Origin of the sequence: Neobacillus pocheonensis (genome assembly GCF_050477905.1) — a bacterium.
GTDB classification, from domain to species: Bacteria; Bacillota; Bacilli; order Bacillales; family Cytobacillaceae; genus Neobacillus; species Neobacillus pocheonensis_A.
This window is the reverse complement of record NZ_JBCNAD010000042.1, coordinates 1-57,671: the sequence shown is the minus strand read 5'-3', so window position 1 is coordinate 57,671 and position 57,671 is coordinate 1. Positions and strand designations below refer to the sequence as shown.

At 38.0% G+C, this 57,671-nt stretch carries 42 protein-coding genes and 3 pseudogenes (1 of these 45 running past the window's edge); 10 read left to right on the top strand and 35 right to left on the bottom strand.

Features of this window, described 5'->3' with window-relative positions:
• The 14 genes and pseudogenes from ABES02_RS22595 to ABES02_RS22530 all read right to left on the bottom strand — a co-directional run.
• A protein-coding gene (locus tag ABES02_RS22595; protein ID WP_430139845.1) for a family 43 glycosylhydrolase crosses the window boundary here: on the bottom strand, positions 1-3,098 show its 5' portion. The gene continues 79 nt to the left of window position 1, outside the view; the window shows 3,098 of its 3,177 coding nt (coding positions 1-3,098); its start codon is at positions 3,096-3,098; the stop codon falls past the left edge of the window.
• Positions 3,099-3,247: 149 nt separating this feature from the next.
• Positions 3,248-6,643 carry a PA14 domain-containing protein gene (locus ABES02_RS22590; protein ID WP_430139843.1) on the bottom strand — a complete coding sequence of 1,132 codons (3,396 nt, stop codon included), beginning with the start codon at positions 6,641-6,643 and terminating at the stop codon, positions 3,248-3,250.
• A gap of 257 nt (positions 6,644-6,900) precedes the next feature.
• Positions 6,901-7,941 carry a galactofuranose ABC transporter, permease protein YjfF gene (yjfF, locus tag ABES02_RS22585; protein WP_430139841.1) on the bottom strand — a complete coding sequence of 347 codons (1,041 nt, stop codon included), beginning with the start codon at positions 7,939-7,941 and terminating at the stop codon, positions 6,901-6,903.
• On the bottom strand, positions 7,938-8,945 hold the full coding sequence (locus tag ABES02_RS22580; RefSeq protein ID WP_430139839.1) for an ABC transporter permease: 1,008 nt from the start codon (positions 8,943-8,945) through the stop codon (positions 7,938-7,940). The genes yjfF and ABES02_RS22580 overlap by 4 nt, the downstream gene beginning before the upstream one ends.
• On the bottom strand, positions 8,929-10,455 hold the full coding sequence (locus ABES02_RS22575; protein WP_430139837.1) for a sugar ABC transporter ATP-binding protein: 1,527 nt from the start codon (positions 10,453-10,455) through the stop codon (positions 8,929-8,931). The genes ABES02_RS22580 and ABES02_RS22575 overlap by 17 nt, the downstream gene beginning before the upstream one ends.
• 174 nt (positions 10,456-10,629) lie before the next feature.
• The gene (locus ABES02_RS22570) at positions 10,630-12,519 is read right to left on the bottom strand and encodes a substrate-binding domain-containing protein (protein ID WP_430139835.1); all 1,890 of its coding nucleotides are present in this window, start codon (positions 12,517-12,519) and stop codon (positions 10,630-10,632) included.
• On the bottom strand, positions 12,516-13,706 hold the full coding sequence (locus tag ABES02_RS22565; RefSeq protein WP_430139833.1) for a response regulator transcription factor: 1,191 nt from the start codon (positions 13,704-13,706) through the stop codon (positions 12,516-12,518). Before ABES02_RS22565 ends, ABES02_RS22570 begins: the two co-directional genes overlap by 4 nt.
• Positions 13,707-13,746: 40 nt before the next feature.
• Entirely contained in the window at positions 13,747-15,507 is a 1,761-nt protein-coding gene (locus tag ABES02_RS22560) for a cache domain-containing sensor histidine kinase (protein ID WP_430139831.1), read from the bottom strand.
• A 174-nt stretch (positions 15,508-15,681) separates the two neighbouring features.
• Complete coding sequence (locus ABES02_RS22555) at positions 15,682-16,689, bottom strand: ABC transporter substrate-binding protein (RefSeq protein WP_430139829.1); 1,008 nt, start codon at positions 16,687-16,689, stop codon at positions 15,682-15,684.
• Positions 16,690-16,960: 271 nt separating this feature from the next.
• Entirely contained in the window at positions 16,961-20,470 is a 3,510-nt protein-coding gene (locus ABES02_RS22550) for a family 16 glycoside hydrolase (RefSeq protein ID WP_430139828.1), read from the bottom strand.
• Positions 20,471-20,619: 149 nt separating this feature from the next.
• Positions 20,620-21,210 (bottom strand): TlpA family protein disulfide reductase, encoded by a 591-nt coding sequence (locus ABES02_RS22545; protein ID WP_430139826.1) that lies wholly within the window; start codon positions 21,208-21,210, stop codon positions 20,620-20,622.
• Positions 21,211-21,575: 365 nt separating this feature from the next.
• A pseudogene (locus ABES02_RS22540) lies at positions 21,576-21,647 on the bottom strand (putative holin-like toxin); the annotation flags it as partial.
• A 716-nt stretch (positions 21,648-22,363) separates the two neighbouring features.
• Positions 22,364-23,395: an N-acetylmuramoyl-L-alanine amidase gene (locus tag ABES02_RS22535; RefSeq protein WP_430139824.1), complete on the bottom strand. Its 1,032-nt coding sequence runs from the start codon at positions 23,393-23,395 to the stop codon at positions 22,364-22,366.
• A gap of 331 nt (positions 23,396-23,726) precedes the next feature.
• The gene (locus tag ABES02_RS22530) at positions 23,727-23,945 is read right to left on the bottom strand and encodes a hypothetical protein (protein WP_430139822.1); all 219 of its coding nucleotides are present in this window, start codon (positions 23,943-23,945) and stop codon (positions 23,727-23,729) included.
• 326 nt (positions 23,946-24,271) lie between these two features.
• Between ABES02_RS22530 and ABES02_RS22525 the strand changes: the two genes are divergently transcribed.
• A complete protein-coding gene (locus ABES02_RS22525) occupies positions 24,272-24,916 on the top strand; it encodes an HD domain-containing protein (RefSeq protein WP_430139820.1) in 645 nt (214 codons plus the stop codon).
• Positions 24,917-25,272: 356 nt separating this feature from the next.
• Positions 25,273-26,697, top strand: coding sequence for a hypothetical protein (locus ABES02_RS22520; protein ID WP_430139818.1), 1,425 nt, complete (start codon positions 25,273-25,275; stop codon positions 26,695-26,697).
• 275 nt (positions 26,698-26,972) lie between these two features.
• Here ABES02_RS22520 and ABES02_RS22515 read toward each other — a convergent pair whose 3' ends face one another.
• The 8 genes from ABES02_RS22515 to ABES02_RS22480 all read right to left on the bottom strand — a co-directional run bounded on the left by ABES02_RS22515 (position 26,973) and on the right by ABES02_RS22480 (position 34,763).
• A complete protein-coding gene (locus ABES02_RS22515) occupies positions 26,973-27,170 on the bottom strand; it encodes a hypothetical protein (RefSeq protein WP_430139816.1) in 198 nt (65 codons plus the stop codon).
• A gap of 122 nt (positions 27,171-27,292) precedes the next feature.
• The gene (locus ABES02_RS22510; protein WP_430139814.1) at positions 27,293-28,144 is read right to left on the bottom strand and encodes an ArdC family protein; all 852 of its coding nucleotides are present in this window, start codon (positions 28,142-28,144) and stop codon (positions 27,293-27,295) included.
• A gap of 1,151 nt (positions 28,145-29,295) precedes the next feature.
• Positions 29,296-30,999 carry a M28 family peptidase gene (locus ABES02_RS22505; protein WP_430139812.1) on the bottom strand — a complete coding sequence of 568 codons (1,704 nt, stop codon included), beginning with the start codon at positions 30,997-30,999 and terminating at the stop codon, positions 29,296-29,298.
• Between the two features lie 17 nt (positions 31,000-31,016).
• Complete coding sequence (locus ABES02_RS22500) at positions 31,017-32,447, bottom strand: YfcC family protein (RefSeq protein WP_430139810.1); 1,431 nt, start codon at positions 32,445-32,447, stop codon at positions 31,017-31,019.
• 51 nt (positions 32,448-32,498) lie between these two features.
• Entirely contained in the window at positions 32,499-33,476 is a 978-nt protein-coding gene (locus tag ABES02_RS22495) for a M20 family metallopeptidase (protein ID WP_430139808.1), read from the bottom strand.
• Entirely contained in the window at positions 33,440-33,691 is a 252-nt protein-coding gene (locus ABES02_RS22490) for a hypothetical protein (RefSeq protein WP_430139806.1), read from the bottom strand. The genes ABES02_RS22495 and ABES02_RS22490 overlap by 37 nt, the downstream gene beginning before the upstream one ends.
• A 165-nt stretch (positions 33,692-33,856) precedes the next feature.
• Positions 33,857-34,228, bottom strand: a complete 372-nt coding sequence (locus ABES02_RS22485) for a LysR substrate-binding domain-containing protein (RefSeq protein ID WP_430139804.1) — start codon at positions 34,226-34,228, stop codon at positions 33,857-33,859.
• Positions 34,229-34,313: 85 nt separating this feature from the next.
• A complete protein-coding gene (locus ABES02_RS22480) occupies positions 34,314-34,763 on the bottom strand; it encodes a LysR family transcriptional regulator (RefSeq protein ID WP_430139802.1) in 450 nt (149 codons plus the stop codon).
• A gap of 333 nt (positions 34,764-35,096) precedes the next feature.
• Here ABES02_RS22480 and ABES02_RS22475 point away from each other — a divergent pair, with 333 nt between their 5' ends.
• Positions 35,097-35,261 carry a hypothetical protein gene (locus tag ABES02_RS22475; RefSeq protein ID WP_430139800.1) on the top strand — a complete coding sequence of 55 codons (165 nt, stop codon included), beginning with the start codon at positions 35,097-35,099 and terminating at the stop codon, positions 35,259-35,261.
• A gap of 523 nt (positions 35,262-35,784) precedes the next feature.
• On the opposite strand, the gene ABES02_RS22470 is transcribed toward ABES02_RS22475, so the two are convergent.
• Positions 35,785-35,979, bottom strand: coding sequence for a DUF2187 family protein (locus tag ABES02_RS22470; RefSeq protein WP_430139798.1), 195 nt, complete (start codon positions 35,977-35,979; stop codon positions 35,785-35,787).
• 251 nt (positions 35,980-36,230) lie between these two features.
• Here ABES02_RS22470 and ABES02_RS22465 point away from each other — a divergent pair, with 251 nt between their 5' ends.
• Complete coding sequence (locus ABES02_RS22465; protein ID WP_430139796.1) at positions 36,231-36,629, top strand: (deoxy)nucleoside triphosphate pyrophosphohydrolase; 399 nt, start codon at positions 36,231-36,233, stop codon at positions 36,627-36,629.
• A 19-nt stretch (positions 36,630-36,648) separates the two neighbouring features.
• Here the strand turns inward: ABES02_RS22465 and ABES02_RS22460 are convergent, their stop codons facing one another.
• The 3 genes from ABES02_RS22460 to ABES02_RS22450 all read right to left on the bottom strand — a co-directional run bounded on the left by ABES02_RS22460 (position 36,649) and on the right by ABES02_RS22450 (position 41,744).
• A complete protein-coding gene (locus tag ABES02_RS22460; RefSeq protein ID WP_430139794.1) occupies positions 36,649-39,462 on the bottom strand; it encodes a DEAD/DEAH box helicase in 2,814 nt (937 codons plus the stop codon).
• Positions 39,463-40,200: 738 nt separating this feature from the next.
• Complete coding sequence (locus ABES02_RS22455) at positions 40,201-41,313, bottom strand: NADH:flavin oxidoreductase (protein WP_430139792.1); 1,113 nt, start codon at positions 41,311-41,313, stop codon at positions 40,201-40,203.
• Positions 41,314-41,411: 98 nt separating this feature from the next.
• Complete coding sequence (locus tag ABES02_RS22450) at positions 41,412-41,744, bottom strand: ArsR/SmtB family transcription factor (RefSeq protein ID WP_308172278.1); 333 nt, start codon at positions 41,742-41,744, stop codon at positions 41,412-41,414.
• Between the two features lie 1,097 nt (positions 41,745-42,841).
• On the opposite strand from ABES02_RS22450, the gene ABES02_RS22445 reads away from it, so the two are divergent.
• A complete protein-coding gene (locus ABES02_RS22445; protein WP_430139789.1) occupies positions 42,842-44,395 on the top strand; it encodes an ABC-F family ATP-binding cassette domain-containing protein in 1,554 nt (517 codons plus the stop codon).
• A 187-nt stretch (positions 44,396-44,582) separates the two neighbouring features.
• On the opposite strand, the gene ABES02_RS22440 is transcribed toward ABES02_RS22445, so the two are convergent.
• A complete protein-coding gene (locus ABES02_RS22440; RefSeq protein ID WP_430139787.1) occupies positions 44,583-45,566 on the bottom strand; it encodes a DnaD domain protein in 984 nt (327 codons plus the stop codon).
• A 205-nt stretch (positions 45,567-45,771) separates the two neighbouring features.
• Here ABES02_RS22440 and ABES02_RS22435 point away from each other — a divergent pair, with 205 nt between their 5' ends.
• Positions 45,772-46,224 (top strand): CoxG family protein, encoded by a 453-nt coding sequence (locus ABES02_RS22435; RefSeq protein ID WP_430139785.1) that lies wholly within the window; start codon positions 45,772-45,774, stop codon positions 46,222-46,224.
• Between the two features lie 124 nt (positions 46,225-46,348).
• On the opposite strand, the gene ABES02_RS22430 is transcribed toward ABES02_RS22435, so the two are convergent.
• From ABES02_RS22430 to ABES02_RS22410, 5 genes and pseudogenes are all read right to left on the bottom strand, one after another.
• Positions 46,349-47,536, bottom strand: a complete 1,188-nt coding sequence (locus tag ABES02_RS22430; protein ID WP_430139783.1) for an amidohydrolase — start codon at positions 47,534-47,536, stop codon at positions 46,349-46,351.
• 60 nt (positions 47,537-47,596) lie between these two features.
• Positions 47,597-49,038, bottom strand: a pseudogene (locus ABES02_RS22425) (MFS transporter).
• Positions 49,039-49,438: 400 nt separating this feature from the next.
• Positions 49,439-49,729 carry a hypothetical protein gene (locus tag ABES02_RS22420; protein ID WP_430139781.1) on the bottom strand — a complete coding sequence of 97 codons (291 nt, stop codon included), beginning with the start codon at positions 49,727-49,729 and terminating at the stop codon, positions 49,439-49,441.
• Positions 49,730-49,782: 53 nt separating this feature from the next.
• Complete coding sequence (locus ABES02_RS22415) at positions 49,783-51,060, bottom strand: helix-turn-helix domain-containing protein (protein WP_430139779.1); 1,278 nt, start codon at positions 51,058-51,060, stop codon at positions 49,783-49,785.
• A gap of 51 nt (positions 51,061-51,111) precedes the next feature.
• On the bottom strand, positions 51,112-51,693 hold the full coding sequence (locus ABES02_RS22410; protein ID WP_430139778.1) for a hypothetical protein: 582 nt from the start codon (positions 51,691-51,693) through the stop codon (positions 51,112-51,114).
• Positions 51,694-51,974: 281 nt separating this feature from the next.
• On the opposite strand from ABES02_RS22410, the gene ABES02_RS22405 reads away from it, so the two are divergent.
• The 3 genes from ABES02_RS22405 (at position 51,975) to ABES02_RS22395 (ending at position 54,023) form a co-directional block, all read left to right on the top strand.
• A complete protein-coding gene (locus tag ABES02_RS22405; protein WP_430139776.1) occupies positions 51,975-52,907 on the top strand; it encodes a PD-(D/E)XK nuclease family protein in 933 nt (310 codons plus the stop codon).
• A gap of 216 nt (positions 52,908-53,123) precedes the next feature.
• The gene (locus ABES02_RS22400; RefSeq protein ID WP_430139774.1) at positions 53,124-53,639 is read left to right on the top strand and encodes an acyl-CoA thioesterase; all 516 of its coding nucleotides are present in this window, start codon (positions 53,124-53,126) and stop codon (positions 53,637-53,639) included.
• Between the two features lie 12 nt (positions 53,640-53,651).
• The gene (locus ABES02_RS22395) at positions 53,652-54,023 is read left to right on the top strand and encodes a hypothetical protein (RefSeq protein WP_430139772.1); all 372 of its coding nucleotides are present in this window, start codon (positions 53,652-53,654) and stop codon (positions 54,021-54,023) included.
• A 265-nt stretch (positions 54,024-54,288) separates the two neighbouring features.
• Here the strand turns inward: ABES02_RS22395 and ABES02_RS22390 are convergent, their stop codons facing one another.
• Positions 54,289-54,654, bottom strand: a complete 366-nt coding sequence (locus ABES02_RS22390) for a peptidase dimerization domain-containing protein (protein ID WP_430139771.1) — start codon at positions 54,652-54,654, stop codon at positions 54,289-54,291.
• Between the two features lie 5 nt (positions 54,655-54,659).
• On the bottom strand, positions 54,660-55,562 hold the full coding sequence (locus tag ABES02_RS22385) for a LysR family transcriptional regulator (RefSeq protein WP_430139769.1): 903 nt from the start codon (positions 55,560-55,562) through the stop codon (positions 54,660-54,662).
• Between the two features lie 116 nt (positions 55,563-55,678).
• Between ABES02_RS22385 and ABES02_RS22380 the strand changes: the two genes are divergently transcribed.
• On the top strand, positions 55,679-56,935 hold the full coding sequence (locus tag ABES02_RS22380) for a cation:dicarboxylate symporter family transporter (protein ID WP_430139767.1): 1,257 nt from the start codon (positions 55,679-55,681) through the stop codon (positions 56,933-56,935).
• Positions 56,936-57,094: 159 nt separating this feature from the next.
• On the opposite strand, the pseudogene ABES02_RS22375 reads toward ABES02_RS22380, so the two are convergent.
• Positions 57,095-57,232, bottom strand: a pseudogene (locus ABES02_RS22375) (HPr(Ser) kinase/phosphatase); the annotation flags it as partial.
• Positions 57,233-57,671 lie beyond the last annotated feature (439 nt).

Below are 57,671 nucleotides of genomic sequence, written 5' to 3'. Positions count from 1 at the left end.
TACAAAGTAATATATTCACCCGCAAATTCTGACAAGTCAAAGTTCAATTCATGCCATTTATCATCATTTGCTAAGGTCCAGGGTTGTATGATTTTTTCTCCATATCTGCTTACTACACGGACACGTAACAGTGCATCTCCACCGCCTTGTGCATCACGATATTTCAAGCTTAAATTATATAATTGGTCTTTCGGAAGTTTTAAACTGCGAAAAATCCAAGAATTTGGTGCGGCATTTGGTGAGCCGCCATCAGAACCGTCTAAAACAACAGAACCTCCGCCATTTCCCGTAGCATCAAAATCCTTTGTCCATTTTATACTGTCCCAGGTCTGTCCTGAAGTAGCACGTTCAAATCCGTCTAAGCCGTTATCAAAGTGAGCTGTAAAACCATTGCTTTCTGTCGATATATCGACATCAACTGTCACAACACATACTGCTTTATAAGAACCAATAGAAGCGGTAATCGTTGCTTCTCCATCATATTTTGCTGTCACGAGTCCGTTCTCATCTACTTCAGCTATATTTTTATTACTGGAAGTCCATGTTACTTCATCTGTTGTATCTATAGGAGTTACAGATGCATGTAATTGTAATTTCACATCATTGGGGACTGTAAGAAATGCACGTTCATGATCCAATGAAATACCAGTCGCTGGGTTTCTTTTAACAGACACCATACATGAAACTTTATGTCCATCGATGCTAGCTGTGATAGTGGCCGTTCCTTCTGTTTTTCCCGTTACCAAACCCTTGGAATTTACAACTGCTACATCTGTATTATCGGAATTCCATATTATTGGATTAGTATAGTTAGCTGGCTCTACTTTTGCATTCAATTGCAACGTTCTTCCTAAATATATACTTGCTTTTGGATCCATCGTAATATCGGTTGCAGTTACTGTAGGAGCAATTGGATTTGGTACATCTGCCTTATACATTGTTAAATGGTCAAAATTCACATTACCGATACTTCCATTATCAATACGATAACTGATAACATTTTTACCCGCTTTTAATCTTAAACGATCAGAAGCCGTAAACCATTCATCCCAGCTGATGGCTGTTTTATCCGGGGTGATTGTTTTTACATATAAACCATTTACAAATACATTGATTTTTGCTCTTGCAGGCAATTGTGTCGAAGGGTTATTTGTCGATTCCCCATTCACTTGGACACCATAGGCATATCTCACGCCTACGATATAATCACCGTGTTTTTCTGCATTTACAACAAAACTTGCTTCAGCACCTGATCTATTTGGCAAGTTTATATAACCTGAGCCTTGATAATTGGCATGGCTATTGTCTTTTGTAATATCACCATAGAGTATGGCATCTTCCGCTTGATACATATCACCTTGCCCCAAGTCACCCGAAGGCAACTCTTGCCATACATACGGAGAAACAGGTTTTCCAAAATTAGGTGTTCCATCTTCATTCCAACCGAATTTCTTAATATTTACCTGACGCCACCAGTTCCGACCAGTATCTTTGTATACACGTGAATGATAAATCATCCAATCTTCCTTACCATCTGCCGATTTTACAAAACCTGCTCTGGCTGGACCGGATACATCACTAGTAGCAACAAAAACATCATTTTTACGGGTCCAAGAATTCGGGTTTAAAATATCTCCATCTGTATTCATAAAATAAGATAAACGATAATCATTAGATTGATAGTCACCTTCTGACAGCGTGATAAATACTTTTCCATCTCTTTGTAATACTCGCGGACCTTCCCCTCCGCCACCTGGTAATAAAGAACGATCTGCTGTAATCGTATAAGGGTTATCCATTGGTGCAATTGCCGGACCAACTGGTTCACCAGCTCCCAATGTACCCCAAACAGCATAAATTTTTCCATTATAATCAAATACCGTAAAGTCGTTAGCTTGTTTATATACTCCATTTTCCCCAGTGTAGAGGGCACCTTTATCAACATATTCCCCTTGTGGATCATCGGTAACGGATTCCAAAACCGTTGCCATATGTCTGTATCCATACTCTTTTAAGTCCGCACAATAATAAATATACCATTTGCCATTAAAGAAGAAGATTTCAGGAGCAAAAATACGAGTTTGTGTTCCTTTTGAATCAAAAACCATTACCTTTTCACCCTGGTCTGTTAGTGTGCGGGATTTGGATACATAAACCTTATTGTTGGAGTCCAAGTTACTGGAAGATACAAAATAATAAAATCCGTCTTTATAAGTTACAAATGGATCCTGCCCTTGATATAAGGGGTTGTTAAACTTGTCATAGACAGAGGAACTTGTAACTCCCATCTCTTTCATAAAATCGGAACGTCCAATCGATACTTTCTCAGTCGTCTTTACTATTAAATCTAGCTTATCACTATCACTTATCTCTTTGTCATCTATCGTTTCTAGCAATTTTTCCGCAGCTATCTTTTTTGAATTTAAGTGCTTTAATGCATTTTTTGTTACTTTGTCAGCAAAGTTTTCTGTTAAATAATCAACCTTTTGAATCTCTGCAGCCAAATCACTTTTTTTCGTTTTAATCATATAATTGAACGGTAAGTAAAGTGCAGATTCTGGAACGACTTCTCTTTTCTGGCTTGCACTTTCCCACTCCATACGAAGCCAACTGCCGCCCCAGCCCTGTAAATATTCCACTTTAATATCATAATGTTTTCCTGCAGTCAAAGAAACTGGGATACTAACTTGTGGGACTTCCCATTTTTGCTGCCAAAAGTCAATGATCAGCTCCCCATTAATCCATAGTCTAAAACCATCATCACCTACCATATGAAATGTATAATCTTCTGAATATTTCGGTACGATAGTACCTGTAAAACGTGCAGTATTATAATCAGGTGTTCCTGAAAATTGATTAAAAATACTTACAAAAGAATCACCATTTAAATTTCCAATAGCTCTTTCTCCACGAAAGTTATCAAATTTAAATACATTAATATCTACTGGATTTTCAGGATTTTTTTCTGATTTATAGAATTCACCAAGCAATCCGTGACCATCCATTGTTGGATCTGCAGCACGAACATTCTTGGGTAAGTTAATCGCGCCTGCAAAGAGGATGATTGCCGTGAGTATTATTCCTATTACTCTTTTCATAGTTGTTCCTCCAATTCTCTAATTCTCTAATTCTCTAATGTTCATTAAACAAAAAAGACTGCCGACAAAACCGATTATCATAGATTTGTCAGCAGTTTGAAGAAGTATTTTTCCTTTACTTTTCCCTCCTTAACCCCTGAATTCCGAAATTACTGTTGAAGGTTTTGCCAAGTGAAATAATCAAATGTTGCTTTCACAATTTTACCGCTTCCAGTACTTGTAGCGTACAAACCTACTTTACTCGCATTAATATTAGATGTAACAGGATCAGCAGCTTTTTCCCATTTTCCATTTGACCAGAAAAATGTTGAATAGACATTTCCAGTCTTTTTTACTTTTAAATACACCGTGTCATCACCGGGATGCCCCGCCATATTTTGCGGCTTACTGTACTTCCCAGCCTCTTCCTTAGCTGTTTCAAGCTTCAAACCGTTATCCCAAACGTGACCAAAGCGGATATAATTGTCTTCATCCTTCCAAATATACAATCCAGCTTGTTCATGGTTATTTCGAACTGCAGCGTTCAGTTTTGTCGTAATTTCAAAATCTCCCGATGGAGCATCCTGCAGGAATACATTCTTTATAGAATTGATTTCCTGATAACTGTCACCCGCTTGGGTTGTAATTGTAAGGTGTCCTGGGTTCTCTGTTAAGCTCCATTTTGCAGCATCCTCGCGGAAAACAGACCAGCTATTTGACAATGTTGCTAAATCAAATTGATCTACTTTCGCCTCTTTTTCAATTGGTGAATTCATTTTATCCTTAAAGTCGATTATCTGTTGCTTTAAAGTACTCACCGCAGCAAATAGTTGTTCCGAAGTTGTATTTTTGTCATGGTAAACCCTATTTGCTTCATTAATAGAGTTCCTTAAGAATTCCATGACATCCTTGGAATATTGTCCAGGTTGATCCCCCATTTGTGACGCTTTTTGAACATCCTTCGCTTCCTGAATTTTTACATTTAATACATTTCGCGGAGACGAAAGTGCAATTAAAGATTGATTAGCTTCGCGTACTCGCGTCTCATCCACCTTAGTAATTTTCCTGTCATAGGTTAAGAGGCCATTTAACTCGCCTTCTACATCCGTAGTTTGAGTGTAAACTGCCGCACTAAGACCGTTCTGATACATATAGCCTTTTAATGAATTAATATAGTCGACATACGTATTCGTGACTTCTTCTTTATCTTTCATCATGACATAATTCCAGCCGGTTGTGCCCCACTCATGTCCTTGTGTTGCTAATCCAAGACCGCCATATTCTCCAATTACAGCAATCCGCTTGTCCTCAACTTGCGGAGATCTTGGAGCTGTATACGTATGCCAGTCTAAAACATCCCCTGCACCTGAATCTGTCCAGCCACTTGCATTTGAGACTAACCGAGTTGGATCTAGACTCTTTACCCAGTTTGTAACTCGTGCTGTATCATATTGACCCCATCCTTCGTTGAATACGGTCCATAAGAAGATGGATGGATGATTATACTTTTCTTGGATCATTTCCTGGAATTCATGTTCATACTGTTTACGATCCTCTACAGTCGCTCTGCCGCCAGTTCCTGCACCATCCATACTTGGCTTATCCTGCCACACAATCATTCCCATTTTATCAGCCCAATAATACCAGCGGTCTGGCTCCACTTTGATATGTTTTCGAATCATATTGAATCCAAGATCCTTTGTCTTTTCAATATCAAATTTCAATGCGTCATCCGTTGGGGCAGTTAAACCGCCCTCCGGCCAGTAGCCTTGATCCAAGGGACCCATTTGGAAAATGAACTCTCCATTTAACAATGGGCGAAGCTGACCGTTCACCTTTCCAACTGAAATTTCACGCATACCGAAATAACTCTTGACGGAATCTACAACTTTATTTTGATCGATTACATTCACTTGTAAGTCATACAAAAATGGATCAGTTGTTGTCCATAAACGTGGTTCAGGTACAGGAACAGATAGTACTTCCCCTGATGAACCAGTTACTTGGCTTACTTTCTTTCCTTTTTTATAGACGATAGCTTCAATTGTTTTATTTTCCAAGTTGGTTCCCTTAACGGACAAATTCACTTTATTTTCATGAATATCAGCTTCCGTTTTGATCGACTCAATATTTGCTTCAGAAACAGGCTCTAACCATACAGATTGCCAGATCCCAGATGTAGATGTGTACCAGATACCTTCTGGATTTGTCGTTTGTTTTCCTCTTGACTGACCACCTTTTGTTTCATCATATACCTCAACGATCAATTCATTATTACCTTTAACTAAATTATCAGTAATATCAAAGCTGAAAGCATCATAACCGCCAAGATGGTCTCCAACTTTTTTTCCATTTACATAAACAACCGTTTTATAATCGACTGCATCAAAATTTAATTTGACTCTTTCCCCCGACCAATTGGATGGAATGGAAAAACTTCTTTTATACCACATATGAGATTCTGGTCTTTCAATCCCAGATAAAGCTGATTCAACCGCAAATGGAACAAGAATGGATTCGTTTAGTTTTTTACCTGTAGGAACTGCCTCGCCATATAACGCACGTTGAAATTCCCATTTCCCATTCAAGTTCATCCATTGGTCTCTGACCAGTTGTGGTCTTGGATATTCTGATAAAACATTCTTTTCGTCCACTTTGTCTGCCCAGGGTGATTCAATATTGAATTGAGAAAAATTCTCTGCCCTATTGAGAAATGAAGCGATTTCAGTTCCATCTTTTGTAAAGATATTTCCTTTACCATCATACTTAATTAAAACCCGATTGCCGGTTCTTTCGTATATTGGCTCGACTGTCTCAATGACCAAAGTGGATGGATCTCCCTTCTTTAAAGAAAGGTGGTTAAGTGCCCAGTCACGGCCAAAAACATTGACTTTAAAATGATCATTAAGATCAACTGGCAAAGCAGCTAAGTCATGATTAAACGTTAACTCAACATGTTTCCCATCCTCTAAAACCTTTGCCGTTTTGATATCACTGCTTAAATTATAGTCATCTGGGAGGTAAAAGGCACTCTTTGGCACAATTTGTTTTTCTACACTAGCACTTGACCAGTACAGTTTTAAGTTAGCCCCGCCAAAATGCTCGAAGTATTCAATTTTAATATCGTATTCCTTCCCAGCCTCTAACGAAATAGGTGCACTTTTTTGTTCGAGGTCCCATTTATCCTGCCAAAAATCAATGGCTAATTTCCCATCAATCCAAACTCTGAACCCATTATCACCTATCATGGAAAAAGTGTAATCTTCTGTGTGCTCTGGAACAATCTTTCCAGTCCACCTAGCTGCAACATTATCGTTTTGTCCTGTGAACATATCAAAAGTTGGATTTAGATCTGGAAAGTTAATATCGTAATCTACTATCGTTGTTTTCAGTTCATTGAAGTCAAACTTTGCTTCACCTGATGAGGTAAAATACTCACCTTTAAGACCATGAGCCTTTGAATTATCTTCTGCATGGACAGCAGAATGTGTTAATGGATTTAGTCCCATCGCTTGTGAAAGGACAACTGTTAACGTTGTAAGACCAACAAACAGCTTCTTTTTCATACTTTTTCTAGCCTCCTTTTAATTATTTTTGCTTGAGATTGAATCGCTTTCATTTTGTCATTTTCAGAATGAAAGATTCTATGTGTTTATCTCCTCCTATGTAATCATTTTCAATTTCCACTTTACCAAGAATTTTATAAAATAGATTTACAATTTGACGTTTATTTTTGCAATTTTCCAATAATTAATCATACCCATTTCTTTTGAACTATTAATTTTTTGTGAAAAAAAGGATGGGAATCCATCCTTTTTTTCTTTTATGATATTGTGGCGTGCTGCCCTGCCTTTTCTGGCTTAATGGTTGGTTCTGATATTGAGAGGATCTTCTTTTTTCCGCGTTTAATAACAATGAGACGCTGAAGTAATATAAAGAGAAAGAGCAAAAATCCAACCGCAATCTTCGTCCACCAGGAACTTAAGGTGCCCTGAAACATAATAATAGTTTGAATAATCCCCATGCTGAGTACACCTAATGCGGGGCCAACTAGGTAGCCTACTCCCCCAGTTAAGAGGATTCCTCCAATGACACAAGCTGCAATGGCATCCATCTCCATACCCATTACGTGAAGCGCATAACCAGACTGCATATAAATTGTAAAGACGAAACCTCCAAGAGCAGAGCTAAAACCCGATAGTGTATAAACCAAAATCGTTGTTTTTGTTACAGGTAGCCCCATAAGCTTGGCAGAATTGACATTTCCTCCTATTGCATAAACATTCCGGCCAAATCTTGTATATTTAGATATGAACATGGCGATTGCCACAAAGATAATTGAAATAACCGCCCCTAAAGAGAGATAGTTCTCTCCCATTACAAAAACTTTATAATCTGATAAAGCAATAAATGTGTTATCTGTGATCTCAATGCTTTCAGTATTAATCAAATAGCATAGTCCTCTGGCAAAGAACATTCCTGCCAGCGTGACAATCCATGGGTGTAATTGGAACCTGTAGATAAGATACCCTTGACTGGCACCGAATAGAATTCCAATCACTAATGTTATGAGAATCACCAAATAAGCATCCACACCATGCTGTAATAAAGAAGCTGTCACCATACTCACGAAGGCCACAAAAGAGGCAACTGAAAGATCAATACCTCCCGTAATTATGACAAAGGCCATGCCTGTCGCTACAATAATTAAATACGCATTATCAATAAACAAATTCAGAAACACCTGCAAACTGAAAAAACCTGTAAAGGAAAATGATCCGAATCCATACAACAATACAATTAAAAGAAGGGTCGCAACAATAATGATATTGTTTTCATTGATTCGAATACCAGACTGTTTCATGCTTCACTCACCTTCTTCTTCCACTTAGGTTGTTTTACTAGTTTCCTAAATTCCTCTGACTGCATAAGGCAAACGGATATCACCACAATAGCTTTTACGACCATAATAATCTCAGGCCTGATTCCCAAAGAATAAATGGTTGTTGACAGTGTCTGAATAAATAATGCTCCAATTACTGTTCCCCCAAGGTAGAATCTACCGCCGCGCATGGAGGTTCCGCCAATTACAACAGCCAATATTGCATCTAACTCAATCCAAAGCCCTGCATTATTAGCATCAGCACTGCTAACATTAGAGCTTACAAGAATACCGGCAATCGCAGCGCAAATGCCTGATATCATATAGACAATAAGAATAATTTTCTTAGGCTGAACTCCCGCAAATTTACTAGAATTCATATTTGAACCTATTGATTCCAAAAATAAACCAAGGGCAGTTTTCTTTTTTAAGAATAAAATGATTCCAAAAACAGCTAGACCAATATAAATGGCAAAAGGCAATCCCAAAAAAAATCCTTTCCCTACATATCCATAGGCCTCATTATTAATCGTTAGTATTTGTCCGCCTGTGATTAATTGGGCTATCCCTCTTCCAACCGTCATCAAGATCAATGTAGCTATCATTGGCTGGATTTCAAGATATGCTATCAGGATACCATTCCATAATCCACAAATAAGTCCAATAACAATTGCAAACATGATAGCGACCGGAACTGTAGTAGTATTAAGCAAGGATGCAGCTGCCGCAGCAGTGATAGCAAGAACCGATCCGACAGATATATCGATTCCTTCATTTGCGATAACAAGTGTCATACCAATCGCAATGACGAGAAGGGGAATGACGCGATTAAGAATATCGATTAAGCTGCCAAATAGATGTCCATTCTTGACCGTTATTTGGAAAAACCCTGGTATTATGATGAAATTGATAAGCAAGAGTAAAGCAAGTGCAACCATGGGCCAAAAGATTTTTGTTTGAATAAAGTTACTAAATACTTGCCTCAATGACACCAGCTCCTTCCGCAATCAATTCCATAATATTGGATACACTCATTTGCGCTCCCTCTAATTGACCAATTTGATAACGATCTCGTAATACAAGTACTCGATCGCAGCACGTAACCATTTCTTCTAATTCTGCAGAAATAAACAGGATACTCATCCCTTCTGCAGCGAGATTTAGAACTAAATTTCGAATCTCCGATTTGGAACCTACATCAATTCCTCTGGTAGGCTCATCTAATATTAATAGATTCGGGTTTGTTGCAAGCCATCTAGCAAGAATAACTTTTTGTTGATTTCCACCACTTAGGTTTTCAATTCTCTGTTCCATGCTAGGCGTTTTTATGTTCAATAGTTCAATGTATTTTTGCGCAATTACCTTTTGTTCTTTCATAGGGATATAGTTAAAAATCCCCTTTTTCGTTTGCAATGCCAGCATGATATTTTCCCGAATCGTTAATTCTCCTACAATTCCTTCCACCTTGCGATCTTCAGGACAGAAACCTAGACCTTTTTCGATGGCAAGTTTCGGATTCATCGATTTTATTTGCTCGTTATCAATGACTAGAACACCTTCATCCGCAGAGTCAATCCCAAAAAGTAATTTGGCTAATTCCGTTCTCCCTGATCCCAGAAGTCCGGCCAATCCTAACACTTCACCCTTTTTGATAGATAGATTAATAGGATTTATGGAGCCTTTTTTCTCCAGACGGTTCGTAGTAAGAAAGTTGTTCTGGTCCATTTTGTTGGCTTGTTTCTTGTGGAAATGTGATGAATCTCCCCATTCTTTGCCAATCATTTTCGACACCAATTCCGTTCTTGTTATCTGATTTGTTTGATATTCTCCAATAAGTTGACCGTTTCTTAGTACTGTTATTCGATCAGTTATTTCAAATACTTGGTCAAGAAAATGGGAAACAAAGATAATACCCATTCCTTCGCTTTTCAAGTTTCGCATAACTTCAAATAGCTTTTTAACTTCATTGTTATCTAAGCTAGATGTTGGTTCATCTAATATTAAGACGCCACTTGAAATATCAACAGCTCTCGCTATAGCGACCATTTGTTGAATAGCAGTGGAGTAGGAGGAAAGAGTTCGTTTTACATCAATTTCAATATTTAATTTTTCTTTCAGCAATAATTCAGCTTTCAGGTACATTTCTTTCCAATTGATTTTCCCATTTTTCAGGGGCTCTCTTCCTATAAAAATGTTCTCTGCGACCGATAGATTCTCGCAAAGATTGACTTCTTGATAAACCGTACTAATGCCCAACTTTTGTGCTTCCTCTGCTGAACCGGGGTTTATCTGCTGATTTCCGAGGAAAATCTGACCGTTATCCTTCTCAAATATCCCTGTCAGTACTTTAATTAAGGTAGATTTCCCGGCACCATTTTCACCCATTAACGAATGTATTTCACCCTTTCGTAAACAAAAATCTACATTAGACAGTGCCTTTACGCCTGGAAATGTTTTTGAAATATTCTCAGCCTTCAGCAAGTACTCTGCATTCATGTTAACACCTACCTAATTCTTAATAATCTTTTCGATTAGAAGTTAGAATCAGTATAAAAAATTCCAATGAATAAGTATTTAAAAAAAAGAAGTATTTTTTGTAAATTTCGATTTTATTTCATAAAAATAAACCCTTGGATCATCACCCAAGAGTTTATTGAAATCTTTCTAAGTTTAATAGGCTCTTCGGTAAAGTACCTTCTTAGACTGTTTTTGGTCAAAAGTTTCTTCAGCTGTAATGATCTTTTGAGGAATTTCGATTCCATTTTCTAAGTCTTTTATTGCTTTCATTAACTGTGGGCCCAGAAGTGGATTACATTCAACCGTAAAATTCATCTTGCCCAAGCTGAGCATATTAAAGGCTTTTTTCGTCGCATCAATCGAAATAATTTTGATGTCAATCCCAGGCTTCAAACCATAATCCTCTATCGCTTGTATTGCTCCTAATGCCATATCATCATTATGTGCGTAGACAACGTTTATTTTTCTACCATAGGTTTTTAGTGCCTCTTTCATCAATTGCTTACCTTTATCAAGCGTAAAATCTCCAGAATAAGATTTTAACAGCTGAAATTTTGGTTCATGATGTATAATCTCATCAAATCCTAGTTTACGATCGACGGCTGGGGCAGAATTTACTGTTCCCTCGATTTCAATAATATTAATAGGCCACTTGTCTGACTCTGCATCAGAAATCAGCCATTTCCCTGCTCTTCTTCCTTCTTCCACAAAATCAGAGCCGATAAATGAAGTCCACAGGGCTTGATCTTCGACATTTATTTCTCTATCTGAGAGAATGACAGGTATGCCAGCATTTTTTGCTTCCTTTAGAACCTCATCCCACCCTTCTTCTGTCTTAGGTGAAAAGGCAATCACGTCTACATCTTGTTTAATAAAATCGTGAATAATGTCAATTTGTTTCTGTTGATTATTGTCTGCATTCTTCAGGATTAGCTCAACTCCTGCTTCCTTCGCTGCTGAAATAATGGAATCAGTATTTGCCAGCCTCCATTCACTCTCAGAACCGACCTGTGCAAAACCAAGCTTTATTCTACTGTGTTTTGGCTTAATCATTGGAACGGATTCGCTATCCCTATCATTTAAAAAGAAATCCACATTGCTACTATTAACCTCATGGTCTCGTAAAATAATCTTCTTAGGTAGGCCAGGAACCTTATGTAATATATCAATTGCATACTGTGCTGCTTTTGTTCCGCCAGTTGGGGAAATATACGTCGTGTCAATAAGGCCTTTTTTGACTAGTTGAAGTCCACCGTTCTCTCCATTTAGCCCATCGCTGCCAATAATTCTTACACCTTCGAGCTTAAATTGTTTAATAGCCATATATGCGCCTAATGCCATAGCGTCGTTATGGGCATAAATCAAATTAGGCTTCAATCCCGTTTTGAGCAGAGCATTGAGTTCGTCTTCCGCCTTATCTTTTAACCAATTCCCGTTAATTGATTGGATTATGGAATGACTGGATTCCATCTTTAGGGTTTCATGAAAGCCTTTACTACGTTCTTCTGCTTGAAGTGACTCTTTATTTCCTTCAATTTCGATAATTTGACCTTGTTTATTACCTAATAATCTAACTGCCGCTTTAGCCGCCATCTTTCCATTTAATTGATTATCTGAGCCAATATAGAGGGTATAGTCATACCCTCTAACCCCTCTTCCTAAAACAATTACCGGGATCTTTTTATACACTTCTGAAATTACAGGGGTTAGTGTCACAGCATTGTCAACTGAAACGATTAAAAGGTCTATCCCATAACTCATAAGCGTATGAATATCTTGGATTTGCTGCTCATTATTTTGTGCTGCATCTGTGAAGATCACTCTTGTATCATCATGGTGGGAGATTTCCTTTTTTATTTCCTTATTCATTTGTATTTGCCAAGATTCGTTTAAATTAGGATGAGAAACACCAATCAGATATTTAACCTGGCCTGGCGAATTAGCTGTTTTACTTTTTTTAAACTCACCAAAGCCTCCAAAAATAATTAGCCCAAGCGCCGTTCCGAGGATCGTAAGTTTAATTAAAACCCTTCTAAGTCTCACTTCCTGCTTCCACTCCTATAGGAACTAGGTGAAATCCCTACTACTTTTTTAAATGCATTACAGAAGTAGTGCTGAGTACTATAGCCTACTTTTTCCGAAATCTCGTAAACTTTTAAATACGGGTCATTCATTAGCAAAAGAGATTTTTCAATTCTAACCTTTGTTAAATATTGAATAAAGGATGCACCTAATTCATTTTTGAATTGCTTACTTAAATAGGATGGGCTAACCTGAACGCTGCTTGCGACTTCGTTTAAGGATATTAATGGATCAAAATATCGATGGTCAATATAATTCTTTGCCAAAACAACAATCGGTGACACATTTGTATGAGAATTTATTTGATGAATCAACTGTTGATAAATGGTAGATATTTCTCCTATATTGCGAGCTATTTTTTCTGTATAAACAATGGTCTTACCAAGAAATGCTTCTGCTTTTTCCTTTATAGTTTGGTTAATGGTCGATATTTCCTCTGCTCTATCAACAGGCAATAGAATAACTATGTGACCATGCTTATCTTCAAAAATTTCAGCTGCTGGGATATCAGATAAAAGTTCATTTATAATATTCCCCAGTGAAAACGCTAACAATTTTTCACTCCAAAATTCTTCCGCTATATGTAAATCGATATTCAACAGTTTTATTACAGACACTCCTATAAGTCCATCAAGCTTAACATTAAATAAAGGACATTCTTCTTTAATATCTTCTTTTGAAATTCCCCCCCCTACCAACTTTTGAAGAAAATCTATTTTTAATAATTCTCGATTTCCCTCAAATTGCTTATCCCTTTTTTGCAGATGATTTTTACTTTTTAATTCCTCAGCAGCTCTTTCAATTACATTCTCCAATTCCTTTACATTCACCGGTTTTAGTAAATAGTCAAACACTCCCAAACGGACTGCTTGCTGGGCATATGAAAACTCGTCATGTCCCGTAATTAAGATAAAAAGAGAATCAGGTAATATATTTTCTAATTGTCTAATTAAATCTAATCCGTTTAGAAAAGGCATACAAATATCTAAAAATAATATATCAGGCCTTAGCTCCTTGGCCATTTCTAGGGCAAGTTCCCCATCTTCCGCTTCTCCAACTACCTGAATAGAGAACTTCTCCCAGTCAACTGCAGCCTTTAATCCCCTTCTAATAATCACTTCATCATCAGCAATTAAAAGTTTTAACAATGAATATCCCTCCTATTGAGAAAATACTAGAATAATCAGGTTATGTTTGAACGGGAAGAATAATTTTTACCATTGTCCATTCTGTATATTCACTTTCTATCTTTAAACCATAATCCGATCCATAAACAAGCTTAATACGATCATTGACATTAAAGAGTCCATATCCATGCTGCTTATTTTCCATACTATTCTTGGAATGTAAAACTTCATTTACCTCTTTCAGTTTTTCCTTAGTCAGACCGATTCCTGTATCCGTTACAGTCATTTGAATGTTGTTGGCTTCTTTTTTTACATCAATAGAAATTTTCCCTTTCCCTCTTTTATTGCGAATCCCATGATAAATGGCATTTTCCACTAATGGTTGTAGAAGTAGTTTGATAATTTTGTAATGTTTCACTTGCTCATCCACAGAAATTTCGTATTCAAGTTTTGATTCATACCTAGTCATTTGAATAATTAAATAACTCTCAACATGCTTTATTTCCTCATCTATCGTAATAAATTCATTCCCTTTATTTAAACCAATCCTAAATAATGTCGTAAGTGCATTGACCATTTCGACAATTCGATTTGCTTTATATTCATATGCCATCCATTGAATGGTATCTAGCGTGTTATAAAGAAAATGCGGTTTAATTTGAGCCTGTAGTATTTTTAATTCAGCTTCCCGTTTATTTTTCTGTTCTGTATAAACGAGTTGAATAAGTCTTCTAATTTCTTGAATCATCCGGTTGTAGCTGCTCCCTAGCTGACCAATCTCATCATTGTATTTAGAGTGAAAAGGCAAATCAAAATTTCCTTCTTCTACGTTTTTCATGAGTCCTTTCAGTTTATTAACAGGGTTAATGATCGAACTTGTAAAAAACCAGGAAGCGATAGACGCTAACAATAAGGTAATTACCCCAATGATATAGGTATAAAATTGTACTCTAGAGACAACTTCAGTTGTTTCATCTAGTGAGAATACACCTACAACCTTCCATTGGATGGATGGGTATGTGTTGTAGATAATTTGATACTTATTATGATTGATGACCTTCTCAAGCGAATGGGTATGACTTTTTGTAAACCATTCAGGATTAATTCGGTAGACAATCGAGTTAATCGGAGAATACACAACATTCCCATCTTTATTTAAGATAAAAATGAACCCACTTTTCCCTACTTTTATTGATTGGATCACTTTTTTAATAAAATCGAGTTTTAAATCTATTAAAATGACGCCGCTTACTTCATTTGATTGCGGGTCCTTAATGGCCTTCACAACGGATAACAGATTATTCACCTGATAATTCGATGATTCTTTTATATTCCTTCCAACAGGATTACTAATTAAATGGAGCTTTTCTGGGGAGTTAACCGCCTGTTGATACCAATATTCTTTAGTAAGTGAGTCCCTAGAAGTTGGGAAAATCTCATTGCTCGCATAATGACCACTGCGATTAACTACGAGCAGGCCAGCCATTTCATTATGGCTATCCTTATAGACTTTTAATTTTTGATTCACTTTTTCTAGAATATCTGACGATGGTTTTTCCAGATTCATAAATTTCTGAAGTGTTTCTTCCTTTGATAAGTAACGGATAATATCTTCGTTTACGTTAAGATCTGTTTCAATTTGATTCCAAACCTGTTCCATCATTTGGACTGTATAGGAGGTTGCTTCTTCTTGGAGAGATTTTTTATAGATACTGCTGCCTAGCAGGGTCAAAGTCATAACACATAAAATGATAATAACAAAAAAGTAAAATAGGAGTTTAAAGCGGATGCTTTTATTATTAAAATAAGTAAAAAGCTTCATATTTATTTTTCTCCCGTATAGTATCAAACTATATTATTTTAAAAATTCTAAAAAAACAAGACTTTTAATTCAAATTTTCAAGATATAACTTTTTAATATAGTAAAATCGGAACTGCTTAACAAGCAATTCCGATACTAAAGTGTATATTTTCTTGGGTAGTGATAATTTTCTAATTAATACTTTCTTGAAGGTAATGCATCTTCAGCAGTTTCTTTTCCAACAAATACTGATTCTTCAGTTTTAATCCATCTAGGAATTTCTTTCCCAGCTTTCAAATCCTTTACAGCTTGAGCTAGCTGTGGCCCAAGTAAAGGATTACATTCAACAATAATATTTGTTTTCCCATGAGCAGCTGCTTCAAATGCATCTTTAACACCATCAATAGAAACTACCTTAATATCTTCCCCTGGTTTTAAGCCATACTCCTCAATTGCCTGAATGGCACCGAGTGCCATATCATCATTATGAGCATATACAGCATCAATGTTCTTCCCATCGGATTTTAAAAACGCTTCCATTACTTCTTTTCCTTTAGTTCTTGTAAAATCACCTGATTGTGACTTAATAATTTTGAAATTTGGATTATCCTTTAAGACATTGGCAAAGCCTGTTTTCCGGTCGTTCGCCGCACTTGCTCCTACTGTCCCTTGAAGTTCAACAATATTCGCTTTATTATCAGCACCGATTAATTTAATTAATTCTTTAGCGGCATTTTCTCCTTCAAGAATAAAATCCGACCCAATAAAGCTTGTATACAAGGATTCGTCTTTCACTTTAATGCCGCGATCGAGAAGAATGACCGGAATATTTGCATCCTTTGCTTTTTTCAAGATACTTTCCCATCCCGTTTCAACAACAGGAGCTAAAGCAATTACATCTACTTTTTGTGCAATAAAGTTTCTAATCGCCTTAATTTGATTTTCTTGTTTTTGCTGGGCATCTGAAAATTTTAATTCAAAATCAGGACTGTTTCCAAGTGTTTCTTTAATAGACTTTGTTTCTGCCGTTCTCCAGCCGCTCTCAGCACCTATCTGGGAAAAACCTACTACAATCTTCTTGCCTTTGTCCCCGCCACTAGATCCTTCCGTCTTTCCATTCGTATTACTGGAACAAGCAACAAGTAAAAATAATGCCATTACAAAGACTAGCAAACTAATTGATGCTTTTTTCAACGTAACCATTCCTTCACTCCTCCTTTTTAAACTATCTTAAAAGTACAAAAAAGCAGGACAAAAGTATTTACAAAAAAACAGCACTTATTTATAATTTTTTGACTTTCACGAAAATGCAGCATTCGTGCGCACAGAACTCGAAAAAAATGAGCCGCCGACTATTTCAAGGATATCGAATTAAGACTTAGGTATGGACATTCACATTTTATAGCAATGCAAAGAACCCAGTAAAATCAACTGGGTTCTTTGCTCCGTATTAATTTTCAGACTGATTTGTCTATTAAGGTCCTTCCGTTTGTACAGGCATAACCACAATATTATCCAATTCATAAAATCCTTGATCTTTCATGAACGTAATCGTATTGGTACCTTTATTCAAAGGAACCTCTATTTTGGTGGCCATGAAGCGTCCCCAACCCTGTGTAGATTGATATTTCAAGGAGTGTACTTCGCCATTGACGATTATTTTGCCGATTGATGGGTTTAGGCCGTTGGCAAACCAAATATCTACGTTATATATTCCCGCTTTAGGAACAACGACTTGATTGAACTTCACAAAACTATCAGCATAATCGAGTCCGCCGACATAACTTCCTCCGGATGCATTGGGTTCGTTCTTTCTCACAGCCGCATGGAATATTTCAGCTTGTTCCGCTTCATATTTAGCCGCTCCTGTAGCTGCCAAGCTTTCTGTCACTTCAGGGAAATAAGTGATACGCAGGTTCTGCGCTCCGTAAGGAACCAGTGTAATATTTTCCGTCGGCTCCGTAGAGAGAATAGGACCTACTGGCGGTTCAGCTGCTTCAACATTATTGGTTCTTTTGCCCCATGTTGGAATTTTTTTCGCTTTGGCTACCAGCTTTATTGGAGTTTTAGCCTGCTCGAAAGGATTCTCCGGCATTGGTCCGGTAATTACTTCAATGGATTTCTCCGGATGCTCCCGGTCAATTAGCAAGCCGTAATTCCATGGATTGTCCGCCTTCACACTGTACTCATTGAAACCTAGAGCAGACGCATTGAATCCTGGCGATCCAGCAATTGGCTTAGCTTTAACCTCCCAATTTTCCTTCATCTGCAATGAATACACTAGCGGACCGCGTTCAATTCCAATCGAATTATTGATCCATGCGGTTATTTTCAGTTTCATCGGAACTTGAAGTAGAACTTTGTCGCCGCTCTTCCAATTTCTGTTGATACTTACATACTCTCCAGCTTTCACAGCCTCCACAGGCTCTCCGTTTACCATTACGGTTGGATTAACCGACCATCCCGGAATACGCAGTTTCAGTGGGAACTCCACATTTTTTGAAGTGGTTATGTCAAAATTGATCTGATCTTCAAACGGATAATTAGTCGTTTCTTTTATAGTAACGTCTGCCTTTTTAAGTTTACCGGAAACCTGGCTCGGTCCGTAGGCAATGACACCCAATCCTCCGTCTGCTGATGCTGCCCACATATTTTTCACAAAATACGGCCAGCCCATATGCATATTAAAACGGCAGCACGGAAAACCGGAAGTAGGCGAAGGCATCATTCCATTGGAATAATTTTGCTTAAAGCCATGATCTGCATAGTTGCTCTCCACTTGATTAGGTAAGGAATAATATTGGTGGTTCTTGATTTCCTTATCCATAGCACCAGGAAGCGAATTGAAAGCAATTTTTTCCAAATCATCTCCAATATGCGGATCGCCAAGAATCATCGCCGCTTCCTCATTACTTTGCATCCGCTCCGTAATGGCGCAAAGTTCGACTCCCTGAGTGGATGAAAGTCCTGCAAGCATTTCTGTACCTGAGGGCATCCCGGTGATCTGGGTATGGTTGGATAAATTATTTACTCCCTTCTCAAATGCATCACGATCGCTAATCGATTTTGAACGCTGGTAGTAAATGGCTGGCATTTTAATGGCTTCATTCACATTGACTGCATGGGTAGGTTGAAAATCATCTCCAAAATCCTGAAACGTATTATTTGTAAATATGTCTGAAATTGGATAACCCTGGCCAGCTAGTGTATCTGCCAGATTCAACAAGAACGGGTCCTCTGTGCGGTTGTACAGCCATAAGACCGTATCAATATTGTCTCCAACCCTTATTTTCCCCCAATCCTTTAAAGGCTGGGACGGTAAATGATCGGCTTGATACTGAAAATAATTGCTCATAAATGGGAGAACGCGTGCATCACCCGAGGCTTCGTAATAATCTTTCATCGCATAAAGCGCGACCATACGAGGCCACCAATCGTCATTATTAACCGGCCCGAAAGAACCATCTTTACGTTGACTCGCCAAAATGGCATTGATCCATTTTTGGGAAGTGGCGATGAGTTCCTCATCCTTTAATGTATAGGCAAGTGCTATCAAACCTTTTAAATAATAAACTGGGCGTTCCCAATCAGAATCCGAAGCAGTCCCACCAAGCCAAGCTGCATTTGTTCCCAGCTCGCTGTAAAGATCCTCCGCATATCCGGTAGCTCCGTCGCGTTGAAGCTCGAGCTGCTTGAGAAGCCAGCCTTTAGCCTCCACCGAACCGAGAGGTAAGGGCGTAAAAGGAGTTTCGGCGAGTGGATTTTTGTTGGCAACCGGTTCTTTGAATGTTTTGTCAGGTACGACATACGCGCTTGCAATAAAATCATCAAAGGATGGCTGGGATTGGTGAACTTGCAAACCAACTCTACCTTTACCATAGTGGCTACGTTGGTTATCCGAATATTCCATGACTGGAGTGTGCGTATCATTAACGTAAACTTTAATATTTTGTCCACTGGTAACGACTTTCAGATGGTAAAACTTATTCGGATCAATACTATCCAACACTTTCAATGATTTCAGAACCTGCCGCTTGCTATTTTTCAATTGATTAAGAGTCACTGTGCCATCGCCGCTAATTCCGGCATAATAGCCGCGTACATTGTCCTCTTCCGAAGAATCATTCTTTACTCCAAAAAGAAGACCCGCATCTCCTGTTCCTGTATCAGCTGGAAGTTTTACATTGACTTCCAAAGTCATATCCTCCAACTGTATATCCTCAGCAACAATGTTATTGCTTTCACCCTTATCACCCATTAAAACACCTGATTGTAATTTCCAACTGCCCTCTACGATATTCCATGATGCGATTGCCTGTTCTTGAGCAATATCGAACTTATCCTCGAACAAAGTGCTACCATCAGCAGTGCTGGCCATAAAATTATCATAAGTTGGCAGGGAATTGTACATTCTAACTCCGATACTTCCTTTTGAATAGGTGCTGTCGATTTGTTCAAGCACCAATGCATCATTTAAATAGACTTGTATTTTGCTGCCTACTGCTGACACCTTCAAATGATAAGCTGTATTAGGATTTATAGTAACCGCAGACCGTTTCAATTCGTTCCAACTGTTGTTCATACGTCCCAAAAACACAGACCCGGTTCCATTTGCTGTCAAACCAACATAGTAGCCCTTTACATTGTCAACACCAGGTCCAGCGCTATCTACCCGAAACAATATCCCTGCATCGCCGTTCCTGTCCGCGAGGCTGAGATCTGTCTCCAAAGTAAAATCTTGAACCGTGATATTGTTGGCGATAGCTTTATACCCAGCTCCTTTACTTACAGTCAGTTTTCCTGAATCAATGCCCCAAGGACCTTCAATTACATTCCAGTTATCATTGATTATGGCTTTATCGAAATGATCCGAGAAATAATCGGGGATTTTTTTACTCACAGCCGCTTTAGCGGAATACTGGAAAACACTCGATACAAATAAAGTCAGAATTAGAAGCTGAACAATCGTTAATTTGACTTTCATCGGTTTCACCACTCTTTTTATGTTATTCAAATAAACCCAACTTTTTTTGGTAATACGTTACTCCTTTCTCTTGAATTGAGTTTCACGTTTCATCACCACTCTTCGAAAGATTAGAATGTTATAAAAATTTAAACAAAAGATTAGATAGCTTACCTCTTGGCAAGACGACCAATCTTCTCTTCTAACTCAAGAGGATCTACTATGTGGAACGTATCAATGATGTAGCCGTCTTTGTCGATTAAAAACATTGTAGGAAGTGCATGTAATTCGTAAAGATCAGCAGCGTGCTTATGCTCATCGAGTAAAACAGGGTACTGAAGATTGTTTTTCGTAATAAATGCATTAATATTTTCGGGCTTTTCTTCGGTTGTGACATTAATTCCGTAAAAGTCAATTCGATCCTTATACTGCTCATAGAGCTTTCTCAGTTCCAAAGCTTCGACTGAGCATGCATCACACCAGCTTGCCCAAAAATTCAAGACAATCGGCTTAGCGTTTTTACCTCCAATTGAAACATAGGAATCATCAAGTGATTTTAATGTAAATGGTGGTGCTTTCACTCCTGATGATCTTGTTATTTGTCCAGAATCCGCATGATTTACGATTTTTTCCAAAGCTTCTGCATCTAAACTCTTGCCCTCACCTTTATCTGCCCTTTGAGCTGCTGTGTTTACCGCCTGGAGGGTGGCAAAGGTTATGACGAGTATGATGGCAGCAATTAGCCATATGTTTTTCTTCATAAAAAAACCTTCCTTTTCCTCCTCAAGAATGATTGCGCAATCAATATATAAATGAGAGCGTAAATTTATCATAAATAGATTCATAGCGAATGTATTTGTAAAAAACATAGAATTTTTGTGATTTTCAGCAAAAAAAGCGGCTCGCTGCCAAAGGCTGCTGCGCAGCTCCTTTGAAGTCAAGGCGAGGGATACATGGCAAGTTCATTTACTTATTTGGAAAATCTCTCAATTCACACTTAATGAGCATCGCGGCAAAACTTTCAAATTTTTACAAATCTTAGCTGATTTCCCTACACAATATTTCTTAAAAAAACCTAATTTCCCCATGTATATGGGAAAAAAAATAACACGCCTTTACAGCGTGTTTAAGAATTCTTATCGTGATCGTGAAATTTCAAAACAGCGATTACAAACATGCCAAAACTTAGCATCAAGGACTAAACCTCGAAAGATGTCATTTATAAATCGCCTCCTTACCCCTATCCTTCCCCGATCCATGTTTGTCCCATACCAGGGTTCAGAAAAATAAATAATGATGCCCACACGTTTGATTTTTTGAATAAGCTAACAGGGGTAATCTTACTAATGGAACCCTTACGACTTTTTTTCAAACCAGGGACAAGATAGATACTTGCCTGTGCTAAACGGCTTTGACCCTAAAATAAAAAATTTTTTTAGCCTATATTTTCCACACCATGAACGTTTTTTAACATATATTTCAACATATATGTTAAAATTATTTTATTTTATATGCCGTTATTAATATTAAATACACATTATATTAATATAGAAAATTTAATGACTGTAACGAAATTAGATAAGAGATTATACATAAAAGAAAAGATAAATTCGTTAGAATGCAAATTCCCAACATCCTAAATTAAGGAAATTTTTTATTTTATATCAATTTTGAAAGTCATTTTATTACCAAACCCAATTGGAGACCGGCTTTCCTTTAAGAATTTGTCTACATACCTAAACACTGAAAGAGTTAAATTAGGAGGGATTTCGCTGGAATCGCCTAGGCAAGTTGATGCCGCAAAAAATTCCTACAAAAGAAAATCACATATTTCCTAATATTTATACAGTAATTGCCAATAAAGACAAAATTTTGAATAACAAAATAAGAGCCGGGTGTTGTTTTCCCGGCTGTTCACTTATTATTTGATTGAAAATAATCGAGTAATCCTTGGTAAACGCCTTGAGCTACTTTATCACTGTAAGCAGAACTTTCGACAACCGAATCATCATTACTATTGGAAAGGAACCCAAGCTCAATCAGAGTGCTTGGTTGTGAATTGCTGCGTAAAACACTCAAGTTATCGAATCTTGTTCCATCGTTATTTAATCCCGTTGCCTGGACTACTTCATTTATAATATCCGAGGCTAAGGGGTTACCCGATTGTTGATAGTAAAAATCAGTTATTCCATTTACCGATGGGTCGCTTGACCAATTGTAATGGAAACTAATGAAAGCATCCGCATGATTTTGGTTTGAGATATCTGCACGTTGTTGTAAAGGAACATAAGTATCGTCCGTCCGGGTCATAATGACATTGGCACCTGCGTTTTCAAGCTTTTGTTTAACTGCTTCAGCTGTTGGTAAAGTTAATGATTTTTCATGTGTACCGACAATACTTGTTGTTCCGTCATCCTTTCCTCCATGACCTGGATCAAGGACAATTGTTTTCCCTTGAAGGGGCCCCTTACTATTTCTGGCAATGGACGGAACAGTTGTTTGAATACCTGAAATACTATTTGATTCTGTCGATTGAGTTTGTCCCTTTTTGTTGAAAGCAACTATTTTCCCCATTGTTGGTGGACCTTCAATAATAGGTTGTGCATCGCTAGATGCATCTTTAGCGATGTAATATTCAGATACCCAACCCTGCATACCAGAAGAAGACACCATTTTTGCCCATCCAGATTGCTCCTCTTGGACAGTTATTTTCCCCCCCATTTTTAGCCTGCCTATCACTTTGCTAAATATACTTGGATTCTCTCGAACGTGTAAAACCGTGGCTTCTACCGTTGCTCTAATATTTTCACTGTTGAATGCATTTACATCAGAAGAAAATGTATTTGCATAAGCTGCTTGATCTCTTTGAAAGGGAATAAAAAATATGAGTGATAGTACAAAAACACTTAGGACAGCCAATACTTTTTTCATACGGGTTGTTATCACTTTAGTAACCTCCATCCTTTTTAAACTACAAAACTAGGATGGACAGTTTTCCATCAAAATATAATCTATTAAAAACTTTTTATATTTGAATGTAGATTCAAAATTCATCAGTTCCCCCTACACGATTGCATGGCATTGCAATAAAAAAAGATTGCCACCCCCCATTGTTTAACTCAAGCACACGTAATCTGTTTTGCTTGTAATCTTATTCCATTAAATGGCCCTAAAATGAAAAATGAGCACCAATCCTCAAGAATGGCGCCCGATTGTGGCAGATCAAGATTACTGCAATTATTCCTACCAATGTTTCGTTTTTCAAGTTACACTAACATCACCTTTGTTTAAATAAAAAAAGCAGTCTATCCAAACCTATTGCACTTATCAGTAATCGCTCCTTCTTTCTACCCAACAACTTTTGAGTCCAGTTAACAAAACCTCCATCGCCGATAAAGTGTTCCTTGCCTTGGATTGTTGTTTTTATTGTGAACTGTAATCCTTGGTAATAATGATTATCCCAATTAGGTTCATTCATTTTTACATCAACATTCATCGATTCCCCAAACTGTATCAGCCTCTTAAGAAATCCTTCAGTATCTTTATAACCTGACCGTAGACTAATGATCACTGTTTCACATACGAGCCTCTTTGAATATAGTAGCTTCGGAACTTAGTCAGTTATGATAAGGGAATAGTAAAAAAGAAAGCGCTGATAGCTCAGCGTTTTTCTTATGCCACTGGCATTGGTGTAGAGGTTGGCGGTGTTCCAGCCAAAATAAAGGGTATTTGAAATATTTTCCAACCTCATAATAACAGGACACACGTTTTAGACATATCTAATATGTGTACTCTTAATTATTTCCGTCTGAAATATGATTGATGAGAAATATATGGAAAGAAATCCGTGGTTTTATAGATGAAATCAAAATCTCTATCTTGAACCAAATCACTTCTGAATTGTTCGAAGAAAACAAGAAATACTTCATGATCCATGTAGCCGCAGTGAAAATGCATCATAATTTTCGTTCGGGTCTTGCTTACCATACCCTTTCACTTCTTCGGATCTGTAAAAGCATTTGCGACCAATATGGTGAATTAGTAAATCGGAGCAAAATGTATGCTGCCCTTATGCTTCATGATATGGGGAAGATAGTGGAGATGTCTCGCAATTTTACAGCTCCAGAATACACCGTCTTCGGAAGATTCTTAGGGCATATTCAAATTGTAAACCAGATGATTGACCGAAAGTTAGTGGCTATACGAAATGAACGAGCTGTTTCTATAGAAGAAGTTACTGTTGTCTATGAATTAATGAACATTATCTCAAGTCATCACGGTCCTCTTAGCAACGGCTGGGGAAGTACCGCTGACCCGATTACTTTAGAAGCTCACCTTTGCCACATGATTGATAATATTGATGCTAAAATCAACATGATCACCAAAGCAACAGTTGATATGCAAGAAGGTGACGTTCAAAAAGTGTGGGGGCTCGGTAACATTTATAAACCTAAAAGTCTAGAATAACGAAACACACAAAAAGAACTGCGAAATATTCGTACTCACGGTTCTTTTTTATTGGAGATATCCTAATACAAATTCGATTTACTATCACTTATGATACGGTTCACCGCACCTATTTAATTGGCAGTTTTAGCCATTAAATAAGTGAACAGCCCCGTAAGTGCTCTAACTTGAAGTTGAACTTAATGAAATAGATTATAAGTCAAGATTCTCTTGGCTTATTTTTTGATTTAAAATGCCAAAATAATATAATTTTTACATTATTTCACATAATCTTAACTCACAGATAATGTGAATTTAATAGAAAATAATTATATTTATTTATGTAGTTAATTCATGATGAAAAAGGAGAGGAAATAATGAAAAAGAAAGGGAAATTAGCTGTCGGACTAGCTCTATCAATCTCTCTGGCCTCCATTCCGCTTAACTTTGTAGCGGCAGAGACCATTCCGCAAGTCCAATCCGAGAATAAACAAGTAGAGAAAACATTTACAGTTTTATCCTCAGGTGAAGCACTGCTTGATTTAACTGCAATTGCTCCGGGTGTGGATTGGAGTAAGAAGGGTCAGGAATCAGCGGTCATCAAGTTAACATTAGATGGAAAATACAACCAGGATATTGTTCTCTTTATGGGACAACAAAAGTTCACTTACAAGGTAGCTCTTGGACACGTGGATCCGGGTGTTCATACATTGAAGGCTTCCCTTAATCTGGACAAGTCTCCGGAAGGAGCGAAACAGGTCAATATTATAAAAATGGATACAAACGTGGTATCTTCTGATTCTGAGGATGCACTAGCCTACCGTTATTCACCTATCCTATATGGCCGCAATCTGCCAAATATCCCTGGCGCTTATGAGAATAATTATACCGATGTACCGCTTATGATGTATCATACCCAATCCAAGGATGCAAATGGAAATATTACCATTGAATATACGGTGATTTGTTCAAACGAGGATGGCGGTACAAATACGCCGGCATTAATGGCACGTTGGGGCCGCACAACCGATATCGAGTGGATTTATCGGGTAACATTGGATCCAAATCAAAAGGTAATTTCGGAAAAGTATCAGTCACCGGGTCACGGAACAGTTGATTTTGACGGTTTAAAGGAACAAGACCATCCTCTTATGTACACATCTACCAGCAATAACAATTTTAGTGCTGTAAAGGCTGGAGATACGACGAGCGGATACAGATTCTTCCTAAATGCTTCCCAAGAGCTTCCTTCCAATCGCACTCGGGAATACATAATGGATCAAAATCCATGGTCCTATCAAGTCATGGCAAAGGAAATGATTCGTGAAGGAAAAATCGAATCAATTGCAAACCCTGATACGCAGGAAGTTTCCGATCAACGCAATTACCTGTATGTTGAATTCAACAAAACAACTTCACCAGCGAATGGTTCAGCAGGAGTAGGAACAGCGATTGGCGTAAAATTGAAAGGAGATCCTAAACTGTACATTTCCAATCATAACGTCCCGGATTGGTCAATAACACGTGACAACCCTGCAGCAACCACTGTGGAACTTCCTTCAGGAGCAACCACTAGTGATATTGAGAGCATTCAAGCGATTGCTGTTCCGTTTGATTCCAATCCGAACGATGCCATTAATCCACCTGCGAATTACCAAATCACTGTAAAAGATGTCAATCGCGCCTTCATGCTGAACAGTGATTATCAACCGCAAGCATCCTTGATGGAGTGGCATGGTACACAAGTTTTAACAGCCCAAAGTCCGACCGCGGTTCTATGGACTGCTACGGATAAACAATAACTGAAGTGAGACGGGGATGTCCAAAAAGAGGTGTTCGACTACTTTTTGGAGCCCCTTTTCTATTTCAATAAATCACAAGTAAAATGTCTATTCTAGAAAAATGTAAATTTTTCCCTTCAAGCAGGCTCGATGCCTGCTTTTATCAAGAAAAAACGAATGTTTTTTTCCCCACCCGTGAAACAATACCGGCTCCGTTCCGGACGGTACGGTTTACAATAATCAGGTGTTTTTACATGTATTCCCGATACCATTAAACGGATTAGGAATCATGTATATCAAATAATTTCCATTACTTCCGTATGGATAATGTTTTCAGTTTTCAATTCACATTCATGAATAGTATATAGTTCGTAATGATCTTTCATATTAAATACTTTAGAAAACATTTTCTCTGCCTGTTCTTCATTTTTGGCAACCACAATCGATACCCTTTGAAGCCCTTTTGCAAAATAAATAACTTGAAAAACTTTCATTTCTTTCACTCCTTTTATTAGAAATCTTTGGTTTAAGTTTGACATGTTCGATGTATCCTTTCACCGGCTGACCTGTCAGCCGGTGAAAGGATTGCTTGTGATGGTATGAATTGCAATCCCTTTTAGTTTTCGTCTATTAGTTGTTCCTTTGTTTCTCCTAAAATATAATCTGCAGCTTTCTGTGCTTGAGCAGCTGCTTGTAAGACTAAACGGCTTTCCTTTTTCAATGCTCTTAACCATGAATTGATATAGCTAGCGCTATTTTCTAAAGTGCTGTTATCAATTCCGGCTACTTCGCACAACATCGCCGCACCCATTTCAGCGACTAATTCCTCTTTGGAATACACTTCATCCCCAAACGCAACTCCTTCTGTCGTGATTCCCGGTCGAGCTAAACGGCTTTGATGTCCGGTGCTGTGCGTCATTTCGTGAAACAAAGTGCAATAATATTCCTCTGGAACCCTAAAATCTTTTATCGGAGGGCAATTGATTCGATCCCATGTTGGATAATAAACCGCCTTACCTGTATGAAACGTGTAATCTGGAGAATCGATATATCCTTTAAAAATTTCCTCCGCCTTTTCTATCGGGTCATGTTCAAAGGCTTCAATCCTTCTTTTACTCTCTAAGCCGGTACACTGTTTATTAATCTCCCAAACTCGATAATAAAAGGGTTTGGCAAAAGTCTTTTTCTCCTTTGTTTCATCGTCCTCCGACTCTTTCCAAAGCCAATAGACAATGATATGAGAATTTTTTAGTTCTTCTTTTTTGATGCGTCCACCAGCTTCTAAAATCTGTTTTTGGGAAGCATATTCTCCAGGTTCTACTAGAAAAATATTGATTCCTCGATATGGCTTTTGTGTTTTCCAGTTAACCGCGTTTGAATTGGTCCATGACTGGCGCCACGGTACAACACCTTTTTCTAATTTTTCGATGATTTTTTCTGTAATGATTTCATAAACACTTTTTGTCATTTGCTTTTCCTCCTTGGATTTTCTAATAATTTTTGATTTTTTAAGATTTTCTTTTTCCTTTTGACTTGCGAAGCGAGTAAGTTCCCCAAAGGGGGATGATTTTTCCCCTTTTGCAAGTAGAACGAAAAACGCGCATAGACAATGGGTCAAGGGCGCTCTTAGCACAAAAAGTTTTTTGCTGTTGCGAAAGTGCCTCTAAGCAAAAAAGTTTTTTGCCCCTTGACCGATTGACTAGCTTTCTTAGCTTCTAGCCGGAAAGGTTCGGGTGTCCTGCCGGCTGGAAGGTTAGAAAGCTTGCGCTGTTTTACGATTCGGAAGGCAAAAGGGAAAAATCAACAATAAAAGCAGCCTTTCTTTCGGCTGCTCTCCTTTTTGTCTATTATTCTTTTAATCTTTCCATCTTTTGATTTTCTTACTTTTCGGCTCGTTCGGTATGGCGGCGTTAGCCGTAAATGGAACAGGAACCTACGGAATGTAAGCCGTAAAGACCGTGGTTATCTGTCCATTTAATGCCGAAGCGACATGTACGAATGACAGAAAGGTGTCTTTTACTTTCTGATCAGTCCGTAGTGCTGCCGCCCAAAGTCCTTATGTATGCATTTAACCTTAAATTTTAACGTCATGATTTCTGAAGAAAAATCGCACCCTTAAGGCTGCATGATTGGCAAAAAAATAAAGGAAGATGTAGGCATATCCAAAATTTCTGTGACTATTCTTAAAATAGCCTTTTTTGACTTAGTACTCCAAATTCTGTAATGATAATTCATGAAGAATTATCTTCCTAAACAACAAAAGCTGTAATAGTATCTAGTGGGAATAGTCTTGAAAATGAATTTTTCACTAAATATTGTCCATAATATAGATACCTTGGTTCCCCCTAACACCCTGGTAAAACTAATACAAAACCATCCTTAAAGTTCGAAAGGATGGTTTTGTATTGTAACAGCCAAAGGTACCCATCTTCAAATAAATTAACCAAGTATAATATAAGCCTAGACATTGGCAACAGCCCTGCCTTTACCTATTGTCATTCAAAAATCGTATAGTTTCAGGCGTTTATATTTCCTTCAATAATTTGTTATTCAAAGCCCAGTAAAAGCCCCCTGGTCCTCTGGTTCAAAATAGCCGTGAGAACCGCCCCTATGGTTTTCCTAAACTAAATACCCATTAATTTCCTTAATGATTTCCTTTATTTCATTTACTATTCGATTTCGTTGTCTAACGAAAAAGGTTAATGTGAAAAGAAATTCATCAGGCGATGTATGGCTTCGATACTTGCCTTTCACCTTTGCTAAGCAAGGGTACGGTTGAAACGGAAAGGTATTATCGTAATCATATTTACTTGAATAGGAAAATTTAAGTCTATTTAATGTTCCACCAATGTTTTTCGATAGTTTATTGTACCTGTAAACATCCAGAATTTCTTTTCCTAATAGTTTTCGGACCACTTCTGCTAAATCTTTAAAAGACTGATGAACGGTGGTAAAATCGAAGGCCTCATCCGAACTTTTGTCCAATTCATACATAAGCTTTCTGCTGTTTGCAATAAAATCTATAAGGTTTATCGGCAGGATATTTAGATTCGCTAATTCATCAACAAACCCGAGATGGATCCCTGTGTCTCTGTACAATAAATTGAAATCCACTTTATCCAGCAGGTCTTCCTCTGTGTGCCACCACCAGTTGCCGCCTGGAGTCTGATAAATTTTTTCCTCTTCGATGGGTTCATATTTAAGCATGATATGAATGGGGATATTCGTCCCCCAAAATGATTGGTCCGCTCCCCGAGGGAGATACTCAAAACGAGATGGCTCTTTTTCTGTAAAGGAAGTAATAATATCCTTTAGAAATTGGGCATTCTCTAGGGATGTCGATCTTGGTACCACCTGTACATTACCTTTTGTGCCTGGAAAGTCAATATTGATATGGGCCACGCATCGCTCATTGATTTCTTGCCAAAAGTGATCACAATACCAAGCAGATCCTGCATATCTGCCATTGGAATGTCCAGGCCACCAAGCAAATTTAATACCTCGCTTACATGGTTTTTTAGAAAATATCCTTGCCATTTCCAGCATAAGAGCGTTTGCAGTCGCATTATCGGTTGCCCCTTTATGCCAGGAATCATAATGGCCTGAAATGAGGATGTACTCGTCTATCTCTCCTGGTATATCGGCAACCGGAAGACTGACACGTTTTATTCCATTTTTTAACTCCGTTTTCAAAACCACCGTAACGGATTCTTCCTGTATAAGTTCGATCAGCTGCATTCCATCATGATAGTTAATTCCGACAACAGGAATTTTCGTGAGTTGATCAATGTTTTCAATGGTTGGTGTGCCCCAAACAGTGCCTACGGTTTCTTCATGGATGGCCACTTCATTAGATGGCCAAATATGAATAAGACCGATAGCTCCTGAGCTATCAATTTTTTTCACATAATCCTCGTAATAGTTCCAGCTAACAACAATTTTTCCTTTCATTTTTTCAAACCGATCAGCATGTCCGTTGACACTTCGTTTCTTTTCACTATCGCAGTCGTATATGACTCTCCCCTTGATCCCTTGTGGAAGATGTAGACCAAACGATCTTGTTTTTGCACGAATATCCAGGTGCTTAGGCGCAATGACGGAAACATGTCCATGGACGGGGTCACTGAAATACCCATCGAATTGGTAGCGATTATGTTGAATATGATGCCTATGCAATTCTTCTACAATATAATCAACTGCTTTTTCAGCCTCTTCTTCCCCTGTTAACCGTTCCCATTGGGAAAGAGTCTCAGCATGCTGATATAAAAGATTTTTATCAATCAGATCAAGTAACTTTGTATATTTCACAAATTGAGCATTCAATGGCATTCATCCCTCTATCAATATTGAATAATATCTGCCACGATGACAAAAAAAGCACCAATGACAACCCACATTAACAATAAAGGCCAGAAAAATTTTACCCATTCTTGATATTTAATCTTAGAAACGGCCAGGCTTCCCATTAACATCGCTGAGGTAGGCAGGATACAATTGGATAGTCCGTCCCCTAGCTGATAAGCGAGAACGGCCGTTTGTCTTGTGACATCAATTAAATCAGATAATGGAACCATGATTGGCATGGTCGTTGCGGCGAGTCCCGTTCCCGAAGTAATAAAGACATTCATAATGGTTTGGAAAAAGTACATGCCCAGTACTTGCACAAAACTTGGCAAGTGGTCAACCATCAACGCAAGCCCATTCACAACCGAATCAATGACATGTCCTTGCTCTAACACAACCACTATTCCTTTTGCCAATCCTACAATAAAGGCACCAAAGGTAATGGCTTTCGCTCCCGTCACAAATTCACTTGCAATTTTACTAGGACCATATTTTGATAAGAAACCAACAATAATTCCTAAAGCGAGGAAAAATGCAGCCAGTTCTTGCATCCACCAGCCTTTTTCCGATACTCCCCAAATTAATAGACCAAACCCGGCCAACACGGTGATTATCGTCAAATAATGGGTCACCTTCATGGACGGCAAGGAAATAACACTAACCTTTTCGTGTCCTTCTTCTTTTTCAAGATCAAAGACAATACTGGAAGCTGGATCTTTTTTTACCTTTTTCGCATAACGAATAATATAAAGACTCGTGACAATTAATAGAACCACTAAGATAATGGCGCGTAACCACATTCCTGAAAACATGGGAATTTCAGCAATCGATTGTGCAATACCAACATTAAAAGGATTTAATAAGCCGGCAGTAAAACCAACTGCAGCTCCCAGCATTACCATGGCCGTTCCAGTCACCGCATCATAACCTAACGCTCTTGCAATGGCAATTCCAATTGGCACAAACGCCATGACTTCTGCTGACATCCCGATGGTAAACCCGCCGACTGAAAAGATGGATAAAAAAATGGGAATGATGACAAGGCCTCGGTTCATAAAAGTCTTTCCAACCCTTGCAGCCACAGCTTCGATTGTTCCAGTAGAATTAATGATTTGGAATACACCACCGACAATAAAGATAAAAAAGACCGTATCAGCAGCGTCAACTAGCCCGTTGACAATCGATAATGGAATATCAATAAGACTGACTGGATTTTGATCAACATGATGATAAGAATCCTGAACTACAACGGTATTTCCTGTAGCTTTGTTTTCCGCTCGATCAAATTCACCTGCTGGCAGTAAATAAGTGAGTGCCGCGGCAATTAACACCATACTTAAAATGATGACATACGTGTGTGGCATTTTGAAAAATTTTCCCTTAGGCTTTTCAACTGGTACATATGGGGCCGTTTTATTTAATTTCAATTTCTTTCACCCTTTACCGTTTATTTGGAAAAACAGCTTGTTTTAAAACTCTCATGGCTGTTTGTTTCTTTTCCATTCTTCAAATTCACTGCGAATGGCTTGAAGGTAACCATCATTTACACACACATCATATGCTGTCATCGCTAATGCCTTTGATGCTTTGTTTAAACCTGTCATACCTTTCTCTGAACGGGCTGCCTCTACAAATTCAGGAGTATGGGTATTCGCTGAATCCGTAATTTTGATGTAAGGATGAATGGTAGCGGTCACCTGTCCAACATTTCCAATATCAGAAGAACCAATTCCGCCCCTTTTAGGAGGTTCGCACACTTCTTCACCCAAAAGTTCCACATTCTCTTTAAATAAAAAAGCGAGTGCCTGGTTGTTGTTTCGTTCAGCATAAATCAAGCCTTCTTCTATTTCCATTTTGGCTCCAACTGCTTCTGCCGAATTTCGTGCAGCTCTATACACCTTTTCACGGACAATCCCCAATTGTTCCACTGTCTCTGCTCTTAATAAAAATTCAGCCTCACAGTATGCTGGTACTATATTAGTGGCTTCACCGCCCTTGGTTATAATGCCATGAATTCTGACATCGTCGTTGAAAAACTGACGTAATGAGTTGACCGCTACAAAGGTATTAATGACTGCATCCAATGCACTTATACCTTCTTCCGGGCTAGCTGCAGGGTGTGATGCCTTTCCGTAATATTTAAAAGTTGCATCCACACAGGCCAATCCCCCGCGTAAAACCATCGTACTCTTATGTGGGTGACACATCATGGCCACATCGACTTGATCGAAAATTCCCTCCTCCACCATTAAGATTTTTCCTCCGCCTTCTTCTTCAGCTGGCGTTCCCAAAACAACGATTTTCCCCTTTAAATGTGGAACCGCTTTCTTCAGCGCTATTGCTGCGCCAACAGCAGAAGTTCCGATGATATTATGGCCACATCCATGCCCCAATCCTTCCAGTGCATCATATTCAGCAATCAGTGCAATAGTTGGACCCCGGGCTCCCCTTCCCATGTTGCCCTAAAGGAGGTTCCCAGATTAGCAATCCCTTTTTCAATGGTAAATCCAGCATTTTCTAACGGCTCTGTCAACCAGTTCACTGCCTGATACTCATGAAAGCTAACCTCCGGATTTCGGTGAATTTTTAATGCTAATTCCCGTAATTCAGCATCCATGGACTCAACAGCGTCCAGAAGTGCCTTTTTCTCTTGGACTATCTCGACATGCACAACCACAAAACCTCCTGAATATTCAGAATAATCTCGAACTAATTGCTATTTTACTTTCATCCGAATCATAAGTAAAATTAAGCTTTTTTAAGATTGCTATAAAAAATTTTTATAGGTTTTACCCACAACAAACAAAAAAGAGAATCACCTACCACGTGTTCTCTTTTACTTCACTATTTCCTGTTCGGATATTTTTTTTATATAATGAACAAACTCTGATACCGTTGCCAAACTCATCGATGCTTCTCTGTAATACATCCATGTTCTTCTTTTCATTTCCTGTCCGTTTTTAAAAATCAAAGGATCATAATGTAATTGGTCACTATCTTTTAAAAAGACACTCGGAATGATGGAATACCCGAGCCCCTTTTTCACCATCTCCCTGCAAGTCTCGTAGCTATCTACTTGCATGGTAATCAAAGGCGGTTCTACAAACCTTTCATTCCACCAATATTCAATGCTTTGGTCGTATGGATTATAAGGGCTGGTCTTATATTTTTGAAGGACTTTGGGCTCTTTTCTGTTAATCATCGGCATTTTGGGCAGTTCCTCTAAATCAATCTTCTGATTGGCTATAATACATACATTTTCTTCGCTAAGAAGATATTTTTGATCTGACCAGTTATAATCCCCTCACGATGGCAATATCAATTTGTCCATCCAAAAGTGAATCCATAATTTCTGTACTAAACCCTGTATCGACATTCAATTGAACTTTCGGAAACGAATTCATATAAGTCTTCAAAATCGAAGGAAGATTATACAATCCAAAGTGACTATTAACCCCTATTTTTAAACTACCGGTAAGTTCACTTCCCATATTCAATAGAAATTCTTTGGTCCTTCGTAAATCGATCAGAATTCTTTTTGCATATTCAGCCAAATGTTCACCAGCAGGGGTCATTTTTATATTCTTTCCGCTCTTAGAAAAGATTTCAACTTTGAATTCCTTTTCAATTTGCCGTATACGATACGTTAGGGCTGGCTGTGTCAGAAATAGCTGCTCCGCTGCTTTTGTTAAATTTTGATCCTTTTGTAAGTACTTCAACAGCAAACAATCCTTCTCATCCACTTGGTTGTATCACCTGCCTGATTAAAAGATTCAATTCTATTTAAGCATAGAGGAATGATTTTTACTAGATACCCAGATGGTGCCAAATTCTCTCGAAATTTGGCACCCTTTGCCCGCCGCACCCACTTCATTATCATCCGGGTGAGGCTCTACGCATACTATCTTTTTAACATCAAGCAAATCATGATTTCTTTTCCATCCCTATGTAATGGGCAAATAAATATTTATCTTAAAAAGGCCAAACCTTTACATTATTGCACTTAAACTGGAGGAATTTCTTTACATTTATAGAAATATTTAAAGACAAGTCATTTTAAATCAAGGGGGATTTGGATGGAGCTTTCAGTTCTCAATGCTTGGTTGCAATTTTTCTTGTCGATTATGGGTGGATGTCTAATTTTATTCATCGTAATGTTATTTTTTTTCAGCAAACACATAAAGAATAGATTAAAGCAAATGGAAGAAATCGATAAAAATGAAGTTAAAATAACGAATTAAACGCTGAATTTTTTCAGTGTATGTGTTAGTTATGAATTTAGCCCTTCCAGCAAAATGTGGAGAATGTATGCCCAAGCTGAGAAGGGCTTTTAAATGGGAGGAATAGAAACAAAGAAGATATCATCTACCATGAGTGGTTAATTATTTCAACACTTTATCATTTCAAATCTTTAAACGGAATTTTAGAGAGTTAAAGGCGTAATAAATGTCGTTCTAAAAATCTTAAATGATTAATCCTATTCCTAATAAAAACAGGATAGTCATTTATACTATACAGCGCATCATTTGTCAGAAGTTTTTGTTAAAATTTTTCATCCTTTATTTTCCACATGATTTAACGAAAGATGTTAAGTCTATCACCACAAAGACATGTACATCTGTCCCTGGTTTCAGCCCCACTTATATCAAATAAAAGGACGGCCACTCATGGATACCCTCCGCTATTTACCACTATGGAAAACGGTTACATTTTTTAGAGTTATTGCCAAAAAGTTCTTGAAAAATCAGGTATTTAGACTTCACTTTATACACAATCAATAACCTTGTAATTTTTATGTGCTACAACAGTTCTGTTTCCTTCAAACTCCACTTCCGTTTTATTATTGGTTATATTTACAATGACCGAATTTTCATTGACCTTCTCCACGATTCCTTTAATTCCATTCTTAAAAAGGATATAATCTCCCAATTTTGCTATCTTTTGTGCCTTGAATATCATCTTTTTTCCCTCCAATCTAAAACGTTTTTTTCTTAGATTTAATACTTTTGTTGTTGTTTAAATTTATCTTATTGAGATGGTTTAAAATATTGTATACAAAAAATTATTGATGAGCTTTATTCGCTAATAAAATTAATTCAAATAAAATCATTATCTATCTCCAACGTTTCTAAATACTGATAATGGAACCGAAGCACTTAATCTCAATAAGTGGTATCATTATGGCTAGTAATAAGAAAAGGAGGGTTAACTTGAAAAAGCTTGTAAAAGTTGTTGCAGCAATTATCGAAAACGATCAGCAAGAAATTCTGTGTGCTCTTAGATCTCCTGAAATGTCGATTCCAAATATGTGGGAGTTTCCTGGAGGAAAAGTAGAGGCAAATGAGGACATTTTCTCTGCCCTCAAAAGAGAAATTGATGAAGAGCTAAACTGTAAAGTCGAAACGTACAAAGAAGTTTTTAATGATAACACACATGAATACGAAACATTTATTATCAATTTAATATCAATTAAATGTAGAGTAGTCGAGGGAACACCAACGCCAAGTGAGCATTCAAAATTAATCTGGTTAAAAAGAGAAAACTTAGACTCACTCAAGTGGGCGCCGGCGGATGTTCCAGCAGTGGAACAATTAATCCAAGAAAAATAGTCTTCTCGATATGAGAAGACTACACTTTTTTTGTAAACTCAGTATATAAAGGTGCAGGAACTTCATTCTCTAATTCCATGATGACAGTAATAGGCTTATCTCCTTCGAAGGAAACAGAATTCCCTTTCCCAATATAAATATACGGTTCCGTTTTTCCATCGATCTCTCTATATTTTCGAATAAATAAGTGGAGATTTACTCCGCGCTGCTTATTAAAAATAATATTCTTACCTCTTTCGGACTGCTGGGTAGTACTATTCACCGACTGCCATTGGAACTCATAGGAGCTAATAAATTTATCCTTGTAGTTAATACTTTCCTTTACATCCTCTTCTTTATGTAAGTCGATGAAAAGGAAATACTCGTTCCCATTTGCCAGTAAACCGGAGCCCCTGAAAGAACTATGGATTTTCCTATAATTCGATAATAAAGCAGCGTCTACCATTTGATATTGTTCATAAAGTTTAAAATGAGGAACTCCGTAATATTCACCTTTGAATTCCTTCTCGTAACGAAAAAGTCCATAGGTGATGATGTCTTCAATATACTTCCGGTACTTTTCATTTTCTAATACCTCTTTAAATAGAGGTGATTTAGATAATATACCATTGCTATAGCGCACTAACTTAGGCTTATTCTTTATCTGAACACTATCATAGTAATTTTGATTTAAGCACTCAAAAGCATGGAGAATGCTATCATCATCCACACTATTGATCATCTTTAGAATTCGATACTTTGCTGTCTCCAGGTCAATTTCCTCATGCTCTAACAAATACCGAATGATGATAAACTCATATATCCTCTTTAGCGAAAGCTTACTCGATAATTCCTTTTGGATCCCCTCAAACGAATCGTTCATTAATAGACTTTTTAATTGCTCGTCCTTCTCTACTTTGGCAACAAAGGATAGATATGTTTTCTCACGATCAATAAATTTCACAGGATCGGGAGCTCCATCGTATTTTAGATAATCCAACAGTAAATAAGGAATTCGCCCCTGATTAAGCTTCTTAAATTCGAAATACTCTTCCTTCAAATACTTCATTGAATTAAAGTTTTCTTTATCTATCTGAGACAAAATTCTTTCCTCAGAAATCTTGTCCATTTGAATATGAGTACACCCAGGAATATTGGCAAATCCAGTCGCAACTGCTACTTTTAAACTTTCTTTATCATAGTAACGGCTCCCATTTAGCGCCAACGCAATCAGAAATGTTTTATTATGATTTCCGATAAAATCAAGAACTGTTAGGAATTCCTTATTACCATGCTTCCGTAATCCCCTACCAAGTTGTTGAATAAAAACGATGGGAGAGTTTGTCGGTCGTAACATTAGGACTGTATTAACAGAAGGAATATCGACACCCTCATTAAAAATATCCACTGTAAAAATAAATTCTAACTCATCATCGTCATTCTCTAATCGATTAATAAATCGTTCACGGATTTCTGGTGAATCCGCACCATACAAACAAACACTTTTATAGCCTCTTTTATTAAACTCACTAGCCATATACTGTGCATGTTCAATGCTGACACAGAAGCCAAGGCCTTTTCTTTTGTCACCATCATGACCATAGAAGTCCATCTGTTCAATGATAAAATCAACCCGTTCATTGACCTTCAACCTCTTTGTAATTTCAGTGATATCATCAATATCCACATCACTTAAATCGATGCCTTCGATATCGGTGATGCCAAAATAGTGAAAAGGAATCACCAACTCATCCTCTAATGCTTCGTGCAGCCGTACCTCTAAAGCCACATTATTATCAAACAAATCAAAAACATTGTAACCATCACTACGTTCAGGAGTTGCTGTCATCCCCAAAGTAAACTTTGATTCAAAATAGTTTAAGACAGTTTGATACGTTGGACTGGTAGCATGATGGGCCTCATCAATGATTAAATAATCAAATTCATCTTTTTCAAATTCCTCATAGCATTTTGAAATGGTCTGGATCGTTGCAAACACATAATCTACATGTTTCTGTTTATGATTACCTGTAAGTAATCCAAAGGTGATGCCATCATTAGGGAGAAGTATTTCAAAGGTATCTTTTGCCTTTTTTAAAATCTCTTCTCTATGTACGATGAACAGGAGTTTTCTTGGTTTAAAACTCTTTACATCAAACGCCGACATATAGGTTTTACCTGTTCCGGTTGCTGCAATAACCAGGGCCTTTTTCTCGCCAAAGCTTCTAAGTCTCTCCAAATTCTCTGTCGCGCGCTTTTGCATTCTATTGGGTACAATATATTGCTTGTTTTCATAAATCATTTGGTGAGTTCTTTGAGTTTGCTTTAAGCTTGCCAAAAATTCTTCATAGCGATTTATAAAATCCTGATCAGCATCCTCACTCATATTCCAGAGATAACTGTATTCCTTTAAGACATCTTGAATAAACCGACCATTTTCTTTCGTCATGATCTCGACATTCCATTCAATATTACTTTTTAGAGCACTTTGTGTAATATTAGATGAACCGATAATGACCTTATAGCTATCACGGTATTCAAATATGTATGCCTTGGTATGGAAACCAATCTCTTTATCAGTAACAAATACCTTCAACTCAACATTATTAAACTCTTTGAGTTTCTCTAAAGCCTTAGCATCAGTGAAGTTTAGATAGGTAGAAGTGATAATCTTACCCTTGATTCCCTTCTTCTCTGCCTCTTTTAACGGATCCAGCAGCAACTGCAGCCCACTAAAATTAATGAACGCAACACTAAAATAAAACCGCTCACACTCGTTCATCGACTTCACTAATTCTCTTAATAAATTGCCTTTATCTGAATTAACAATAAGTTTCTTTTCAGTTGCTTCCATTGTAATTTCCCCTGTTTTTCTTGATACTGTTATTTATTGGATATACCAGAATTGTACAATATTATTAGGGAAATAAAAAGATCCTCTATTTTTCTTGGGAATAGAGGATTCTTATTATGAAATATTTTTTAAATGATGATAGTTATTTTTAGTAACTAGCAATTTTTATTTAATATTTGTTCACGCACTCCACATGGCTTGAGTGTTGGTCGCAGACATATTGATGTAGTGGTGTTTACCTATTTATTTAATAATTAATCAAAAATTGCTCCCGTTTATTAATTACAATTTTTCTTTGAATAGTATCGTTGTACTGTGCATTAATATCTTGTACACAATATTTCATTCTCACATTTACTGCATTGACATACTGATAAAATGTTTTCGGTAGTATTATCAACTTCTATATCCCAGTATTCTATTGAGAATCCATGTTCTAATCCTCTAAGACATCGCATTTGAATCTTGTAGCACCAGTTGAGTCTTTCCAAACTGTGTTCAACTAAGCAAGGAAATCGAGTAAACTAGGCGGGTCGCAGGGACAGGCACTTTGCGACTCGGATTCACGAGCATTAATATCCAAAATAAAGGCTCCGCAGAGTAAAATTATCTCTGTGGAGCCTTTTAAATGAGTAATAGAATCTAATGTCCCATTTACGAGGAACCCATCCTTTAAATTTTCGGTAAATAAGATAAATCCTTAAAAATGAGTATAGGAACCTGTCCCTAAAACACAGATTAGCTCAGCGTACCAAGTGCCTCACGGGTAAATGCTTGAAGTTCATCATTGCGGCCATCGCGAATTTTGGCTGCCCATGCCGGGTCGTTCAAGAGGGCACGGCCTACCGCAACTAGGTCGAATTCTCCGCGTTCAATGCGTTCAATCAGGCTATCGATACCGGTAATTTGTCCACCTTTTCCTGATTCAAACAAGCTAGTGAATTCGGAATCAAGGCCAACTGATCCAACTGTGATGGCTGGTTTGCCAGTTAGCTTGCGTGTCCAGCCTGCCAAGTTAAGGTCAGAGCCTTCAAATTCTGGTTCCCAAAAACGGCGTGTGGAAGCGTGGAAAATATTGACGCCTGCTTCAGACAATGGTTTAAGGAAACGTTCCAGTTCTTCAGGAGTTGCAGCCAGCTTTGCTGTGTAATCAACCGGCTTCCATTGGGAGAAACGGAAGATAATTGGGAAGTCAGGACCGACTGCAGCTCTCACCGCTTCGATAACCTCTACCGCAAATCGGGTACGGCCAATCATATCGCCGCCATACTCATCTGTTCGCTTGTTGGTCACTTCCCAGAAAAACTGATCGATGAGATAACCGTGTGCGCCGTGAATCTCCACCGCATCAAAACCGATGCGCTTTGCATCTGCAGCCGCTTGTGCATAGCTTTGAACAAGACCGCGGATTTCCTCGGCTGTCAGCGGATCAGATACTTGTTTTCCAGTCAGACTCAAGCCGGATGGGCCGATTGGATCGGCATCTGAATCAGGAAATTTCTTTCTTTCGCGAGCCGTGCCAGTATGCCAGATTTGTGGAGCAATTTTGCCGCCTGCTTCATGTACTTCCCGAACAACGTGTGCCCATCCTTCAAGTGCTTCTTCACCATAGAAGTGGGGCACATTATGGTCGGCCGGTGCTGCCGGATGGTTGATAACCGTTCCTTCTGTAATAATAAGACCGACACCATTTTCTGCTCTGCGGCGATAATATCCAGCCACATCTGGACCCGGAACGCCATTTGGGGAAAAGCAGCGTGTCATGGGAGCCATGACAATGCGGTTTTCTAGCTTCAGATTGCCGCCTTCAAAAGCCTCAAATAAAGGTGCTGCTACTTTGGATAAGTTCATCGTACTCTCTCCTCATATCGCTGTTTTTTTAAATCTATAAAAATGAATATACAGATATATAGATTAATATGCAAATAATAAAGCCGTACATTATTAAGTTAATCCACTTTTGCGTGCAATCCAGCTGCGAATTGTTCCAAAAACTCAGCAATTGCTTCTTCATTGCGCCTGTAATATGTCCACTGGCCGAAGCGGCGTGACTCAAGCAAGCCAATCTTCTGCATGGAAGACAGATAAGAGGAAATAACAGACTGTGCGAGGCCGGACTTCTCTTGAATGCTTCCTACACATACACCGCCTGGAAATTCTTCTTTGATGGCCGTGGGCAGGTTCGCGTTCATTTCTCCTGGTTCCTTCAGCCAACAAAGAATATTGAGTCGCGTCTCATTGGACAGAGATTTCAGCACAGCAAGTATCTCTTCGTTCTTCATGTATTGACACCCATTTCTACTTTGTTTAACTCAGTATACCACAGATGGTTTTTGGGCACAGGTCCTAGATATTGCTTCCACAAAGATAGAAATCTATCACTTTTGTTATCATTACTTACGTTGAATACGGTGGATTTTCATACTATAGATAGCTGCCCTTTATTTTAAGTGAAAAGCTTCACAATATCACAAACTTTGATATTAAAATATGAACAAAACTTAACGAATTTTTGTTCATATTTTCCACAATTGGGAATTGTTGCTGCGCAGTAAAAGTCTACTACGTATTATGAAATGACAAGCACAGATATTCACCATTATTGAAAGTAATACTTTTTTAACGATTGCTTTCATTAAAGAGTGATTTTGGAATACCTTAGTTTGGTTTCTAATTTAGCTGCACCGTGCCTCCCAGAGTAATCCTGTTTCATAAATGTTTCCCCAAAAAGAAAAAGCACAATCTCCTTAAAGATTGAGCTTTTAAAACATTACACTAATTCAATTTTTGCAACAGTCTCACAATGGCATAAATAATGATCGCAGATATACTGATGTAGCATTGTTTACCTTACACTTCCTGAATAATAATTGAATATGTGGGCGGTGACAGGCACTTATTAGTATATTTTACTAAATTATAAAATCTAGGTGATTCCTTTTTTTGTATAACACCCGGAAAATAAAATAATCCCAGTTACCTTTTTGTTTGGTAACTGGGATTGTACTTTAATTTATTAAATATTTTTAATTAGGTACAATGTTGGATGTTACGTACTCCACATGTGAGAGTGTATGTGGCAATACATGTGGTGTTGATGAGTTTACATTGTTTTAAAAAAATTTTAGTTTAGAACTCAACCAATTCTTTCATTTCTTCTGTATTTATTCCCATATGGGAATAACTCTTATCTTATCTACAGTTCTTTTGTAAAATAGACTCTTACCAAATTGTTATCCGTCTAATTAAATATATTTCAATAATCTCATTTTATTAAGATGGAGAAGACTTCAATTTTCACAAAAAATAACTTCAAGATAGAAAAAGTAGCTAAAATCTTGTAAGATATCCTCATGTAACATTATAAGGGGTTAAAAAAATGAGCGTATTAAACGTACAAAATTTAAGCCACGGTTTCGGTGATCGTGCAATTTTTAATGATGTGTCTTTTCGACTTTTAAAAGGAGAGCACGTTGGACTAGTTGGGGCAAATGGTGAGGGTAAGTCTACTTTCATGAATATTGTTACTGGGAAGTTGAAACCCGACGAGGGCAAAGTTGAGTGGTCACGAAAAGTTCGTGTAGGTTATTTAGATCAGCATGCTGTACTTCAAAAAGGTACTACGATGCGTGACGCTTTGAGTACTGCTTTTCAATATCTATTTGATGCTGAAGCAGAGATCAATGAACTTTATGCAAAAATGGGTGATGAAGATGCTGATATCGATGCACTGCTTGCTGAAGTTGGAGAGCTACAAGAAACTTTAGATAGTAATGATTTCTATCAAATTAATTCAAAAGTTGAGGAAGTTGCTCGTGGTCTAGGATTAGATGATGTTGGACTAGATCGAGATGTAGATGATCTTAGCGGTGGTCAACGTACGAAAGTTTTGCTAGCTAAGCTTTTGCTAGAAAAGCCTGAAATCCTATTACTAGACGAGCCTACGAACTATTTGGATGAACAGCATATTGAATGGTTGAAGCGCTATTTACAGGAATATGAGAATGCATTTATCTTGATATCGCATGATGTTCCATTCTTGAACAATGTTGTTAACTTGATCTATCATATGGAAAACCAAGAGTTGAATCGCTATGTTGGTGACTATGATAACTTCTTAAACATATATGAAATGAAGAAGCAACAGCTAGAGTCAGCGTACAAGCGTCAACAACAAGAAATTGCTGATTTGAAGGATTTCGTTGCTCGTAACAAGGCAAGTGTTGCGACTCGAAATATGGCGATGTCTCGTCAGAAGAAGCTCGACAAAATGGAAGTTATTGAATTGGGGAGAGAGAAGCCGAAACCAGAATTTAACTTCAAAGAAGCTCGTGCAGCTAGCCGTTATATTTTCACGGCAGAAGATCTTGTTATTGGTTACAATGAACCACTTTCTCGCCCTCTTAATTTGAAAATGGAACGCGGACAAAAAATTGCATTCGTTGGTGCAAACGGTATTGGTAAGTCTACTCTTTTAAAAAGTATTCTTGGGTTGATTGATCCGATTTCAGGTAAAGTTGAACGTGGTGAGTATCAACACATCGGTTACTTCGAACAGGAAGTTAAACAGTCCAACTACAACACTTGTATTGAAGAGATTTGGAGCGAGTTCCCAAGTATGAATCAGGCGGAAGTCCGTGCTGCTCTTGCAAAATGTGGATTAACGACGAAACATATTGAAAGTAAGATCGAAGTCCTTTCTGGTGGCGAAAAAGCCAAAGTTCGATTGTGTAAAATTATTAACACACAAACGAATTTATTAATTCTAGACGAACCTACCAATCACTTGGATGTGGACGCAAAAGAAGAATTGAAGCGTGCTTTAAAGGCATATCGCGGAAGTATTTTGATGGTATCCCACGAACCTGATTTCTATCGTGAAATTGCGACCGATATTTGGAATTGTGAGGATTGGACTACGAAAGTGTTTTAAATAAAGATTAAAGGGTACCCAATGAGTAAAATTTTACTGGGGTACCCTTTTCTATCTCCTATTTCGATTTTCATGGCTCCGCCTCCCCCTATTTGTATCCTTATCTACTAGATTAACCATTATTTAGTTATTCCCTTTTTATCAATCTATCATATAAAGATGCTGCATTTACTTAGCAATTTCTCGGCTAACAGTCATCAATTGGAATAGCTCTACCAGCAGGAAACGATTCTGTTGATTTCCTATGCTTCGCTGCGCAATTATGACTCCTATAAAAGGAATCTATTTCTTCTACGGTCAGTAAGGAATCATTTTCCCAGTTTTTAAGAATCCCAACTACATAGCTCAGCCTTCGCTTGTTATTGCCACACGCAATATTCATCGCTTTTAAAATCACATCTTTCGGCTGTAAAAAGCTAGAGTCCTCTAACCAAGATAATAACTGTTGTTTAGCACTCTCATTCGAAAAACCAAATCCATTGTTGTCCCAAAACTCAACAATTTCTTTCACATCGTTTTGATTATTTTGTAATGGATTCAGGATGTCCTGATTTTCCTTTATAATTGGATTAAAAGCTTCTTGTTGTTGTTGTTTTTTATTTTCTTTTTTATTTTTATTTTCTTCTTCTTTTTGTCCCCGTATCGTATAACGAGGCGTCAACGTATCGTCATGCACTCCACATTCAGTATCTTGATATGTATTATGTTGATTTTGACCGTTAACTTCTTTGCAGAAAACCATTTCTTCTTGTTCACAAAATGATTCAAATAGGCTGCGAATTTCCTGCTTTTGAATGGCCTCCGAAACATATTGAATAAGCGAGAGATCCTCCACATCCTTTAAATCGGTAAAAATACAATCCATCAACGGTTTCCCGCTTTTATCCAGGTTATATTTCCCCCAGTTTTTTATCGCCAGTTCTCGTGTTTCAGAATTGTATCGGATCAACTTATGATGCTCAATGAATCGTACCATTAGCGCATTAACACTCTCATCTGAATAACCCAAATCAAAAGCCATTTGTCTTTTCGTAATTTTATAGATTCCAATTTGAGTCGTATTTGGATTCGTAAGTAGATATAACATAAAGTACTTGTCCTCAGGAGTCATCTCCTCGGAGACAATTGGATTCTTCCAAAAATCAGTACGTACCATTCTAAACTTTGCCATCTTCAACCACTACCTTTCTTTTATAAAAACTCCGTCATCTTTGATATATAGTTAAATGAAGAAATTGGTCAGGTGTTATTCATAAAAATGTGAATATTATATGACGCCTTACTTTACCTGATACTTAGAGGACAAATCTCCCTTTAATGGACGGAACATATACATATTGGAAGGTCTTAAAAATTAATGGAAAGTAGGCAAATGAATGCCAACCGGAATGCATCAAGTTGAGGTGGATTTACCGATTAATAAGGTTTGGGATTTTGTAAAGGTTATGGATAGCTGGGCTCCTCTCATTCCTGGATATATTCAACATCAGAAATTTACGAACCGTCAGTCCACTTGGGAGTTTTACAGTAAAATTGGATTTATAAAGAAAAAGATTAGTCTGATGGTTACCATAAAAGAATGGATAGAACCAACAAAGGTTACTTTTCATTTAAAAGGGGTAAATGAAGGACTTTCAGGTGATGGGTACTTCCTGGCAGAGGCACTCGATAAAAACAAAACGAGGATAACAGGCTTTCTTGAACTTACGGCCGGTGGCGCAATGGGGCCGGTTGTGAATGCAGTCTTAAAATCGCAGCTTCCTAAAGGAACTAGGGATATGGTCATCGCGATTGCCACTAAATTGAAGGAACTTAATGGGGAACAGTGACAGGCACGTTCGCTAAAATCGGTGTTTTTAGGAAATAGATAAAGAGGGTTATGTCCTTCATCCACCTTATGAAGGACATAACCCTTTATCTACGAAGTATGTGAGAGGGTTCTTTAACTTTCTTTTAGTCCAATTGATAATAGCTGCAAACAACTTGACCAACCGCTTTCGCAGCTACTAGGAGTGCATCTTCATCAATATCAAATTTCGGATGATGATTGAAATAAGGATGTTCTACCCCTTTTGGTGTACAAGCAATGTAAAAGAAGCAGGCTGGGAATTTTTCAGCATAATAAGCAAAGTCTTCGGATGGAGACATCGCCGGAAATTCTTTCACTTCTTTAATATCCTGATCATTCATGCCTCGCAAGCTTTCTGCAACAAACGCTGTGATCTCAGGATCGTTGTATAAAGGTGGATAATCTGGAGTATAGGTAAGCTCACAGGTTACGCCGAATTCTTCCTCAATTCCTCTTACAATCCGTTTAACTTCTTTCTCGATCGTTTCTTTTGTTTCTACAGTCATATAGCGAATATCACCTTCAAGTTCTACGCTGTCCTTGATCACGTTGAATGTCCCTTTTCCATCAAAGGATCCAATGGTGATAACACCCACATCGAAAGGACTTAATCTGCGGCTGACAATGGTTTGTGCTGCTATTACAAAATGTGCCGCAGCAACAATGGCATCATTCGCGAGATGAGGAGAAGAACCGTGTCCACCTCTACCTTGCACTTTCAATTTCATGTAAGCTCGTCCATTGAAGGAATATCCTGCATGATAACCGACTGTTCCCGCAGGTCCCATCGGTAACAAATGAATCCCATAAATGGCATCTAAGTCGTCAATCAAGCCGGATTCGACAATACTTTTTGCTCCGCCCGGCGGTACTTCTTCTGCATGTTGGTGAATGACTTTGATGGTACCTGGGATGGAATCCTTTAATTGGATTAAGCAATCAGCCAAAACTAACAAGTAGGCTGTATGTCCGTCATGTGCGCAGGCATGCATGACACCTTCATTTTTTGACTTAAATGGCACATCCGTTTCTTCCATGATGGGAAGTGCATCAAAATCAGCACGAAGCCCAATGGTTTTCCCAGGTTTTCCACCTTTAATCGTTACGATGATGCCATAACCATTTCCAACATTCGTTTGGATATCAACATCTTTATCTTTATAAAAATCCGCAATGTATTGAGCGGTTTTTTCCTCTTTAAAAGAGATCTCAGGATTTTCATGTAAATGGCGGCGGATCTCAATGATTTCTTCTTTACGTGATTCTAACATGCTCATTAATTGACTTTTCATCATTTTCGTCTCCCTTTTTGATGGCAAGGATTGGAGGATATCTCCACCCTATTCTTTCAATTAGTGACTTTCTGACGGCGTTGGTGTTGGTGTAGGTGTGCGTCTAGATTTTGTCGCTAGAGCCTCGGATGGTTTTCCTGCATTCTTAGGAACCATCACGATAATCGCAAGAATGGAAAGTACCCCAAATATAACGTTTACGATGATTCCAATTGATGCAGCAGTCGCTACGCTTCCAGATGCTGCGACTGAACTATAAACCGTTGCAGAAATGGCCACACCAAATGCACCGCCAAGAGAGCTTGCCATTTTATAAATCCCCGCAGCTTCACCCACTTTATTAGATGGGGCATTGGATACGGATGTATCTGTAGACGGCGTCGCATATACTCCAAGTCCAAGACCGAATAAGACAAACCCAATGAATACGACAACGGTATAAGCAAAATCAGGCAAGAAGGTTAAACCCATAACTGCTACACCCACTGTAGTGATAATAGCGCCCCAGACCATTGGTAATTTTGCCCTACTCTTTTCAGGATTTTCTCTCCGACACGAATCATCGCAAGCACGACTACTAAGTATCCAATGGATAGCATCCCTGATTGAAATGCAGTAAATCCGCGACCGACTTGAAAATACGTATTGGCAACAACGAGCGTTCCGGCTACCGCATTTAGCAAAAAGTTTGAATATGTGGCACCAGCGTATGGTTTATTTTTAAATAAAGAGAAATCAATTAGTGCAATCTTTTTCCTTTGTTCAACTTTGAAGAAGACAATAGCTCCAATAATAGTAATAATGGCAGCGATGATGGAAGTTGGGCTTGTCCAGCCTAAGTCCGCACCGAATGTAATAAAAACGTTTAATGCGATCATGGTAACGATAAAGATAGCTAAACCACTATAATCGAACTTAAACTCACCTGTTCCTTCTGCTTTGCTTTCAGGTGTATCTTTAATCAGCCACATGGCGAGAAGAGCAAATACAATCGAGAAGATAAAGATCCATCTCCATCCCATATACGTTGCAATGGCACCACCTGCAAACGAACATACCCCTGATCCGCCCCAAGATCCAATGGACCAGTAACTAAGGGCACGTTGTCTGTCTTTTCCATCAAAGTAAGCTTTCATTAAGGCAATCGTTGAGGGCATAATACAAGCTGCGGAAATTCCTTGAATGATACGTCCGATAATTAACAATGTCGATCCTTGTGCTATTACTAGGCAAAGGGAACCGACAACACTTAAAATTAACCCGAGATAGGTAATTTTTTTACGGCCAATTTTATCTCCAAGCCCCCCAGCCGCTACGATAAACATTCCAGAGAATAAAGCGGTTAAGCTGATGGCTATATTCAACGTCCCTGACGAAATCCCCAGATCTTGTTGAACAGCGGGAACCACATTGACCATTGCTTGTGCAAAAAGCCAAAATGTGATGACCCCGAACACAATCCCTGTGATCATCTTGTCTGTACCTTTATAATTTGTCTCCATGGTAGCCTCCTATTTTGTAATAGGTTCCTGTTAACACCAAGCTTTATGAATAAAATGCCCTACTCGTAAGACCCTAGTCAAAATGTATTCGCCTGATTGAACTCAGGAACCTTTGTTGTGTTTCTACACGTTTATTATAAAAATTAACGTAAAATTTAGTGAGTCAATTTTGGTGCAAATTAATAAGAGACTGTGTAAATCAATTAACCTTCTGGTTATTGAGGTAAAAATAATACGGTTGATTTTTATCCTCATCATCAAAAAGAGTCTGACACCAAAACTCCAAGGATTTGGAGTTACGGTGTCAGACCCTTTTGGTATTAACTATAGGTTTTCCGAATATCAAAAAAATGAATAGCATTACTGGTTAGATAGGTATAAAATGACCAATCCTCTTCAATCATTCATCAAAAATCTCCAATGAGGGTCTGCTGGAATGGATAATATAATCAATGATTTCAGCATCCATCCCATGTTTACTGTTCAAGTTCCACCATTTAGTGTACAAAGCTCCATGATTTTTATCAAACACATGCTTGCGTATTTGATATTCCCCTTTAGCCATTCCGGAAATCGTTACGTGAATTTCTTTATTGAGTTTTTGAAGAAATGTCTCTTCAACAGAAAAATACGGATTGATGAAAGTACTATTCATCAGGATCAATTGATATCCCCGCTCATTTTGTGTCATCACGAAATCCTTGCCATGCGCAACTATCTCGCCATGCAGTCGTTTTAAAAACATCAACGCAAAAAAGCGGGGCGTTTTCCGTTTAAATAATGGAATAACTCGACGCCATCCATCCGATAACGCTTATCTTTTCCAACTTCTTCATGGACAATGGTATTGATCCAAAGAGCAACAGTTTTCACGTCATTGGCTATGTCTAAGACATTTTTCAAGACTAATGCTCCTCGAAAAAAAGTGCCATTCGTATACCGGGTATTACCAGACAATGTGTTCCATGAAACGAGATGAAGTGGTTTTTCTAAATGGTTGCTTTTTAAATATTGTTTCAACTTGTCCGTTTTTTCTTTAATATAATCCCTTGCAAAATCGAATTTGGCATCCGCAATTTCTTTAAAATCAATGACCTCATTTTGGTTAGCGTTATAACCGATAAAATCTATAGATGTTCCATATTCTAATTGCCATTCATGATGATCGCTTGTCTTTTCTTTGCGGAAAGAAAAAGGCATGTAGACACCTACCTGAATCGAAGGGATCATCGTTTTCCATACTTTATGCAGTTTCAAATAAACCCTCTGAAGTTCTTTTGCTTCGACTCCAGTGTAATAAGGCTCGTAAAACATCACATGCCATTGCTTCACAAACGATTCTCCGTATAGCTGCAAACAATGTTTGATGAACTGAGTGAGTTTTGTAAAATATGGTTCTTCATTTCTCGAGATATCCATATAATCGGACCGGACAAACAAAGATAAATCATGCGACTTCATGAATTCCAATGCACTATCGATAGTAAAATACGGAGAAGTTGTTGGAATCTCTTCATCTGTTTCCACTTCTGGAGGAATCGCTGTACTGCTAAAAAGATGTCGAACTCCGATATAACGTAACTGCAAATCCTTTTTCACATCCAGTACTTGAGATCGTACATCTTCTTTTAATAATTCAATAATTTCTCCAATTTCTAGAATGTGATCGGGACAAGTTAATTTCATTGTCACAGGTTTGGACAAGGTTAATGGCAACTTTTCATACCTTGTCTCAATATGGGAATAGGATTTTTGATCATCTAAAATCATACTGCTTAATTTTGCTACAATTTCAGGCGATTGGATTAAATGTAAAACATCTTCTTTGCTATAGCTTTGAACCGAATCTTCTTTTTGTACATAATGTTTCTCACGATATACATTCGGGGTCATTCCGTATACTTCTTTAAAAAAGGTTGAAAAAGACTTTGTATTAGGAAAGCCATTATTCATGGCGATTTGCGAAATCGCGTCAGTTGTGTAAAGCAAATCCTTCATACTATGATTAAGCCTTATATTCATTAAAAAACGACTAAGCCCCATCCCCATTTTCTGTTTAAAATAACGGGATAGTTAGCCTGTTGACAGGAAAAATCTCTTTGCAATCCCCTCTAATGTAATCAACTGGTCATAGTTTTTTTCCATATAGTCGATAATTTGCGATAAACGAAGATCGTCAGTATCCATTTTCTCAAGGACACTGCCTTCTTCTTTAAAACCCCGAATCAGGATAAGTAACATTTGGCAAATATAACCTTTAACCTCAATTCGATAAATTTCATCTTGTCTATAATAACTAATCATCACATTTACCAGCAGCTTACGAATCGAAAGAATCATGTCCTCTCTGCCCAAATCAATTTCTTTTGAATAGCATTCAAATCGACTATTTCGATAGTCTGTGAAATGATAATCCATGAAGGCATCCGAAATGGTTACGATCATTACCCTATTCTTTTCACACCCCTGAACCTGGTAATGCTGATTACGATTAATGACGAGCAAATCCTTTTCTTTCAAATGATAAAAACGGTTAGATGTTTCTATTTTTAATTCACCACTTATGACAAGGATAAATTGGATCCCTTTATTTACTCTTGGAACAAGTAAAGCAATATGTTGAAATGATATTTGAAAATCTGACAACGGATCCATTCCAATCACTCCTAACTTCTTCTTGTCCGAAAACTTAACACTTCCATTGCTCATAAGCGCGAGAGGGTCCAAAAAATATATATTACTGATATTATGGTTTGTAAAACAAAAACAATGTAAATTTATGTATTTTCCTGCAACTTCTTATCGTATAAAATAAATACAACTAGATTTTTGTCATTTCCAGAGAGGATAACAACTGTATGGCCAATATTTTTGAAAGACTGCTTCACCTTTATAAAATTCAAAACAACTCTGGGAAGACACCCTTGGAGGACTTTGTGACAGAGCTGTTAGCGGGGGTCTTACAGACGGATCAACAGCTGCTTGACCGTTTTGTAAATGAGGTTTTATTTGATGGAATTGATTTCGAAGTAGATTCCCAAGTCTTTTTCTCACTTCCGTCAGATCAAAATTGCATTATCGACCTTGTGTTTGAAAATGGCTCCACTATCTGTTGTCTAGAAAACAAAGTAGCAAGTGGTGAAGGACAACGACAGTTGGAACGTTATGTCACAGTGTTAGACCGACTAGACAGTGAGAGAGGCAAAAGGAGTTATTTGCGGTATTGCACGAAAAATTACGATCCAAAGACAGTGACGGCATGTTCGTTTTATCAGTTTCGCTGGCAAAGAGTTTATGAATTTCTGGATAAGCAAGAACAGACGGATATAATTAAAGCATTCTTAGAGCTTTTAAGAGGTGAAAAAATGGCTGGTATAAAAGATTTTAGTATTGAGGATATTGTGATAATGAAAGGTATTCAGGATGTCTTAGCAAAAATGGATGAAGTATTAGATTTGACTAGGATGGCGTTTATTCAGGACTTCGGCCAGCCATATCAGCGGGACTACGAACGTCTGAAGCAGATTCCGCCATACAACCGGTATTCCCTCTGGACTAATACATATAACGGTGAAGATATTGAAATTATGATTGGGTTCGAAATGGAAAGTGTTAAAGATGATGTTGCCCCGGTCCTTTTTGTTCAGGTCTACCGAAAAAAGAACAATGGATTTGCGACAAAGATGCAAAAGCATTCTGAGGAAAACAGTGACAAGTTTGATTTTTATCAAATTGAGAATGATGAGGTATTTGCATGGTTTGAAACATCCTTGCTGCATTTTCTTACCGCAAATAACCAAAAAGAACGAATGGTTGAGTGGTTTTCGGAGAAGATGGCAAACACAAAGAATATTCTTAACAGCCTATAATCTTTTATCCTTTAAAAACAGTGCCTGACCGTAACGGACCTAAATGAGGTTCTTCTTGGTATTTCTTTTCTTATGATTTCAAATTGGTGATGTTTCGCGTGAAACTTCTCAACATTTCAGGAAATATCTAACTGGTTTAAATGAGATAACATCTCCCTACACTAATTTAAAAGCGGAAGACAAGTATGAAGAAATTCCTCAACATAGGGTGATGAAATGGAAGCGAAAAAAAGTAGTGAAACGCGCGTTATTCATACCGATCAGGTGCTGCTTAATGATTTGAATAATTATGATACATTATTTGGTGGGGTTCTCATGAAGAAGATGGATGCATGTGCGACACTTTCGGCTCGCCGGCACTCACGAGTAAAACAATGCGTTACGGCATCGACAGACTCAGTTAATTTTCTTCACCCCATCCGACAAAGCGATTCGGTTGGTCTCGAATCATTTGTTTGCTATACGGGTAAACGGTCGATGGAGATTTTCTGCAAAGTGGTTGCTGAAGATCTTGATACGGGGGAACGAAGAATTGCCGCTACTGCATTCTTTACTTTCGTTCCTCTAGGTGAAAATAAAAGACCATTGGAAGTGCCTGAAGTCATCCCAGAAACAGAGGAGGAAAAATATCTATACGAGACCGGAAAAGAACGCGAAAAAATCCGCAAACTCAAAAGGGAGCAAAATAAAGAACTTGTATCCAGACTTTCTTCGGACAAAGTATGGGATTAAGGGGTTGATGAAATGTTAGTCTCAGCAAATTATGATGATTTAATCGACGCAAAAATGGCCATTGAACACTTAGGTCAAACTAAACCATCTATTTATCATATGTTCTTAAATATCATTGAACTAACCCGTCAACTTAATTATGGATATCAATACATGGGAGCATTGCTCATGGATGAAGACCCAAGCGAATTTAAACCTGTAGGACAAGATGAGTATGTTTTGTCTGTCTATCAAAAAGAAATCGAAAAGTTAAAAGGCGACGAAAAATTCTATGAACTTAAACAGCTGCTTAAAGAGTATCAACAGGTGAGTTATGCTAATATCAGCAAGCTGGCTTTAGGAAATCCTCCAAAAGAATTAGCAGGTCCAACTGTAATTCATTAAACAAAACGAGGCTGGGTGGAAAAAATTTTCCTTACCAACCTCGTTTTTTTAATGGAGAAAGTTAAACCTTAAGCTAACCTATATACTGATCCTTATGTAAATTACAACCTCATTTATTTATGATATGGTTCACCGTATCATAAATAGTTACGATTAGTCCTCCGGGGTCATCTCTTCTAAAACAATCGGATTCTTCCAAAAATCAGTACGTACCATTCTAAACTTTGCCATCTTCAACCACTGCCTTTCTTCTAATAAAATTCCTTCATACTTGATATAGAAATAAATAATCATTATAGACAGCAGGCAGTAGAAACTGATACTGAATCTCTACTTCCCCACCATGTGCTGCCACGGTATTTGTAACAAGTTGTGTAAATGCCTCATATATTTTCTGTCTCACTTGTTCGTTGGAAGTTCTGACCGTTCCTTTGAGAATAGCCTTATCCGGAATTACATTATTTGTCATTCCTGCTTGGAAGGAACCAATGGTGACAACTGCCGATTCCTTAGATGAAATCGTACGGCTGACCAATGTTTGCAGCTGACTCACCACTGAACTGCCAATAACGATCGGATCAATCGTTTTCTCTGGAAGCGCAGCATGTCCGCCTTTCCCTTTAATACTCATTATTCCTATAACCACAAAGGAATATGTCTAAAGTAATCCAGTACAAATTCATAAAAAAGCTTTTCTGATGGAGAAAGCTGGCGACTTTTTGGGATGATGACTCCCACAGTTCTTTTCACTTCTGGATGACTAATTTTTAATAATACGGTTCCCCTCGGCATATTCTCAAAGAGTGTTGTCTCAGGAAGAAGAGTGACACCTATTCCTGCTGAAACCAACCCTTTAATGGCATCCAAATCTTCACCTTCAAAAGGAACAAATGGTCGGAAACCAGCTTGGTGGCAAGCATCCACTGCAATTTTGCGAAGTACAAAGCCTTCTGGATATAACACAAAGGAATCCTTGTCTAATTCGTATAGTGGTATACTTCCTTTCGCTGCTAAAGAATGAGTTTCAGGGACAAGAGCAACAAAGGGTTCTGAAAAAAGAATATCGCTATGTAAATCCGGATCACTTGCCGGAACAGGTCCAATGAACGCTAAATCGATCTCCCGATTCTTGATTCCCTCTGTGAGAAATTTATAGGATCCTTGGCGCAAATGAAACCTTACATCCGGATACCCTTTTTTAAAAGCGGAAATGATAGTTGGCAGGGTACTGCTCGCGATACTTGAGGGGAACCCTATTCTGATCGTACCGCGTTCCGGGTCCAAATATTCTTCGACGAGTTGCGTGGCATTGTCCATCGCTTTTAAAGCAATCACGGCCTGAGCTGCGAATGCTTTGCCGATCAAAGTTAATTTTACGTTCCGTCCTTCCCTTTCAAACAACTCAACACCTAATTCTTTTTCCAAAAGTCCAATCTGCCTGCTTAAAGCGGATTGGGCCACATGCAAGGTTTCGGCAGCCATGGAAAAATGCTCGAGCCTGGCGACTTCTATAAAGTATTTTAACTGTCTCAGTTCCATAAGATGACCTACCTATCTCAATTTGAGATTGTTTTTATCTATATTATATATTGTTAATATAAATAAAAAAATACTAGAATAACTTCATAGAGATAAATAGAGGAGGTTTTTATTAGATGAAAAGAATCGGATTAGCATGGCAAATTTTTATAGGATTAGTTCTGGGTATTGCGGTCGGGGGGATATTTTTTGGAAATCCCCATGTGGCTGAATACTTGCAGCCAATTGGAACTATATTTATTCGTTTAATCAAAATGATCGTGATTCCAATTGTCATTTCCAGTCTGATTGTTGGAGTAGCTGGCGTAGGAGATATGAAGTCATTAGGAAAGCTTGGTGGAAAAACGATTCTTTACTTTGAAATTATTACGACGATTGCGATCTTGGTCGGGCTTTTGGCTGCAAACCTTATCCAGCCAGGAACAGGTGTGGACCGTTCACATCTTTCTAAAGCCGATATATATGCATATGTAACAACGGCGAAAACAACCGAGTCGCATTCGATGGTCGACACTTTTGTGAATATCGTTCCTACTAATATCATTCAATCATTAGCCAATGGTGACATGCTTGCTATCATATTTTTTTCGGTTATGTTTGGGTTAGGGATTGCAGCAATAGGGGAGAAAGGAAAACCGGTGCTTCAGTTCTTTAAAGGAACAGCAGAAGCCATGTTTTATGTAACGAATCAAATTATGAAGCTTGCTCCACTTGGAGTCTTTGCCTTAATTGGCGTGACTGTATCGACATTTGGCTTATCTTCTTTATTTCCTTTAGGAAAACTAGTTCTGGTTGTATATGGATCAATGATCTTCTTTGTTCTCGTTGTGTTAGGATTAACGGCAAAAATAGCAGGATTTAATATATTTAAACTACTAAAGTATTTAAAAGACGAATTATTACTAGGCTATTCCACTGCCAGTTCTGAAACGGTACTACCTAAGATCATGGAAAAAATGGAGAATCTCGGCTGTCCAAAGTCGATTACCTCCTTTGTAATCCCGACTGGTTATTCCTTTAATCTTGATGGTTCGACTCTTTATCAGGCGATTGCAGCCTTGTTTATCGCCCAAATGTATGGTATTCATATGAGTATTGGTCATCAAATTACATTAGTTCTCGTGTTAATGCTCACGTCCAAAGGAATTGCCGGAGTTCCGGGTGTTTCGTTTGTTGTCCTTCTTGCGACTCTTGGAAGTGTAGGGATACCTGTTGAAGGACTTGCCTTTATTGCAGGTATTGACCGAATCCTTGATATGGCACGGACAGCTGTCAATGTTGTCGGAAACTCACTGGCTGCTCTTGTCATCACAAAATGGGAGAGTCATAAAGGTCAACATCTAGGAGAAAAAGTGGGACAAAAAATAGCTTAAATAAGGATAAAGGTGCAGCCCTCGGAAATTTTCAGGCTACACATCAAATTTACCTTTCCCTTCAATAAAGGGTGGCCCTAAATGTTTTACTTTAGGACCACCCTCTTTTTATTTCACTAACCAGAAATTTCCTTACAAAAGATGAGGTCACCGCATTCCAATTTCCTTTTTTCCTAGAATTTGAACTCGTGCGGTTGGAAAAAAATTAAAATGACCGACAAATTCCAGTCCTGGACGGTGCACACGAGATTGCGTGATCATTTTCTGCAGTTGATTTTCACCGACCACTACCTTCAATAAAAATTACTTATGATTTTGGGAATCGTCATCCATTTGAAAAACAGTGTAACGGTTCTTCTGCTTCTGGGGCAGAAGAACCGTTACCTTGCCCATTCAAGATTTCTTAATTGAAATTTTTTACTTAGGGGCGTATTCTATTTAAGTTGGTTTTTTATGGCGAACAGTGCCTGTCACTGTCCGCCATAAAAACTCCGTCATCTTTGATAAATAGATAAATGAAGAAGATGGTCAGGTGTTATTCATAAAAATGTGAATATTATATGACGCCATTCTTTACCTTGTCACTTACGCAGGCTTAATGTGATAGCCCTCGTCTTGCGTACTTCAACAATATCAAGATTGGCAAGGTAAAGCGAACTACATTTTTTCATTTTTGAGGGCTTTTTTAGCGCAAAACGTCAAAAAACGCCTTCAATGATCTGACCCCATAAAGTTG

Coding starts and splice junctions, on each gene's coding strand:
- ABES02_RS22590 (WP_430139843.1), bottom strand. CDS start 6,643: ATGAAAAAGAAGCTGTTTGTTGGTCTTACAACGTTAACAGTTGTCCTT.
- yjfF (WP_430139841.1), bottom strand. CDS start 7,941: ATGAAACAGTCTGGTATTCGAATCAATGAAAACAATATCATTATTGTT.
- ABES02_RS22575 (WP_430139837.1), bottom strand. CDS start 10,455: ATGAATGCAGAGTACTTGCTGAAGGCTGAGAATATTTCAAAAACATTT.
- ABES02_RS22560 (WP_430139831.1), bottom strand. CDS start 15,507: ATGAAGCTTTTTACTTATTTTAATAATAAAAGCATCCGCTTTAAACTC.
- ABES02_RS22555 (WP_430139829.1), bottom strand. CDS start 16,689: ATGGTTACGTTGAAAAAAGCATCAATTAGTTTGCTAGTCTTTGTAATG.
- ABES02_RS22550 (WP_430139828.1), bottom strand. CDS start 20,470: ATGAAAGTCAAATTAACGATTGTTCAGCTTCTAATTCTGACTTTATTT.
- ABES02_RS22545 (WP_430139826.1), bottom strand. CDS start 21,210: ATGAAGAAAAACATATGGCTAATTGCTGCCATCATACTCGTCATAACC.
- ABES02_RS22530 (WP_430139822.1), bottom strand. CDS start 23,945: ATGAATGTTGATGTAAAAATGAATGAACCTAATTGGGATAATCATTAT.
- ABES02_RS22525 (WP_430139820.1), top strand. CDS start 24,272: ATGAGAAATATATGGAAAGAAATCCGTGGTTTTATAGATGAAATCAAA.
- ABES02_RS22520 (WP_430139818.1), top strand. CDS start 25,273: ATGAAAAAGAAAGGGAAATTAGCTGTCGGACTAGCTCTATCAATCTCT.
- ABES02_RS22515 (WP_430139816.1), bottom strand. CDS start 27,170: ATGAAAGTTTTTCAAGTTATTTATTTTGCAAAAGGGCTTCAAAGGGTA.
- ABES02_RS22510 (WP_430139814.1), bottom strand. CDS start 28,144: ATGACAAAAAGTGTTTATGAAATCATTACAGAAAAAATCATCGAAAAA.
- ABES02_RS22495 (WP_430139808.1), bottom strand. CDS start 33,476: ATGGGAAGGGGAGCCCGGGGTCCAACTATTGCACTGATTGCTGAATAT.
- ABES02_RS22485 (WP_430139804.1), bottom strand. CDS start 34,228: ATGCCGATGATTAACAGAAAAGAGCCCAAAGTCCTTCAAAAATATAAG.
- ABES02_RS22475 (WP_430139800.1), top strand. CDS start 35,097: ATGGAGCTTTCAGTTCTCAATGCTTGGTTGCAATTTTTCTTGTCGATT.
- ABES02_RS22470 (WP_430139798.1), bottom strand. CDS start 35,979: ATGATATTCAAGGCACAAAAGATAGCAAAATTGGGAGATTATATCCTT.
- ABES02_RS22460 (WP_430139794.1), bottom strand. CDS start 39,462: ATGGAAGCAACTGAAAAGAAACTTATTGTTAATTCAGATAAAGGCAAT.
- ABES02_RS22455 (WP_430139792.1), bottom strand. CDS start 41,313: ATGAACTTATCCAAAGTAGCAGCACCTTTATTTGAGGCTTTTGAAGGC.
- ABES02_RS22450 (WP_308172278.1), bottom strand. CDS start 41,744: ATGAAGAACGAAGAGATACTTGCTGTGCTGAAATCTCTGTCCAATGAG.
- ABES02_RS22445 (WP_430139789.1), top strand. CDS start 42,842: ATGAGCGTATTAAACGTACAAAATTTAAGCCACGGTTTCGGTGATCGT.
- ABES02_RS22440 (WP_430139787.1), bottom strand. CDS start 45,566: ATGGCAAAGTTTAGAATGGTACGTACTGATTTTTGGAAGAATCCAATT.
- ABES02_RS22435 (WP_430139785.1), top strand. CDS start 45,772: ATGCCAACCGGAATGCATCAAGTTGAGGTGGATTTACCGATTAATAAG.
- ABES02_RS22430 (WP_430139783.1), bottom strand. CDS start 47,536: ATGAAAAGTCAATTAATGAGCATGTTAGAATCACGTAAAGAAGAAATC.
- ABES02_RS22420 (WP_430139781.1), bottom strand. CDS start 49,729: ATGACACAAAATGAGCGGGGATATCAATTGATCCTGATGAATAGTACT.
- ABES02_RS22415 (WP_430139779.1), bottom strand. CDS start 51,060: ATGAATATAAGGCTTAATCATAGTATGAAGGATTTGCTTTACACAACT.
- ABES02_RS22410 (WP_430139778.1), bottom strand. CDS start 51,693: ATGGATCCGTTGTCAGATTTTCAAATATCATTTCAACATATTGCTTTA.
- ABES02_RS22400 (WP_430139774.1), top strand. CDS start 53,124: ATGGAAGCGAAAAAAAGTAGTGAAACGCGCGTTATTCATACCGATCAG.
- ABES02_RS22395 (WP_430139772.1), top strand. CDS start 53,652: ATGTTAGTCTCAGCAAATTATGATGATTTAATCGACGCAAAAATGGCC.
- ABES02_RS22390 (WP_430139771.1), bottom strand. CDS start 54,654: ATGAGTATTAAAGGGAAAGGCGGACATGCTGCGCTTCCAGAGAAAACG.
- ABES02_RS22385 (WP_430139769.1), bottom strand. CDS start 55,562: ATGGAACTGAGACAGTTAAAATACTTTATAGAAGTCGCCAGGCTCGAG.
- ABES02_RS22380 (WP_430139767.1), top strand. CDS start 55,679: ATGAAAAGAATCGGATTAGCATGGCAAATTTTTATAGGATTAGTTCTG.